General features: G+C 62.5%; 58 protein-coding genes and 6 tRNA genes (1 of these 64 running past the window's edge). 37 read left to right on the plus strand and 27 right to left on the minus strand.

Annotation, left to right across the window (positions count from 1 at the left end):
* Positions 1-63 precede the first annotated feature (63 nt).
* Positions 64-140: transfer RNA gene (locus BN1134_RS11090), tRNA-Met, on the minus strand.
* A 162-nt stretch (positions 141-302) separates the two neighbouring features.
* Here BN1134_RS11090 and glgX point away from each other — a divergent pair.
* Complete coding sequence (gene glgX, locus BN1134_RS11095; protein ID WP_042047276.1) at positions 303-2,375, plus strand: glycogen debranching protein GlgX; 2,073 nt, start codon at positions 303-305, stop codon at positions 2,373-2,375.
* 7 nt (positions 2,376-2,382) lie between these two features.
* On the opposite strand, the gene BN1134_RS11100 is transcribed toward glgX, so the two are convergent.
* The 3 genes from BN1134_RS11100 to BN1134_RS11110 all read right to left on the minus strand — a co-directional run bounded on the left by BN1134_RS11100 (position 2,383) and on the right by BN1134_RS11110 (position 5,907).
* A complete protein-coding gene (locus tag BN1134_RS11100) occupies positions 2,383-3,099 on the minus strand; it encodes a hypothetical protein (RefSeq protein ID WP_042047277.1) in 717 nt (238 codons plus the stop codon).
* A gap of 52 nt (positions 3,100-3,151) precedes the next feature.
* Positions 3,152-4,789: a DUF2813 domain-containing protein gene (locus BN1134_RS11105; protein ID WP_042047278.1), complete on the minus strand. Its 1,638-nt coding sequence runs from the start codon at positions 4,787-4,789 to the stop codon at positions 3,152-3,154.
* 236 nt (positions 4,790-5,025) lie between these two features.
* On the minus strand, positions 5,026-5,907 hold the full coding sequence (locus tag BN1134_RS11110; RefSeq protein WP_042047279.1) for a helix-turn-helix domain-containing protein: 882 nt from the start codon (positions 5,905-5,907) through the stop codon (positions 5,026-5,028).
* Positions 5,908-6,075: 168 nt separating this feature from the next.
* Between BN1134_RS11110 and BN1134_RS11115 the strand changes: the two genes are divergently transcribed.
* A complete protein-coding gene (locus tag BN1134_RS11115; RefSeq protein WP_042047280.1) occupies positions 6,076-6,966 on the plus strand; it encodes a DMT family transporter in 891 nt (296 codons plus the stop codon).
* A 32-nt stretch (positions 6,967-6,998) separates the two neighbouring features.
* Positions 6,999-7,901, plus strand: coding sequence for a LysR family transcriptional regulator (locus BN1134_RS11120; protein ID WP_042047281.1), 903 nt, complete (start codon positions 6,999-7,001; stop codon positions 7,899-7,901).
* A 36-nt stretch (positions 7,902-7,937) separates the two neighbouring features.
* Here the strand turns inward: BN1134_RS11120 and BN1134_RS11125 are convergent, their stop codons facing one another.
* The 4 genes from BN1134_RS11125 to BN1134_RS11140 all read right to left on the minus strand — a co-directional run bounded on the left by BN1134_RS11125 (position 7,938) and on the right by BN1134_RS11140 (position 11,322).
* Positions 7,938-8,717 carry a TSUP family transporter gene (locus BN1134_RS11125; protein ID WP_042047282.1) on the minus strand — a complete coding sequence of 260 codons (780 nt, stop codon included), beginning with the start codon at positions 8,715-8,717 and terminating at the stop codon, positions 7,938-7,940.
* Between the two features lie 106 nt (positions 8,718-8,823).
* The gene (locus BN1134_RS11130) at positions 8,824-9,540 is read right to left on the minus strand and encodes a tRNA-uridine aminocarboxypropyltransferase (protein WP_042047283.1); all 717 of its coding nucleotides are present in this window, start codon (positions 9,538-9,540) and stop codon (positions 8,824-8,826) included.
* Between the two features lie 83 nt (positions 9,541-9,623).
* Positions 9,624-10,613, minus strand: a complete 990-nt coding sequence (locus tag BN1134_RS11135; protein WP_042047284.1) for a D-alanine--D-alanine ligase — start codon at positions 10,611-10,613, stop codon at positions 9,624-9,626.
* Positions 10,614-10,731: 118 nt separating this feature from the next.
* Entirely contained in the window at positions 10,732-11,322 is a 591-nt protein-coding gene (locus BN1134_RS11140; protein WP_042047285.1) for a 2OG-Fe(II) oxygenase, read from the minus strand.
* Between the two features lie 132 nt (positions 11,323-11,454).
* Here BN1134_RS11140 and BN1134_RS11145 point away from each other — a divergent pair, with 132 nt between their 5' ends.
* The gene (locus BN1134_RS11145; protein ID WP_042047286.1) at positions 11,455-11,949 is read left to right on the plus strand and encodes a glutathione peroxidase; all 495 of its coding nucleotides are present in this window, start codon (positions 11,455-11,457) and stop codon (positions 11,947-11,949) included.
* A gap of 78 nt (positions 11,950-12,027) precedes the next feature.
* Entirely contained in the window at positions 12,028-13,356 is a 1,329-nt protein-coding gene (locus tag BN1134_RS11150) for a DEAD/DEAH box helicase (RefSeq protein ID WP_042047288.1), read from the plus strand.
* A 52-nt stretch (positions 13,357-13,408) separates the two neighbouring features.
* Here the strand turns inward: BN1134_RS11150 and BN1134_RS11155 are convergent, their stop codons facing one another.
* Positions 13,409-14,254: a DUF5718 family protein gene (locus BN1134_RS11155; RefSeq protein ID WP_042047289.1), complete on the minus strand. Its 846-nt coding sequence runs from the start codon at positions 14,252-14,254 to the stop codon at positions 13,409-13,411.
* A gap of 223 nt (positions 14,255-14,477) precedes the next feature.
* Between BN1134_RS11155 and BN1134_RS11160 the strand changes: the two genes are divergently transcribed.
* From BN1134_RS11160 to BN1134_RS11175, 4 genes are all read left to right on the plus strand, one after another.
* Entirely contained in the window at positions 14,478-14,714 is a 237-nt protein-coding gene (locus BN1134_RS11160) for a hypothetical protein (RefSeq protein ID WP_042047291.1), read from the plus strand.
* Positions 14,715-14,843: 129 nt separating this feature from the next.
* Complete coding sequence (locus tag BN1134_RS11165; protein WP_042047293.1) at positions 14,844-15,152, plus strand: HI1450 family dsDNA-mimic protein; 309 nt, start codon at positions 14,844-14,846, stop codon at positions 15,150-15,152.
* Positions 15,140-15,886: a monofunctional biosynthetic peptidoglycan transglycosylase gene (gene mtgA, locus BN1134_RS11170; protein ID WP_042047295.1), complete on the plus strand. Its 747-nt coding sequence runs from the start codon at positions 15,140-15,142 to the stop codon at positions 15,884-15,886. The genes BN1134_RS11165 and mtgA overlap by 13 nt, the downstream gene beginning before the upstream one ends.
* 188 nt (positions 15,887-16,074) lie before the next feature.
* Positions 16,075-16,395 (plus strand): HI1450 family dsDNA-mimic protein, encoded by a 321-nt coding sequence (locus BN1134_RS11175; RefSeq protein ID WP_042047296.1) that lies wholly within the window; start codon positions 16,075-16,077, stop codon positions 16,393-16,395.
* Positions 16,396-16,439: 44 nt separating this feature from the next.
* Here the strand turns inward: BN1134_RS11175 and BN1134_RS11180 are convergent, their stop codons facing one another.
* Entirely contained in the window at positions 16,440-16,778 is a 339-nt protein-coding gene (locus BN1134_RS11180; RefSeq protein ID WP_042047297.1) for a DUF1289 domain-containing protein, read from the minus strand.
* Positions 16,778-17,620 carry a CvfB family protein gene (locus BN1134_RS11185; RefSeq protein WP_042047443.1) on the minus strand — a complete coding sequence of 281 codons (843 nt, stop codon included), beginning with the start codon at positions 17,618-17,620 and terminating at the stop codon, positions 16,778-16,780. Before BN1134_RS11185 ends, BN1134_RS11180 begins: the two co-directional genes overlap by 1 nt.
* Positions 17,621-17,785: 165 nt before the next feature.
* On the opposite strand from BN1134_RS11185, the gene BN1134_RS11190 reads away from it, so the two are divergent.
* The 3 genes from BN1134_RS11190 to BN1134_RS11200 all read left to right on the plus strand — a co-directional run bounded on the left by BN1134_RS11190 (position 17,786) and on the right by BN1134_RS11200 (position 19,753).
* Entirely contained in the window at positions 17,786-19,000 is a 1,215-nt protein-coding gene (locus tag BN1134_RS11190) for a UPF0149 family protein (RefSeq protein WP_042047298.1), read from the plus strand.
* 99 nt (positions 19,001-19,099) lie between these two features.
* Positions 19,100-19,561, plus strand: coding sequence for a MarR family winged helix-turn-helix transcriptional regulator (locus BN1134_RS11195; protein WP_042047302.1), 462 nt, complete (start codon positions 19,100-19,102; stop codon positions 19,559-19,561).
* Positions 19,562-19,564: 3 nt separating this feature from the next.
* Positions 19,565-19,753: a DUF4250 domain-containing protein gene (locus BN1134_RS11200; RefSeq protein ID WP_042047303.1), complete on the plus strand. Its 189-nt coding sequence runs from the start codon at positions 19,565-19,567 to the stop codon at positions 19,751-19,753.
* A gap of 69 nt (positions 19,754-19,822) precedes the next feature.
* Here the strand turns inward: BN1134_RS11200 and BN1134_RS11205 are convergent, their stop codons facing one another.
* Positions 19,823-20,422, minus strand: coding sequence for an FMN-dependent NADH-azoreductase (locus BN1134_RS11205; protein ID WP_042047304.1), 600 nt, complete (start codon positions 20,420-20,422; stop codon positions 19,823-19,825).
* A gap of 270 nt (positions 20,423-20,692) precedes the next feature.
* Here BN1134_RS11205 and BN1134_RS11210 point away from each other — a divergent pair, with 270 nt between their 5' ends.
* The 4 genes from BN1134_RS11210 (at position 20,693) to BN1134_RS11225 (ending at position 23,252) form a co-directional block, all read left to right on the plus strand.
* Entirely contained in the window at positions 20,693-21,046 is a 354-nt protein-coding gene (locus BN1134_RS11210; protein ID WP_042047305.1) for a hypothetical protein, read from the plus strand.
* Positions 21,047-21,050: 4 nt separating this feature from the next.
* Positions 21,051-22,229 carry a formate-dependent phosphoribosylglycinamide formyltransferase gene (purT, locus tag BN1134_RS11215; RefSeq protein WP_042047306.1) on the plus strand — a complete coding sequence of 393 codons (1,179 nt, stop codon included), beginning with the start codon at positions 21,051-21,053 and terminating at the stop codon, positions 22,227-22,229.
* A gap of 86 nt (positions 22,230-22,315) precedes the next feature.
* Positions 22,316-22,963 carry a hexitol phosphatase HxpB gene (hxpB, locus tag BN1134_RS11220; RefSeq protein ID WP_042047307.1) on the plus strand — a complete coding sequence of 216 codons (648 nt, stop codon included), beginning with the start codon at positions 22,316-22,318 and terminating at the stop codon, positions 22,961-22,963.
* 85 nt (positions 22,964-23,048) lie between these two features.
* Positions 23,049-23,252 carry a CPXCG motif-containing cysteine-rich protein gene (locus BN1134_RS11225; RefSeq protein ID WP_042047309.1) on the plus strand — a complete coding sequence of 68 codons (204 nt, stop codon included), beginning with the start codon at positions 23,049-23,051 and terminating at the stop codon, positions 23,250-23,252.
* Positions 23,253-23,312: 60 nt separating this feature from the next.
* Here the strand turns inward: BN1134_RS11225 and BN1134_RS11230 are convergent, their stop codons facing one another.
* Positions 23,313-23,603 carry a YciI family protein gene (locus tag BN1134_RS11230; protein ID WP_042047310.1) on the minus strand — a complete coding sequence of 97 codons (291 nt, stop codon included), beginning with the start codon at positions 23,601-23,603 and terminating at the stop codon, positions 23,313-23,315.
* A 56-nt stretch (positions 23,604-23,659) separates the two neighbouring features.
* Positions 23,660-24,271, minus strand: coding sequence for a riboflavin synthase (locus BN1134_RS11235; RefSeq protein WP_042047312.1), 612 nt, complete (start codon positions 24,269-24,271; stop codon positions 23,660-23,662).
* A 120-nt stretch (positions 24,272-24,391) separates the two neighbouring features.
* Here BN1134_RS11235 and BN1134_RS11240 point away from each other — a divergent pair, with 120 nt between their 5' ends.
* The 10 genes from BN1134_RS11240 to BN1134_RS11285 all read left to right on the plus strand — a co-directional run bounded on the left by BN1134_RS11240 (position 24,392) and on the right by BN1134_RS11285 (position 30,112).
* Positions 24,392-24,598 carry a YaeP family protein gene (locus tag BN1134_RS11240; RefSeq protein WP_042047314.1) on the plus strand — a complete coding sequence of 69 codons (207 nt, stop codon included), beginning with the start codon at positions 24,392-24,394 and terminating at the stop codon, positions 24,596-24,598.
* A gap of 120 nt (positions 24,599-24,718) precedes the next feature.
* Entirely contained in the window at positions 24,719-26,068 is a 1,350-nt protein-coding gene (locus BN1134_RS11245; protein WP_042047316.1) for an MATE family efflux transporter, read from the plus strand.
* Between the two features lie 157 nt (positions 26,069-26,225).
* Positions 26,226-26,302, plus strand: a tRNA-Val gene (locus tag BN1134_RS11250).
* A 14-nt stretch (positions 26,303-26,316) separates the two neighbouring features.
* Positions 26,317-26,393 (plus strand) — tRNA-Val (locus tag BN1134_RS11255).
* A 9-nt stretch (positions 26,394-26,402) separates the two neighbouring features.
* A tRNA-Val gene (locus BN1134_RS11260) sits at positions 26,403-26,479 on the plus strand.
* Between the two features lie 6 nt (positions 26,480-26,485).
* Positions 26,486-26,562 (plus strand) — tRNA-Val (locus BN1134_RS11265).
* Between the two features lie 6 nt (positions 26,563-26,568).
* Positions 26,569-26,645: transfer RNA gene (locus tag BN1134_RS11270), tRNA-Val, on the plus strand.
* A 196-nt stretch (positions 26,646-26,841) separates the two neighbouring features.
* Positions 26,842-27,498, plus strand: a complete 657-nt coding sequence (locus BN1134_RS11275) for a Bax inhibitor-1/YccA family protein (protein ID WP_042047319.1) — start codon at positions 26,842-26,844, stop codon at positions 27,496-27,498.
* Positions 27,499-27,631: 133 nt separating this feature from the next.
* Complete coding sequence (gene yccS, locus BN1134_RS11280; RefSeq protein ID WP_042047321.1) at positions 27,632-29,740, plus strand: YccS family putative transporter; 2,109 nt, start codon at positions 27,632-27,634, stop codon at positions 29,738-29,740.
* A 36-nt stretch (positions 29,741-29,776) separates the two neighbouring features.
* Complete coding sequence (locus BN1134_RS11285; RefSeq protein ID WP_042047323.1) at positions 29,777-30,112, plus strand: TusE/DsrC/DsvC family sulfur relay protein; 336 nt, start codon at positions 29,777-29,779, stop codon at positions 30,110-30,112.
* A 52-nt stretch (positions 30,113-30,164) separates the two neighbouring features.
* Here BN1134_RS11285 and BN1134_RS11290 read toward each other — a convergent pair whose 3' ends face one another.
* From BN1134_RS11290 to BN1134_RS11320, 7 genes are all read right to left on the minus strand, one after another.
* Entirely contained in the window at positions 30,165-30,989 is an 825-nt protein-coding gene (locus tag BN1134_RS11290; protein ID WP_042047325.1) for an SPOR domain-containing protein, read from the minus strand.
* Complete coding sequence (gene folC, locus BN1134_RS11295) at positions 30,989-32,245, minus strand: bifunctional tetrahydrofolate synthase/dihydrofolate synthase (RefSeq protein WP_042047327.1); 1,257 nt, start codon at positions 32,243-32,245, stop codon at positions 30,989-30,991. The genes BN1134_RS11290 and folC overlap by 1 nt, the downstream gene beginning before the upstream one ends.
* Positions 32,246-32,247: 2 nt before the next feature.
* Positions 32,248-33,111, minus strand: a complete 864-nt coding sequence (gene accD, locus BN1134_RS11300) for an acetyl-CoA carboxylase, carboxyltransferase subunit beta (protein WP_042047329.1) — start codon at positions 33,109-33,111, stop codon at positions 32,248-32,250.
* Positions 33,112-33,227: 116 nt separating this feature from the next.
* Positions 33,228-34,040, minus strand: a complete 813-nt coding sequence (truA, locus tag BN1134_RS11305; RefSeq protein WP_042047330.1) for a tRNA pseudouridine(38-40) synthase TruA — start codon at positions 34,038-34,040, stop codon at positions 33,228-33,230.
* A 105-nt stretch (positions 34,041-34,145) separates the two neighbouring features.
* Positions 34,146-36,089: a FimV/HubP family polar landmark protein gene (locus BN1134_RS11310; RefSeq protein ID WP_042047332.1), complete on the minus strand. Its 1,944-nt coding sequence runs from the start codon at positions 36,087-36,089 to the stop codon at positions 34,146-34,148.
* Positions 36,090-36,260: 171 nt separating this feature from the next.
* A complete protein-coding gene (locus BN1134_RS11315) occupies positions 36,261-37,274 on the minus strand; it encodes an aspartate-semialdehyde dehydrogenase (RefSeq protein ID WP_042047334.1) in 1,014 nt (337 codons plus the stop codon).
* Between the two features lie 56 nt (positions 37,275-37,330).
* Complete coding sequence (locus BN1134_RS11320; protein ID WP_042047444.1) at positions 37,331-38,452, minus strand: 4-phosphoerythronate dehydrogenase; 1,122 nt, start codon at positions 38,450-38,452, stop codon at positions 37,331-37,333.
* A 137-nt stretch (positions 38,453-38,589) separates the two neighbouring features.
* Between BN1134_RS11320 and BN1134_RS11325 the strand changes: the two genes are divergently transcribed.
* The 3 genes from BN1134_RS11325 (at position 38,590) to BN1134_RS11335 (ending at position 41,691) form a co-directional block, all read left to right on the plus strand.
* On the plus strand, positions 38,590-39,300 hold the full coding sequence (locus BN1134_RS11325; RefSeq protein ID WP_042047336.1) for a phosphatase PAP2 family protein: 711 nt from the start codon (positions 38,590-38,592) through the stop codon (positions 39,298-39,300).
* A gap of 96 nt (positions 39,301-39,396) precedes the next feature.
* Positions 39,397-40,344, plus strand: a complete 948-nt coding sequence (gene trxB / locus BN1134_RS11330; protein ID WP_042047445.1) for a thioredoxin-disulfide reductase — start codon at positions 39,397-39,399, stop codon at positions 40,342-40,344.
* 78 nt (positions 40,345-40,422) lie between these two features.
* A complete protein-coding gene (locus BN1134_RS11335) occupies positions 40,423-41,691 on the plus strand; it encodes a diguanylate cyclase (protein WP_042047446.1) in 1,269 nt (422 codons plus the stop codon).
* Here the strand turns inward: BN1134_RS11335 and BN1134_RS11340 are convergent.
* Positions 41,688-42,158, minus strand: coding sequence for a glycine zipper 2TM domain-containing protein (locus BN1134_RS11340; protein ID WP_042047337.1), 471 nt, complete (start codon positions 42,156-42,158; stop codon positions 41,688-41,690). The two genes, BN1134_RS11335 and BN1134_RS11340, sit on opposite strands and share 4 nt — an antisense overlap.
* 15 nt (positions 42,159-42,173) lie before the next feature.
* On the opposite strand from BN1134_RS11340, the gene aat reads away from it, so the two are divergent.
* The 3 genes from aat to infA all read left to right on the plus strand — a co-directional run bounded on the left by aat (position 42,174) and on the right by infA (position 43,880).
* A complete protein-coding gene (gene aat / locus BN1134_RS11345; protein WP_042047339.1) occupies positions 42,174-42,884 on the plus strand; it encodes a leucyl/phenylalanyl-tRNA--protein transferase in 711 nt (236 codons plus the stop codon).
* Complete coding sequence (locus BN1134_RS11350) at positions 42,877-43,581, plus strand: arginyltransferase (protein ID WP_042047342.1); 705 nt, start codon at positions 42,877-42,879, stop codon at positions 43,579-43,581. The genes aat and BN1134_RS11350 overlap by 8 nt, the downstream gene beginning before the upstream one ends.
* 80 nt (positions 43,582-43,661) lie before the next feature.
* Positions 43,662-43,880 carry a translation initiation factor IF-1 gene (gene infA / locus BN1134_RS11355; RefSeq protein WP_005300033.1) on the plus strand — a complete coding sequence of 73 codons (219 nt, stop codon included), beginning with the start codon at positions 43,662-43,664 and terminating at the stop codon, positions 43,878-43,880.
* A 65-nt stretch (positions 43,881-43,945) separates the two neighbouring features.
* Here infA and clpA read toward each other — a convergent pair whose 3' ends face one another.
* Complete coding sequence (clpA, locus tag BN1134_RS11360; RefSeq protein WP_042047344.1) at positions 43,946-46,198, minus strand: ATP-dependent Clp protease ATP-binding subunit ClpA; 2,253 nt, start codon at positions 46,196-46,198, stop codon at positions 43,946-43,948.
* A 55-nt stretch (positions 46,199-46,253) separates the two neighbouring features.
* Positions 46,254-46,571: an ATP-dependent Clp protease adapter ClpS gene (clpS, locus tag BN1134_RS11365; RefSeq protein WP_042047345.1), complete on the minus strand. Its 318-nt coding sequence runs from the start codon at positions 46,569-46,571 to the stop codon at positions 46,254-46,256.
* Between the two features lie 231 nt (positions 46,572-46,802).
* On the opposite strand from clpS, the gene cspD reads away from it, so the two are divergent.
* Complete coding sequence (gene cspD, locus BN1134_RS11370; RefSeq protein WP_042047347.1) at positions 46,803-47,021, plus strand: cold shock-like protein CspD; 219 nt, start codon at positions 46,803-46,805, stop codon at positions 47,019-47,021.
* Between the two features lie 60 nt (positions 47,022-47,081).
* Here the strand turns inward: cspD and BN1134_RS11375 are convergent, their stop codons facing one another.
* On the minus strand, positions 47,082-47,966 hold the full coding sequence (locus BN1134_RS11375) for a DMT family transporter (RefSeq protein WP_042047348.1): 885 nt from the start codon (positions 47,964-47,966) through the stop codon (positions 47,082-47,084).
* A 159-nt stretch (positions 47,967-48,125) separates the two neighbouring features.
* On the opposite strand from BN1134_RS11375, the gene BN1134_RS11380 reads away from it, so the two are divergent.
* Positions 48,126-48,677 (plus strand): glycine zipper 2TM domain-containing protein, encoded by a 552-nt coding sequence (locus tag BN1134_RS11380; protein WP_042047349.1) that lies wholly within the window; start codon positions 48,126-48,128, stop codon positions 48,675-48,677.
* Positions 48,678-48,716: 39 nt separating this feature from the next.
* Here BN1134_RS11380 and BN1134_RS11385 read toward each other — a convergent pair whose 3' ends face one another.
* Positions 48,717-49,691, minus strand: coding sequence for an LpxL/LpxP family acyltransferase (locus BN1134_RS11385; protein WP_042047350.1), 975 nt, complete (start codon positions 49,689-49,691; stop codon positions 48,717-48,719).
* 150 nt (positions 49,692-49,841) lie between these two features.
* On the opposite strand from BN1134_RS11385, the gene BN1134_RS11390 reads away from it, so the two are divergent.
* From BN1134_RS11390 to BN1134_RS11400, 3 genes are all read left to right on the plus strand, one after another.
* On the plus strand, positions 49,842-50,591 hold the full coding sequence (locus BN1134_RS11390; protein ID WP_042047351.1) for an HAD-IIA family hydrolase: 750 nt from the start codon (positions 49,842-49,844) through the stop codon (positions 50,589-50,591).
* Positions 50,592-50,866: 275 nt separating this feature from the next.
* Positions 50,867-52,531 carry an asparagine synthase B gene (gene asnB, locus BN1134_RS11395; protein WP_042047353.1) on the plus strand — a complete coding sequence of 555 codons (1,665 nt, stop codon included), beginning with the start codon at positions 50,867-50,869 and terminating at the stop codon, positions 52,529-52,531.
* A gap of 101 nt (positions 52,532-52,632) precedes the next feature.
* On the plus strand, positions 52,633-53,112 hold the full coding sequence (locus tag BN1134_RS11400) for a thioredoxin family protein (RefSeq protein ID WP_042047354.1): 480 nt from the start codon (positions 52,633-52,635) through the stop codon (positions 53,110-53,112).
* Here BN1134_RS11400 and BN1134_RS11405 read toward each other — a convergent pair whose 3' ends face one another.
* A protein-coding gene (locus BN1134_RS11405) for a helix-turn-helix domain-containing protein (protein WP_042047355.1) crosses the window boundary here: on the minus strand, positions 53,113-53,288 show its final stretch. It continues 229 nt past the right edge of the window; only the last 176 of its 405 coding nucleotides appear in the window; its start codon lies beyond the right edge, outside the window; it ends in the stop codon at positions 53,113-53,115. It abuts the gene before it with no gap.

Here is a 53,288-nt window from a genome sequence, read left to right on the forward strand (position 1 = left end):
CCCGCGTCCGAATTGTCACCCCGATGTGAGCAGAACATCGAAGCCTGTGCCTTACGGCAAAGTTGGTTGCGGGGGCCGGATTTGAACCGACGACCTTCGGGTTATGAGCCCGACGAGCTACCGAGCTGCTCCACCCCGCGACAGAGGCCGCCATAATAGGCCGATCGTCTGTCATTGCAAGGGGTTTTCATCAATTTATCCATTCACACCGTCCATTCGCCGCATTCTCGGCCATTCTGGCCATCTCCTGCACAATCGGTGCCTACACTCTCGACAACATCACCACCGCAGGAGCCATCATCATGCGCTTGAGTCGAGGCCACTGCTTCCCACTCGGCAGTTCCCTGTGTGGCGACGGGGTCAACTTCGCCATCTGGGCCCGATTGGCCAGCCAGGTCGAGTTGCTGCTGTTTGCCAGCGCCGAGGACGACCACCCCGAGGTGATCCCCCTCTCCCCGCGCCTCAATCGCACCGCCTACTACTGGCACATTCATGTGGCGGGGATCGGGGCCGGTCAGCGCTATGCGTTTCGTATCCACGGCCCGTGGCGCCCCTATGAGGGCACCCGCTTCGATCGCCATAAGGTGCTGCTCGACCCCTACAGCCACAGCATCGAGCTGCCCCCCGGCTATCGCCGTCAGGCGGCCGCCGCCCCAGTCAGCAACCTCGCCGGCTGCGCCCGCAGCCGGGTGGTCGATCTGGCCGACTACGACTGGGAGGGGGATCAGTTGCCGGCCCACTCGCTGTCGCGCTCGGTCATCTATGAGCTGCACCTAGGCGGCTTCACCCGCTCCCCCACCTCTGGCGTCTCGGCGCCGCGCCGTGGCGGCTATCTCGGGCTTATCGAGAAGATCCCCTATCTGCAAGCGCTGGGGGTGACGGCCGTCGAGCTGCTGCCCATCTTCCAGTTTGATCCCCAAGATGCCCCACCAGAGCTTGCCAACTACTGGGGTTACAGCCCCTTGTGTTTTTTTGCCCCCCACGCCCAATATGCGCAAGGGGACGATCCCGTCCGCGAATGCCGCGACATGATCAAGGCGCTGCACCGCGCCGGTATCGAGGTGATCCTGGACGTGGTCTACAACCACACCGCCGAAGGGGGGGATGACGGCCCGACCCTGAGTTTTCGCGGCATCGACAACGAGACCTACTACATCCTCGATAGCGAGCGGCGCAACACCAACTTCTCGGGCTGCGGCAACACCTTCAACGGCGCCCACCCGGTGGCGCTGCGCATGATCATCGAGAGCCTGCGCTTCTGGCGCCAGGAGATGCACGTCGATGGCTTTCGCTTCGATCTGGCCGCCATCCTCTCCCGCGACGAGAGCGGCCAGCCGGTGCCCAACTCCCCGACCCTGCGCACCATCGACACCGATCCGCGCATCTGCGATGCCAAGCTCATCGCCGAGGCCTGGGATGCCGGCGGGCTCTATCAGGTGGGCTCTCTGGCCGGCGCCCGCTGGCGGGAGTGGAACGGCCAGTTTCGCGACGATGTGCGCCGCTTCATCCGCGGGGATGAACAGAGCGTGCAGACCTTTGCCCAGCGCCTCATCGGCAGCCCCGACATCTATCACTACCACCATGCGGATCCGGAGAAGAGCATCAACTTCGTCACCTGTCACGACGGCTTCACCCTGTGGGACTGGGCCAGCTATGACGAGCGCCACAACCAGGCCAACGGCGAGCAGAACCGGGACGGCAGCCCCAGCAACTTCAGCTGGAACCACGGCGAGGAGGGCCCCAGCCAGGACCCGGCCATCAACACGCTGCGCCTGCGCCAGGCCAAGAACATGATGGTGGCGACCCTGCTCTCGGTCGGCACCCCCATGTTGTTGATGGGCGATGAACGCCTGCGCAGCCAGGGGGGCAATAACAACGCCTACTGCCAGGACAACCCCACCAGCTGGCTCGACTGGCGCGAGAGCGAGCCGGGGCGCCAGATGCAGCGCTTTGTCACTGAGCTGATCCGCTATCGCAAGCACCTGCTGGGACGCAGCGAACCCGAGCGGATGCCCCACTCCCTGGCCGAGCTGCTACGCCACTGCGAAATCTGCTGGCACGGGGTCACCCCCTACCAGCCCGACTGGGGCCCCCACTCCCACAGCATCGCCATGTCGGCCCTCTCCCATGAGGAGCAGGTGGCCTTCTATCTGGTGTTCAACAGCTACTGGGCGCCGCTCGATTTCACCCTGCCGAGCCCACCCCACGGCATTGCTGGCTACTGGCGGCGCATTCTCGATACGGCGCTGCCGGCGCCAGAGGACATCGCCGCCTTTGGCAGTGAACTGGAGGGGGTGACTCAGCACTATCGGGTCGAGGCGCGCAGCTGCTGCCTGCTGGTGAGCGGGGCGGACGGTTTTTGCTCCGCCCCGTGAGAGGGGATCAGATGAGGTGAAACAGGTTGCCGGCGGCGCACTGGGCCACCAATAACAGGGCCAGCGCCACGGAGAGCACCGCCGGGGCGCTGTCACGCCGTCCCAGCAAGGGGGTAAACCAGATGAGCAGGCCGGCCACCATCACCAGCGCATAGGTCAGCACCCAGGGCACCAGCGTATCGAGCAGCGCCACATCGTGCTGTAGCAAGGTCAACATTCCCAAGCCGAGCAACCCCACCACAGCCCCGAGCAGACCGCCAAGGGGCAGCAGCAGGTTGAACGCCTGCAAACGGTGGCGGGCTCGCAGCAAGATAAGGTGGGCAAAGGCGCAGCCCAGCAGCAACAGCTGGGAGAGCCCGAGCAGCAGGCTCTGGGAGAGCAGCAGACCGGCCCCGTAAAGCGCCAGCGGCAGCGCCGGCAACCACAGCCAGTGGGAGGCGATCGAGCGCTTGCCCTCCATCCTGGATTGGATGGCGGCCAGCACCATGCCGCCGATCACCGCCACGGCGCCGATGCCGATCAGCCAAAAGGAGGCCTGCGCCTCCACGGCGAGAAACAAGGAGAGCGCGGTGATCATCCAGATGGAGAAACTCTGGCTGGTGATCCGCGCGCGCTGCCCGGGGCAGAGATCCCCGCGCCACAACACCAGACCGAGCACGACCAGCGCACCGAGCGCCATCAGACCCAACATGGGGTAGAGCCAGTGGGGCAATTGCATGAACATGACAGACTCCTTCAGCGAAACCGGGGCAGTATAACGCCCAGACCGCTTCGGATCAGCCCTGGCCGCGCGCCATCGCCACCACCCGCGCAAACATCTGCCGCAGCATGGGCGGAATGTGCTCGGCGCCAAGGCGCTCAGCCTCCTCCACCACCGCCAGGGCCATGCCCGGCTTGCTGCGGTGATGGATCGCCTTGTCGATGATGCGCCCCGCACTGAGTGGCGTGCGCTCCCCCACCCCGGCCTCACGCCGGTAGACCGAGGCAAAGCCGTGCTGGAACAGGTAGTGCTCGATGTCGGCCGCCGGCAGCAGGGTCAGGCGATCGCGCTCCCGATCCCCTTTTAGCTGGGAGCGTACCGAGTTGGCGTACTTGACCCCCGCTTCGTCACCATCGGCCAGCAGGTGCCACTCCAGCCCAAAATCGCGGGCAATCTTGACCAGGGGGCTCAGCCCGCACTGGGCAAACTCGATGATGCGCACCCCTTCGGCCCGCAAGCTGTAGCCGCAGATCTGGGCCAGCTCGGAGAGCAACCAGATCTCGGTCTCCCCCTCCACCAGCAGCCAGCAGCGGGCAAACAGGGACATGGGCCGGTTGATGCGCACGTGAAAGGCGATCTTGCGCAGATCGTCACTGCTGTAGCGCTCGCCCCCCAGTTGATGGCACTGGATATCGTGCTCACGGCGCACCAGGCGGCGCACCTCGGAGAGCGGCAGTGAAGAGAGCAGATCCCCTGAGTTGGTGGTCAGCAATTTCTGCCCCGGCAGCTGCTCAAGCAGCCCCCATGCCACCGCCAGCATGGTGGGGTGCAGCCGGCTCTCGGGATCTTCGAGGATCAGGATGGGGCGGGCCCCCTCCTCCAGCTCGCGGTTGCCACGCGCCTGAAGCAAGGTCCCCGCCACCCCCGCCATCGCCAGTTGCAGGGCCCGGCTGTCGGAGGTTTGCAGCAGATCGTAGAGGTTGCCGGGATGGCGCAGCGTCATCGGCTTGTTGATGATGTCACGCTGGGTACGCGGCTTGTGTTTGAGCGGTGAGAGGGCGCGAAAGTAGTGATCCATCAACTGGCGCACGGCCGAGAGCGCCCCTTGCAGCTCCAGCTCCGAGATCCCTTGCGGCTCGTCACGCATCCGCTCCACCAGATCGCTCAACGACTGCTCCCAGTGGCCGTTGAAGGCCGGCTCGGAGAGCTGCGCCGAACGCGCATCACGCAGGCGAAACACCGGGTTCATGGTAATGAGCAGCCCTACCAGGGACTGCGCCAGCTCGGGATCGATGGCCAGGCTCTTGCCCGAGCCGTCGAGAAAATCGTGGGTGGTGACCACCTGGCCCGCCGCGTTGTGCTCGGCCATGGCCCGGTAGTGCACCCGGTTGAACTTGTCTTTGTGTTTGATCCAGGCCGGCGCCAGTCGCGCCAGGCGGCTGGAGTGCAGACTGATGTCAGGGCGAAACTCGCAAAAGCTCAGCACCACCTGCAGATAGGTGGCGCTTGGCTGCTCGGGATCCTCGGGGCGATGAAAATCGTCCGCCACAAACTGATAGGCCTCCGCCTCCTGTCCGAGCAGGCACCACAGCGCCCGCAGCAGACTCGATTTCCCCCAGGAGTTTTCACCGATCAGCACCGTCGTCTGATCAAACCCCAGCGAGAGGCGGCTAATACCGCGATATCCCCTGATTTCGATTCGTTCCAGATACATCCAAGATCAGTCCTAACCATCATGACTGATCCAATAGTGACAAAGGCGGCGGCAAAAGCCTATTGCCACGCGCGGACGCTAGCGGGAACTGTGAGGTAATTGGCGATTTTGTTCGGCATCGCGCAAGGGGCGCAAGAGCGGGGCATTCCAGTGGCTAAACCAGAGCTGGCGGTGGCGAAGTTGACGTTTACGATGCTGCAAGGGGCTCTCCTCATCAATGGTGATCCCCCCCACTATCACGCCACCGTATGACGCGAAGATGACAGTGAGGCCCGCCACTGCCCCGGAGTGATGCCAAAGGCCTGCCGAAAGCGGTTACCCAAGTGAGCCTGGGAAGCGAAGCCGCACAGCAGCGCCACCTGCGCCAGGGGCAGATCGCCGGCCAGCAGCTCACGGGCTCGCGCCAGACGCAGGCTGGCCAGATAGCGGTGGGGCGGCAACCCCAGGCTCTGGGCAAACATGCGGGCAAAGTGGTATTCGCTCAGTTCAGCCAGCGCCGCCAGCTCGCTCAGGGTGATCGACTGGTCGAGATGGGCCCTGAGGTAGTCACACACCCGCCGCTGCACCGCCGGCGCCAGACCGCCGCGAGGGGTCGGCAAGGGCGCCGCCGCCCGGGTATGGTGGCGGTAGGCGTGCAACATCAGCAGCCAGCAGCCGTGGGAGAGCGACAGGCGATCGAGGGGATCGCCCCAGTCGAGCGGCATCAACTGAGCGCGCACCAGATCCGAGAGCAGCGGATCGTCGATGAAGGTGCGATCGATCAGTTCGAGGTGGCGCCCCTCCTTGTCACACGCCTGCTCGGCGATGCGTTGCAGGTGGGTCGGGGTGAAGTAGAGGTGAAAGAAGCGAAACTCGTCGCGAATGAGCCACTCGGACTGGTGCTGAGCCGGCATGATGCAAACCTTGCCGGCGCCGCCACGGCCGCGCGGGCTATCGAGCCGCTCGGTCTGCTCCCCCCCTTGCAGATAGACACTCAGGGTGTGGTGGCCCGGCCTGTCATAACGGGTCTGATCGAAGCGGTTACGCCAGCTGGCCACCCCCAGCCCTGGCTCGAGCCTGCACTCGTTGTCCAGTTGCGCCCCCGTGCTCATCAGCGCCTGATAGATCCCCTGCTCCATGGCTCTTCCTCTCCTGCGTCCTGAGCCATTCTAGCGCCACGCTTGGCGCCGCCAAGCCATGCCGGCAAAAAAGCGCAAGATGGTGCAAGGCAGCCGCAATTCCCTGCAATCCCCGCCCCGCAGAGCAAGGCATCATGGGACCGAGACCACCTCAGCCAAGGAGGCTGCATGACCCCCCTGCTCTACCTCGTCACCATCCTCATCTGGGGATCGACCTGGATCGCCATCACCTGGCAGATTGGCGCCATTCCCATCGAAGTCTCGGTACTCTATCGCTTTGTGCTGGCCACCCTGACCCTGTTTACCCTGCTGGCGCTGCTGCGCCGCCCCCTGCGCCTGCCCGCCGCCGGCCACCCCTATGCCATGGCACTCGGCGCCCTGCTCTTTTCCACCAACTTCATCTGCTTCTATCACGCCACCCGCTTCATCCCAAGCGGCCTCTCTGCCGTGGTGTTCGCCAGTGCCAGCATCTTCAACGGCTTGCTGCTCTGGGCGCTGGAGGCCCAGCGCCCCACCCTGCGTTGGGCCATCGGAGCCCTGCTCGGGGTGGGGGGCACCTTGCTGCTGTTCTGGCCCCAGTTGCATGCCGAGCATGGCGCCTCCCCTCTGCTCGGCCTGCTGCTCGCCTGCGCCGGCACCCTCTGCTTTTGTGGCGGAAACCTGGTCTCGGCGCGCGGCCAGCGCGCCGGTTATCCGGTGTTGACCCTGGTGCCGTGGGGCATGCTCTACGGGGTGATCCTGCTGGCGTTGTGGGTGCTGATCAAGGGGGAGCCGCTGGTGCTGCCCAGTGCGCCGCGCTACCTGGCGGGGCTCGTCTATCTGGCCCTGTTTGGCTCAGTGGTGGCCTTTTGCGCCTATCTCACCCTGGTCGGGCGGATTGGCGCGGCCAACGCCGCCTACGCCACCGTGCTGTTTCCGGTAGTCGCCCTCACCCTCTCGGCCCTCTACGAAGGGTACCAGTGGCAAACGACCGCCTGGATTGGGATGGCCTGCGCCCTGCTGGGCAATCTCATTTTGTTCGCGCCACGGCGCTTGCAGCGACCCCGCTCCCCCTCATAAAGTGGCGGTCGATGTCATCAAGGGAGAACCCCATGCTGCTGGAAGGATTGGAAACGCTCTATCTGCTGGCCCACGAGGGCACCATGGGCAAGGTGGGCAGCCGCCTCTTCATCAGTCAGTCGGCGGTGAGCAAGCGCATCGCCACCCTGGAGGCGCGCCTTGGCAAGCGACTGATCGAGCCGGACGGGCGCCACATCCGTCTCACCCCGGAGGCGCACGATCTGCTGCTGCGGGTCGGCCCCATTCTCGACGAGCTCAAGGGGCAGATCTCCGACAGCCGCAGCTTAGATGATCGCAGCGTGCTGCCGGTGGCCTGCTCCGAGACCCTGCTGGCGGGGTATCTGGCCCCCTTCTTGCGCGACTACATGCAGGCCCACGATCCCTACCTGCGCCTCTCCACCCACCACACTCCGGTCATCGTCGAGCGGGTGCGCTCGGGGGAAGCGCTGATCGGGGTCTGTGCCGGGCGCCTGCCTCCCGGCCACGGCCTTACCACGCTGCGCCTGATGGAGGAGCCCTTCTATCTGGTGGGCGATGAGCAGCAGGCCCGTCAGCAGGGGGTGCTCACCATGGAGCTCGACAACCCGGCCAACACCTATCTGCAAGCGCGGCTGCAAGAGCTGGGGTTACCGGCGCGGATGCAGATGGACTCCTATCTGGCCCTGATCGAGCTGGCGCGCGCCGCGCTCGCCCCCACCCTGCTGCCGGCCGGCCTGCTCGGGCTGCTTGGCAACAGCGATCTTCCCTGCCGTATGCTGCCCGATCTGAGCCGGCCGCTGCACCTCATCTACCGCCCCAACGCCCTCAAGCGCGAGCGCCTCGGCCGATTTATCGCGGCGGTGAACCACTTCTTTCAGCAGCGCCGCAGAGCAAGGTTGAGCGCAACTGGCATGCCCCTCCTGCTCACTGACTCAGCCAATCTTCTCGCAATATAAAACGCCTGCCCGGCAGGGCAGGCGCATTGCGCTCGGTTAGTGGGCCAGGGCCAGCAGCTCGGGGTATTGATTGAGCAGCAGCTTGATGCACATCACCAGCGACACCGTCACCAGCAGGGGGCGGATGAGCTTTACCCCCTTGCTCACCACCAGCCGCGAGCCAAGACGCGCCCCGATAAACTGGCCCACCGCCATCGCCAGGCCGACCGACCACACCACCTTGCCACCCAGAGTAAAAAAGAGCAGCGAGGCGATGTTGGAGGTGAAGTTGAGCAATTTGGTGTGCGCGGTGGCGCGCGCCATGCCGTAGCCGGCCAGGGCGACGAAGGCGATGGCAAAAAACGACCCGGTGCCGGGGCCAAAGAAGCCGTCATAGCACCCCACGCCGCCACCGACCACCAGGGCAAACGGCAGAGGGGCCAGCCGGCGCTGGCTCTCGGCATCGCTCACCCGTGGTGAGAACATGAAGTAGAGGGCAAACAGCACCAGCAAAAACGGCAGCACCCGCTCGAGCACGGCGGCATCGATGGTCTGCACCGCCAGCGTGCCGAGGGCCGCGCCGATGAAGGTGCAGACGATGGCCGGCCAGATGAGGCGCCACTCGAGCAGGCCGCGCCGGGCGAAGTAGTAGGTGGCCGAGAAGGAGCCAAAGCTGCTTTGCAGCTTGTTGGTGCCCAGCACCAGAGCCGGCGGCATGCCGGTAGCCAGCAGGGCCGGCACGGTGAGCAGTCCACCGCCCCCGGCGATCGCGTCGATAAAGCCCGCTACCAGGGCCACACCAAACAGCATGGCCAGGGTCATCAATTCCATTTCCATCGGCTACCTCTTTCTTAGCAATGGCGCGATGTTACTCGCAGCTTATCGCCCCTCATAGCGAAACGCAGGCAGCCAATCTATTCCTGTTAAGCATCATTTCCCCGCATCAGGCAACCGGCTCGGAGGGGCGACTCGCCTCCCCCGAGGCGCGGCTGGGTTTGCCGGCCAGATAGCGCTGACTGAACAGGTTGAACCAGCGTTGCAGCGCCTGCCCCTCCGCCACAAAGCCGCTGCTCTCGAGCACGCAGGCCGCCACCTCGGCGGTGCACAGGTGCTGATCGTGCGCCGCCACCCGCATGCCATAGGTCGAGAGCTGCTCGGGCTGCACCGCGAGCACCGGAAAGCGATCTAAGTAGGGGCTCTTGTTGGCCATGCGCCGCGCCTCGCGCCAGGTGCCGTCGAGCAGCACAAAGAGCGGCCGCTTGCCGGGGTCCCAGCTCGCCTGGCTGACGACCCGCTCCGGCGCCTTCTCGCAGTCGGGGAAGATCAGAAACGGCTGGTAGGCGGGATCATCGAGCAGGGCCAGCAGGGCGGGATCTGGCTCGGTACGCGACCACAGGAAGGCGTGGGTGGAGCCGGGCAGCACGTCGGCGATGAGGCGCCCTGTGTTGCTCGGCTTGAGCGGCTCGCTGTCATACATGATGAGGCAGAAGGCCGCCGCCGAGATAAGCTCAGGGCGCTGGTCGCAGGCGCAAAGAGAGGGAAGCAGCAGGCAGCCGGGGCAGCGCTGGATGCGCCCACCGCGGGCCAGAAAGGGACGGGTCGAGCGCGCCAGGCGCCAAGCGCGCAGGCGGGTGACCGCGTGATCCGGAATGGAACTCATGGGTGGAGACTCGGGAATGCTCGGGACGTAGGGGTTGAAGGGATAAAAAAAGAGCGAGCCCCTGGCCCGCTCTTTCTCAAGGTTTAGCGTGCCTGCTCCAGGATCTGGCCGAGGAAACGACCGAAGTCATGGCCATGGTGCTCGAGCAGCTTGGGGAACATGGAGATGGGGGTCATGCCGGGGAAGGTGTTGATCTCATTGAGCAGGATCTCCCCTTCATCGGTGAGGAAGAAGTCGATGCGCGACAGGTGGGTCAGCCCCAGCTGGCGGAACGCCTTGATCGCGTACTCGTGGATGGCGGCGGCCTGCGCCTCGCTCAGCCCCTCGGCATGCAGCGTGGTGCTGGAGTGGCTGCCGCTGCTGTATTTCTCTTCGTAGCTGTAGAACTTATCCTGCGGTACGCAGATCTCGCCCGGGTAGGTCGCCACCAGCTCATCACCATACTGGTAGACCGCCACCTCCAGCTCGCGCGGCTTGACCGCCTTCTCCACCAGCACCTGATCGGAGTAGCCAAACGCCCCCTCGATGGCGGCGGCGAGATCCTCCTCGCGGGTCACCTTGTAGCACCCCACCGAGGAGCCCTGAGAGGCCGCCTTGACAAACAGCGCCCCCCACTGAGTCAGCGCGGCGCGCGCCTCGTCCAGGCTGTTGGCGTTGTTCTCGGTCAAGAACAGATAGGGGGTGTTGGGGATCCCAAGGGCGGTCAGCCACAGCTTGGTGCTGATCTTGTTAAAACAGATCTTGCTGGCCTCGGCGTTGCAACCCAGGTAAGGCAGGCCGGCCAGCTCGAGGAAGGATTGCAGATCGCCGGTCTCACCCGGATAGCCGTGAATACAGGGCACCACGAAATCGACCGGGCGCGCCACGCTGGCAAAGGAGAGCAGGCGATCGAGGCCGAGCTTGCACTCGCGCCCATCGGCGGAGATCCAGCGATCTTTGAGCATCTCAACCCGGGTGACTTCCACCCCGGGCAGGGCCGAGAGCTTGCTCTCGAGGTAATTGGCACTGACGAGGGAGACTTCGTGCTCGGCGCCACCGCCGCCGCACAGCAGCAAAACATGCATATTTTTCATTCTGGGATCCCTTGGGATAAGCGGCCGGCACGTCGTCATGGCATGCCGGCAAAGGTGGCGGCCAGTGTAACAAGGGAAACAAACCCTTGTCAGCCCAAAGCGCATGCGCGCGCACCGGTCAGCGCGGCGGATCGACCCGTCCCGGCGCGTTGCCGTTGACCCGAAACCAGCCAGCGATGCTGTGGCGCTCGGCCCGCGCCGGCAATACCTCGTGGGGGAACGCCTCGGAGAGAAACAGCACCAGCCGCCCGGCGCGCGGGGCGATGTCCGACAAAAACTGCTCGTCATCCCCGTACAGGCGCAGCAAACCGCCGTCGGCCTCCTGCCACCCCTCGTTGAGGTAACAGACGGTGGTGAGGCGGCGGTTGGAGCGCCCGGCGAATGCATCCCGGTGACGGCCGTAGAAATCGCCGGGCCGGTAGCGGGCGAAGTGGGCCTCGTAGTCAAACAGCCCCAACATCAGCTCGCGGTTGGCACACAGGCGCAACTGCTCCATCATGGCGAGATAACGCGCCACCGCGCCGCCCGCCTCCCGCTCCAGCCAGTGGATCTGATCGCGGCGGATCGCACTGTTGGTCTGGTGCTGCTGGGCCCGGCCGATGCCGGCCGGCTGCCACTCGTCGGGCAGGGCCTCTTGCAGCCCCTGCACCAGATCCGGGGGAATAAAGTCGTCGACCAGGGTCCAGCCGCGTTCGGCGATGGCGTCCATGAGGGGGAGAAAATCCAAGATGATGTCCAGACAAGTTGCAGTGCGCGCATTTCAGCGGCAAGTGGCGGCCGTGACAAGCGATTCTTCTCATCCTGAGAAGGCCCAAACTCTATGTAATGCCTAGGAGGCCCCATGACATCGCTCACCGACTTTCCCCTCACCACTCTGGAGGGCACGCCCCTGCCCGCCGCAGCCCTGACCGGCCGGGTGGTGCTGCTGGTCAATGTGGCCAGCCTGTGCGGCTTCACCCCGCAATACCGGGCGTTGGAGCAGCTGCACCGAGACTACCGGGAGGCCGGGCTGGTGGTGCTCGGGTTTCCCTGCAACCAGTTCCGCCGCCAGGAGCCGGGGGACACCAGGGCCATCGCCGAGTTTTGCCACCGCCACTTTGCCATCAGCTTCCCCCTGCTGGAGAAAGGGGACGTAAAAGGGCCCGGCGCCCACCCGCTGTATGCCTGGGTCAGCCGGGCCCGTCCCGGTCTGCTCGGTCAGAGCATCAAGTGGAACTTCACCAAGTTTTTGTTCGATCGCCGCGGTCAGCCAGTGGCCCGCTACGCCCCCTTCACCGCCCCTGATCGGCTGCGTCCGCGCATCGAAGCGCTGCTGCGCACCCATGAAGTGGAGTGAGACGGGCGCATCTGCTATAGTGCGCGCCCTAATTCTGACGTCTTTACCGCCCAAGGCGGTTGTGAGCATGGAGTCTGCATGACCTTTCGCGATCTCGGTCTTTCCCCCCACCTGCTGCGCGCCATCGAGGAGCTCGGCTACACCAGCCCTACCCCGATCCAGCAAGAGGCCATTCCTGCCGTGCTGGCGGGCAAGGACGTGCTGGGCGGGGCGCGCACCGGGACCGGCAAGACCGCCGGCTTTGCCCTGCCGATGCTCAACAACCTGCTGCTCAACCACGGCCGTGGCCGGCGCCAGGTTCGCGCCCTGATCCTGGCCCCCACCCGCGAGCTGGCCGCCCAGGTGGGCAAGCAGGTCGATGACTATGCCCGCCACCTGCCGCTGCGGGTGCTCACCGTCTATGGCGGGGTGATCATCAAGCCGGATATCGAGGCGATCAAGAAGGGGGTCGACGTGCTGGTCGCCACCCCGGGCCGGGTGCTCGATCTGCTGAGTCAGAAGGCGCTCACCTTCGAGCGCCTCGAGGTATTGGTGCTCGACGAGGCGGATCGGATGCTCGACATGGGCTTTATCCGCGATATCGAGCGCATCCTGCGCACCCTGCCAAGCGAGCGCCAGAGCCTGCTCTTCTCGGCCACCTTTAACGACGAGATCAAGGCGCTGGCCGGCGAGCTGCTGCGCGATCCGGTGCTGATCGAGGTCGATCCGGCCAACACCACCGCCGACAAGGTGCGCCAGCGAGTGATCCGGGTCGACCGCGAACGCAAGCGCGAACTGCTCGCCCACCTGATCCAGAGCGAACAGTGGCAACAGGCGCTGATCTTCGCCCGCACCCGCCACATCGCCGACCGGCTGGCCAAGCAGCTCGAGCGCGACGGTCTCGAAGCCACCGCCATCCATGGCGAGAAGAGCCAGGCGGTGCGTAACGCCGCGATGGAGGCATTTCGCCGCGGTGAGCTGCGCATCCTGGTGGCCACCGACATCGCCGCCCGTGGCCTCGACATCGATCAGCTCGAGCACGTCGTTAACTTCGAGCCCCCCCAGAGCCCGGAGGACTATGTGCACCGCATCGGCCGCACCGGCCGTGCCGGCCGCGGCGGTGAGGCCATCTCGCTCATCTGTAGCGAGGAGCTGGGTCAGTTGCAGCAGATTGAACGCTTCCTCGGCGAGTCCCTCGAGACCGAGCAGGTGCCGGGTTTTGAGCCCAGCGGCAAACCGACCCGCCAGACCCTGCCCGGCAGCAAGCCGGTGCAAAACCCGCCCCGCAAGGGCAAAAAACCCGCCGCCAAACCGGCCAAGACGGCCAAACCCGCCGCCACGGCGCGCCGCGATAAAGATGCCGACGAGGTGGGCTTCATGCCGGTACGCCGGCAGGCGCGGGTGCGCATCGAAGAGAGCGACGACTAACAACAGAAACCGCCCCGAGGGGCGGTTTTTTTCTATCGGGGGTGGCGCCGATTCAGCCCACTCGCACCGCCTGGATCAAGGCGCTCATGTCGGGGGCGAACTCGCGCCGGGCGATGGCGCTGCGCACCGCTGCCTCGTCATAGCGCGCCGCCGGATAGAGCACCACGCAGCTCACGTCGCCAGGGGCCAGGAAGTGGCGCTCGCCAAATTCGGTGTAGCGGGTCGCCCCTATGCTCACCAGCAGCTGGCGCGGGTGGCCGGCGCATTGCAACAGGCCGTTGATGTGCTCGGCCGGCCCCTCATCCTCCTGGGTGTTGAGCTTGTCGACCATCCACTCCAGCAGGCGGGTGTGAAAGTAGCTGTAGTCGCTCACCGCGCTGTCGACCCCGTAGGGGATCAGCTCGCCGCCACGCTCCAGATAACAGGCGATGCGATAGCCGTCGAGCGGGCCGCCCGGCACCAGGCCGTCGATGGGGATCAGGTTGGCCGAGAGCCCCTTGCTGCACGGCCCCCAGTTCTTCTTCTCGCTGATCTTGCGCGCATCGGGGCGACGGATGGAGCAGTCGTTATAGGCGCCAAAGGCGGTGGGACGCACCGCCACCACCTTGTTTCCCTCATACTCGAGTTCGCACAATAGGGCCACTTCCGGCTCAATTTGTACCTTCTCATCGCCGCTCACCGCCGCCTCGGGCAGCAGCAGGGTGTCGCTGCCGATGGGAAATACCCCGAGCTGCCCCGCCATACCGGGGACATAGAAGGGAAACAGCGCCTTGGGAGCGAGCTTGTCACGCACCATCACCGCCACAAAATCGGAGGCCTCGCCCGCCTGCTCCAGGTGCCCGGCGAAGTTGCCGGCCACGCCAAGGCCCATGATCCCCTGCCACGTTTGTGCTTGCATCTTTAACTCCACTGCTTTATCGATGTGTCCTGCCGCCAGGGCAGATCCCGCGATTAGAGCACACTCATCCGGTTGAGCCCAGCCGGGCCGGGACAAACTGTGCGGCGCCGCAAATTCCGACCTGACCACCAGAAGATACGCTCATAACTGAGAGCCGGGTTCATGCAGTTGTCATGCTTGCTGTGGCATCATCCCATTGAGCCCACCAGAAGGAGTGACGACTATGCTGCGCTATCAGTTTTTCAAGCAAGGAGAGTGTCTGACCTTCCTCAACCCCGCCTCGCCCAGTTACGAGCGGGAGGCCAAGCAGCTCATCGGCCAGGGATTCGTTGCCCTTGGCACGCCGCTTGAGGCGAGCGATCCGACCGCGGCCTTGCAGCAGGTGCGCCGCGCTTGGTCTGGCGAGGTGCAACACCACACCGTGATGCACCCCCACGCCCTGCTGCTGGCGGCGGCCTGAATCAAGGGCGGGGCCAGAGCCCCCGCCCATCTGCCCCTCGCCAAGCCCGGCGAGCAAGGCTAGAATGCAGCCCTGCCCCCTTGTGGACTGTATTCACGGCCTTGTGCCCCTGCTGGAATTGCGACTGTTATGACCGATCACGACCAGAGCCTCTGCGCCAACGCCATGGCGCTGTTTACCGAACTCGCCTCCGATAACCTGCCCCCCGACGAGATTGCCCGCTTCAACGCCCTCTATAACGAACAGGGGTTGATGGCCGAGGTGGAGCTGGGAGATGACTGGGAGGCCGATGTCGGCTTTGCCGTGAACGAAGCTGACTACGGTGAGGTGTGGATTGGTCTGGTCAACGACGAGCAGGACTTTACCCACCTGTTCGCCCGACTGCTGCTGTCACGCTCGGCCGAGGAGAAGTTCTGCCACATTGAATGGCTGCCGTGACACGGATCACGCCGTTAACCCTGCCCGGCCGGCGCTGGCACTGGCGCCAATTGCCGCGCCTGCTGGTGATCCTGCTGCTGTGGGCACTGCTCGGCTCGCTGCTCTCGGTCGCCCTGCTGCGCTTTATCGATCCGCCCATGTGGAGCTGGCGCCTGCTGCGCGCCATCGCCCCCCCAGCCCCCATCGAGCAGGTGCGCCACCAGTGGGTTGACCTCAACCAGATCTCGCCGGCCCTGCAACTAGCGGTGGTAGCCGCCGAAGATCAGCGCTTTGCCGATCACAGCGGCTTCGATCTCAATGCCATCCAGGCCGCGCTCAGGCACAACGAGCAGGGGCGCAGCGTGCGCGGTGGCAGCACACTCACGCAGCAGACCGCCAAGAATCTGTTCATGTGGAGCGAGCGCAGCTTCCTGCGCAAGGGCGTTGAGGCCTGGTTTACCCTGCTCATCGAGCTGGGCTGGGACAAGGCGCGCATCCTCGAGGTCTACCTCAACATCGTCGAGTTTGGCCCCGGGATCTACGGCGCCGAAGCGGCGGCGCGCCACTACTTCAACAAGCCGGCCGCCCGCCTGAGCAGTTATGAGGCCTCGCTGCTGGCAGCCGCCCTGCCCAACCCGTGGCGCTACCAGGTCAATCCGCCCTCCCCTTACGTGGCCAAGCGTTCGACCTGGATCCGTCGCCAGATGGGTCAGCTCGGTCGCGTCACCCTGGATCGCATCCATCAGGCCCCTTGATCCCCCCGCCCCGCCGCGGCTCAAGGCGGGGCAGGTAGTGCCACCACCACACCTCGCGCCGGCGCCGTAAGCTGCGCCGCTGCCGATAACCCTTCATCTTTTTGTTGTACCCTGCCGATGTCGCTAGGCAACAGGGTGGCCCAGCATCGTGATTGTTGCTAGAGTGGGCCGGTTTGAGGGAGGAGAGCATGATACAGAGAACCCCGGATCAGCTGGTGGAGTGGGCCTATGACCTGTTTCTGGAGGCGGCACCGGATTGCCTCGCCCCAGGCCAGATTGTCGACATCACTCTTGAATTTGAACAGCGCGGTGCCGTCGAGGCCACCCTGCCGGTGGCGGATTGGGCCGAGGAGCTGGGCGAGCCGGTCGATCTGACCGCCTGGGCCGAAGTCTGGATCGGGCTGCTCGATCATCAGGACGAGTTTGAAACCATCTATGCCAAATACCTGCTGCCCCTCGCGCCGGATCAGACGCAAGTCTATGTGCGCTGGTTTCGCAGCGAAGAGTGAGCGTCGTGCAAAAACAAGAGGCCGGTCAATGACCGGCCTCTTGTTTAGGTGGGCGGCGAATCCGCCATGTCTTCCCATCTCTGCTGATCCTCGCCATGGCAGCGGCGACACAGGCAGCCGCTGGCGGTGGCCGCAAACGGCAGTGGCCGGGTCTGGCTGCACCAACAGGCGGCAATCCCCTCGCCGGCCGTCACGGCGCAGTAGAGCGGCTCGCCACAGCGCTCACAGCGCTGGGTCGCGTGGCGCCCAGCCAGTTCATCCATGACGCGCACCTGCTCGGCCTCATCCATGGCGCTCCAGCGGCCAATTTCAGCGAGAGTGCGCCCGCAGCTGACACACAGCCCCCCCACGGCGCGGCACGCCCCGGTACAGGGAGAGGGCATTACTCCTGCTCACCCCTGACCAGACGGATCCCTTCTTCCTCGATGGCGATCTTCCCCTGCTTGTAGAGGCCGCCGATGGCCTTCTTGAAGGTGCCCTTGCTCACGCCGAACAGCTGATAGATGAGCTCGGGATCGCTCTTGTCCCCCACGGCCAGCCACCCTTCCTGACGTTCGAGGCGGGCCACTATCTTGCTCGCCGCGTCATCGGCCTTGCCCATGCCAGGCTGGTTCAAGGTGAGATCGAGCTTGCCATCGTCACGCACCAGCTTGACCCACGCCTTGGTCGGACGACCGGTCTGCAAGCGGCCGAAGATCTCGTTTTTAAACAGCATGCCGGGCCAGCGGCCGTTGACCACCACCTTGATGCCGAGCGGGGTGTGATCGCCGGTCTGCACCATCACCTCGTCACCAGCATTGAACGGCGGACGCTCGCTACTGAGGTAGCGATCGATTTTGCTGGTGCCGACCATGCGCCCCTCGTGATCGAGGTAGAGGTAAACCAGATAGGTGCGCCCCACCTGCATCGCCTTGACCTGCTCGCGCTCGGGGACAAACAGATCCTTTTTCATGCCCCAGTCGAGGAAGGCGCCGATCTTGTTGGCGTTGACCACCTTGAGGCCGGCAAACTCGCCCACCATCGCCTTGGGGCGATCGGTGGTGATCACCGGCTCACAGTCGGCGTCGAGATAGAGAAAGACCTCGATGCCCTGCCCCACCTCGGCCCCCGCCGGCAGCTGGCGGCGCGGCAGCAGCAGTTCGCCATACTCTCCTGCCTCCAGCCAGGCGCCCTTGGGCTCCAGCTCGACCACGGACAGGGTGTTCATCTTGCCAATTTCAATCATCTGCATTCACTTCCGGCAACGGACTTGGGGCTGCATCTTACCGCAAAGCCGCCATGGCAGCACCGCCCGCTTGCTGGCTATTTGCGCAAACAGACGCTTAATAGCTGCGAATAACCCTACTTTTGGATAGACTTCGCGCTCTTTCTTGATCCTGAGGAGCTGTCGATGACGCCGTCCGTCCGAACCCGCCACCTAAACGCCTGGCTCGAACAGAGCCCACTCGAGTTCAGCTATCCGGCCCTGCACGGCTTTCTCTGTGCCCGGCTGGTCGGCCCCGAGCAGGCTGACTGGAGCGTGCCGCTGGCCGGACTGTGGCAGGGAGAGTTGGATGAAAAGAGTGCGGCCGCGCTCAAGAGCCTCATCAATGAGCTTGAGGCTCAGGCCGACGAGGCGCAGCTGATCCTGCCAAGCCAGTGCCGCCTGCCCAGCGACGATCCCGAGTCGGTATTCGCCTCGGATCAGCCCCTGAGCCAGTGGAGCCAGGGATTCAGTCTCGGCTTTGCCAACTGGCCGCGGCCGAGCAACCTCAACGATCCGCTCACCATGCAGCGCTTTAGCCTGGCCGCCGAGCTCTGCCTGTTTCGCGATCGCCCCATGGCCGAGATGCTCCACCAGGCGGCGCCCGATGCCCCGGCCCTGCCCGACTTTCTCAAACGCAGCCGCCAAGGCATGAAGGCCGCCCTCAACACCCTGTGCCACCTCGAATCGGCCGAGTTGTCACGGCGCGAGGCAGCCCCTGCGGTCGAGCTGGACGCCGAGCGGGCCAACCGCTGGCAAGGGTGGTTCGATATGGCGGCCCGTTCGCGCCAGAGCAGCGAACGCGAGCAACTGTTTGCCCGCATCGTCGATGATGCCGCGCCGCTGTTTGATGAGGCCTTCTGGCAGGCGCAAGGGGGCTTTGCCTGGAACGAGCCGAGCGCCCGCCCCGTGCTGGCCGCCCGGGCCGGTCTGGCCGATAGCCTGCGCCAACAGGGCAAATTCGCGGCCGCGCGCGACGAATATCTGGCTCTGCTTACACTGTGCCAGGACGACCCCATGGGGTGCCGCTATCCGCTCTCCAGCCTCTATGCCCTGACCGGAGAGTGGCACGCCCTCAATGAGCTGCTCTCCCGCTTCGATGAGGCCTCGGGTTGGGTACAGTTCAACCGGGTGCTGCTGATCTATGTGCGCGATGGCGCTGACGCGGCGGCCCCCCTGTTGACACAGGCGGTCGCAGCCAATCCCCACATCAAGGCCTGCCTGCTGGGTAGCCGCAAGTTGCCTAAGTTCGAGCCGGAAGGGTTCAATGCCGGCAGCCGCGACGAGGCCGCCGCTTACGCCATGGCGACCCGCGATGCCTGGCTGCGTGCCGGCGCCCTACCCTGGCTGCGTCAGCGGTAGCACCAGAAGCGTGGAGCCGCATTGATAAATGGCGTATCATGCTCCCGTATCAGCAGAAACTGCCCTCTTGGGGGCAGTTTTGAGAATGCAGGAGACGTTATGCACAAACCTATCGGCCTGCTCCAATACTATCCTCCCTACCAGCTGGTTCACGCCGCTGAGATGGTGCGAGAGACTTTCGAGCAATTTTACCAACAGCGCTACCAGCTGACCGTTCCCCAATGGCGCCTCATGATGGTGCTGGGTGCCCAGTATCCCATCAGCCAAAAAGAGCTGGTCGAAGCCAGCGGCATGGACAAGGTGCGCATCTCACGCGAGATCCACCGCCTCGGCGAGAAAGGGATCGTCAGCACCGAGAGCCATGCCCAGGACAAGCGGATTAATCTGGTCTCGCTCACCCCTGCCGGCCTCAAGCTGTTCCAACAGCTCAAGCACGATATCGCCAGCTGGGAGACCACCCTGAGCCAACACCTGCCCGACGAGGCGCGCCTGCAGATCAACCAGCAGCTGCGCGAGCTTGGCGAGGCGATCGGCAAGCTGCACATCCTCAGCCAGGAGTAAGCCATGGGCCTTGAACGCTTCGCCACCATGGACGTCAACATGCTGCTGAGCTTGGTCAACATGCAGCTGCGCGATAACTACCGCGATCTCGACGATCTGGTGCGCGCCCACGATATCGACCGCGCCGCCCTAGAGGCACGCCTGGCCGAAGGGGGCTTTCACTACCAAAGTGAGCAGCGCCAGTTTCGCTAAAACGGCGCGTAACAGGCAAACGCAGAAGGGCCGGCATATTGCCGGCCCTTCTTGTTATCGCGTATTGGCTCAGGCGACCAGTTCGGCCATCTGGGCGCGGGCAGCTTCCAGCCCCTTGGCTACCGCATCCGGCCCCATGCCCATGCCTTCGGCATAGACAAAGTCGACGTCGGTGATGCCGATGAAGCCGAGGAACAGCTGCATGTAGGGGGTCACCAGATCGCTCGGCTGACCCTGGTGGATACCGCCACGCGGGCTGACGACCACGGCGTGCACGCCCTCAACCAGACCGACCGGACCGGTCTCGGTGTAGGTGAAGGTCACCCCGGCACGGGCCACCAGATCGATCCAGTTCTTGAGCTGGGTCGGGATGTTGAAGTTGTACATGGGCGCAGCGATCACCACCAGATCGCTGGCTTTGAGCTCAGCAATCAGCTCGTCGGAGAGGGCGACCACGCTCTTGGCACGCTCGCTCAGATTGTCACCACCGCGCAGGGCACCGGCCAGCTCGCCATCCAGTACCGGCAGGTTGAGGGAGGCCAGCTCACGCACACTGATCTGATCGTCGTGGCCCTTGCTCTTGCGCTCGGCCAGGAAGCTGTCGATCAGGCCGTTGGACTGGGAGTAGCTGCCCAGGATGCTGGATTTGAGTACGAGTACCTTGCTCATGGTGTTTTCCTCTGATGTTAAAGCGGTCTGTCTGAACCGATGGGCACACTTTACCCATCCCTCGCACACCATCACAGCGAAAAAGTTGCCTCAATTCATTCAAAATATTTGAACAGACTTTCCTGGCTGATTTTCCTGCACTAGCAACCTCTTTATCCCACTGCGGCTTGGCATGACAAACGATTGCGGATATTATTTGTCGCACTTTTTTGACAGCTGTCCCCCATACCGCACATGCACAGGCACGCCCCCCTCGCCGGTGCAGTCTGGATGATGGTCGCCGGTCTTTGCTTCGCCGCCGTCAACAGTCTGAGCCAGTACGTCAGCTTCGCGCTGGGCTTCCCCTCGACCCAGGCCGCCTTCCACCACTACCTCGTTGCCCGCGCCGACAGCGTGGCCGAAGCGTCGTTCGTGCCACCGTTTGAGGTTGCCAAGCTGCCGCTCAACCTGGCCGCCGACGGGCTGGGGTTTGGCTGGGCTCCGCCGGGCCACCTGTGGCTTGCTGCCGCCATCATCATCTGCGCCGTAACGCGACTGACCCACCTTGAGCCGCGTCAGCGCCCGATCCTGAGGCACGCCCTGCGTGCCTCTTTGTTTATTGCCGCCACTAGATGTAAGGAGTGAGATCATGCTGGGAACCGCAACCCGCCCCTCTGCCACCCGTGCCCTGCTGCTGGGCTCAGGCGAACTGGGCAAGGAGGTCGCCATCGAGCTGCAACGTCTCGGCGTTGAAGTGATGGCCGCCGATCGTTACGAAGGGGCCCCCGCCATGCAGGTGGCGCACCATGCCTGTACCCTCGACATGCTCGATGGTGCCGCCCTGCGCCAACTGGTCGAGACCTTCCGCCCCCACCTCATCATTCCCGAGATCGAGGCCATCGCCACCGAGACCCTGCGCGCGCTGGAGCAGGAGGGCCACCGTGTGGTGCCCACCGCCCGCGCCACCCAGCTCACCATGAACCGCGAAGGCATTCGCCGCCTCGCCGCCGAAGAGCTGGCCCTGCCCACCTCCCCTTATCGCTTCGCCGACGATGAAGCGGCCTTTCGCGCCGCCGTGGCCGAGGTGGGGATGCCGTGCGTGGTCAAGCCGGTGATGAGCTCCTCGGGCAAGGGGCAGAGCGTGGTGAAAAGCGAGGCCGATGTCGCCCACGCCTGGCAGTATGCCCAGGAGGGGGGCCGCGCCGGCCGTGGCAAGGTGATCGTCGAAGGGTTCGTCGACTTTGACTACGAGATCACCCTGCTCACCGTGAGCGCCGTCGACGGCATCCACTTCTGCGACCCCATCGGCCATCGCCAGGAGGATGGGGACTATCGCGAATCCTGGCAGCCCCAGGTGATGAGCGACGCGGCGCTACGCCGCTCCCAGGAGGTGGCCGGTAAAGTGGTGGCCGCCCTCGGCGGTCACGGCCTGTTCGGCGTCGAGCTGTTCGTGAAGGGGGATGAGGTGTGGTTCAGCGAGGTCTCCCCGCGCCCCCATGACACCGGCATGGTGACCCTCATCTCCCAGGATCTCTCCGAGTTTGCCCTGCACGTGCGCGCCATCCTCGGCCTTCCCATCGGGCGCATCACCCAGTACGGGCCGAGCGCCTCGGCGGTGGTGCTGCGCGATGGCGACAGCAGCGACATCCGCTTTGCCGGCCTGGCCGAGGCGCTAGCCCCGGTGCCCGGCGCCCAGCTGCGCCTGTTCGGCAAGCCGGAGATCCACGGTCGCCGCCGTCTTGGGGTGGCGCTGGCGCGTGGCCGCGACACCGATGAGGCGGTCAGCTTGGCCAAACAGGTGGCCGATCGCGTCGAGGTGAGCGCCTGATCGGCGTATGATGGCGTAAAGCGGGGGCACCAGTGCCCCCGCCACTTTTCATGGCGCACCTGACACCAACCGAGGGGGAGAGAAACATGCTCAAGGCCGTGATTTTCGATATGGATGGGGTACTGCTCGACTCTGAGCCCTTCTGGGCACGGGCCCAGATGCAGGTCTTCGGCGCACTGGGGCGCCCCATGAGTCAGGCCGACTGCGATGCCACCATGGGGATCCGCATCGATCAGCTGGTGGCGCTACGCTACCCGGAGCTGGTCAACCCGCCGAGCCAGGAGGAGGTGGTCAACCGCATCGTGGCCGAGGTCAACCGCCTCATCCGCAGCGAAGGCACCCCGAAGGAGGGGCTGGATCACGCCATGGCGCTGATCCGTGATCAGGGGTTGACCATCGGTCTTGCGACCAGCTCTCCCATGGCCATGGTGCACAACGTGCTGGAGACCCTCGGCATCGCCCACCACTTCGCGGCGCTGCACTCGGCCGAGGTGGAGCGCTTTGGCAAGCCTCACCCGGATGTCTACCTCCATGCGGCCGAGAAGCTAGGGGTCGCCCCCGAGGCGTGCCTGGCCATCGAAGACAGCTTCAACGGCCTGCTGGCCGCCAAGGCGGCGCGCATGCAGGCGCTGATCATCCCAGATCCGGCCCTGCGCGGTGATCCGCGTCTGGCCATTGCCGATCTTAAGCTCGATTCGCTAGCCCAGCTGGAAGCGGCGCATCTTCGCCGATAAAGGTGCGGTCACTCCCAGTTTCTCATGCCGCGCCAGACTAGACTGAAGGAAAGCAAGAGACGCCCCACAGGGCCGGGAGGAGATCATGATCACCTACACCAGCAAGCGCATCGTCTGCCCCCACTGCGGCCACCACACGCTGGTGGAGCTGGATGCCAGCCAGGGGGATCAGGAGTTCTATGAAGATTGCATGGCCTGCTGCAACCCCATCCACCTGCGTCTGCACCGGGATGAAGCGCGCGACTGCCTGCAACTGTTTGTCGATTCGGACGACGAGCAGATCTTCTAACGCAAACGGGGCCCAGTGGCCCCGCTTTTTCTCCGCCTACGCCCCGCGCTGGCACCAGCCTCAGCGCTCTTGCCAAGCCTCCAGCCCCGCAGCGCTCATACTCGGTACAAATTCGAGCACCTCATGATCCGCCACGCCGGCCAGCCGGAAGGGATCGCTTGCCAGCACCAGCTCTAGCGCCTCACGGGTGAGGCCATGGGCCAGGATCACGCCCCCTGTGCGCGGTACCCGGCGACCGGAGGCGAGAAAGTGGCCCGCCGCATAGTGCGCCTTGAGCCACTCAACATGAGCGGGGATCAGCGCATCTATCTCAGTGAGCGCTCGTACATAGGTCAATGTGACAACAAACACGGCACTCCCTCCTGGGGTCGGAAACCCCATATGGTGTCATGGCCCGGCTAACAGGCTTATTGCCGGGCTGCCAGCACCCGCTCCACCGTATCGACGATGGCCTGGGTCTGGGGATCGATCTCGATGTTGGCCTGCCAGCCGACGCGTACCCAGCCAAGGTTGGTGCGGGCCAGGGTCTCGGGGATGAGGTTGACGCAAAAGCGTGTCCCCTCCACCTCGCCGATGGTGAGGCTGGCCCCGTCGATGCCGATGTACCCTTTGGTCAGCACGTAACGCATCAGCTCGGGGGCCAGTTCAAACCACACCTGACGGTTGTTGGGGCTGTCGCGCACCTCGCACACCCGCGCCGTGGCCATGATGTGGCCGGACATGGCATGGCCGCCAATCTCGTCGCCAAAGCGCGCCGCCCGCTCCACGTTGACCCGATCGCCCACCTGAAGCGCGCCGAGGTGAGTCAGGCGCAGCGTCTCGCGCATCAGATCAAAGCTCACCGCCTCCCCCTCGATGCGGGTCACGGTCAGGCAGCAGCCGTTGTGGGCCACCGAGGCCCCGATTTGCAACCCCGCACCCCAGGCCGGGCTCGGCATGCGGATCACATGGGTGCGAAACGCCTCTTTCTCATCGATGGCCAGGATCTCGGCCACCCCTTGGACAATGCCTGTAAACATAAGGACTCCTTATCTGGAACTTCGCAAGGGTACCCCCCTGCGGCAATCCGGGGCAAGGGGTGGGCAAGGGAGCGGCAAATCGCTATAGTCGCGCCATTCGTCATCTCAAGGAGATCTGCCATGACCGTTTATGAATGTTGCGAAGCCGTGCGTGCCGCCTACAGCCAGATTGGCTCGGGGGATGTGGGCTATGTGCCCAAGGCGATCGCCGCCGCGGTGCGGGCCCTCAATGCCGTTGCCAGCGACGAGCGGGTGCCGGCTGAGCTGCGCGAGCAGGCCGCCTTTGCCGCCGCCAACCTGCTGATCAGCGATCACCAGGACGCATAAGTTTTCTTTCGGGTCCCGGATCGTTACACTGGGACCCGCAACATCGGCCATCCTCTCCCCTGGCCCCCGATCCCGCTCTTTACTCCTGTTTTTGCTCTATCCGACCCACTGGAGGTATCAGTGCAGTCCTATTGGTCCGAGGCCCGTAATCTGGTGCGCCTCGCCGCCCCTATCCTGGTCGCGCAAGTCGCCCAGGTGGCCATGAGTTTTGTCGATACCGTGATGGCCGGCCAGGTCAGTGCCCTCGATCTGGCCGCCGTGTCGGTCGCCTCGAGCTTCTGGCTGCCGATCATCTTGCTGGTACAAGGGGTGATCATGGCGCTCACGCCCATCATTTCCCAGCTCAGCGGCGCCCGCAAACACGATCAGATCCGCCCTGCCGTACACCAGGGATTCTGGCTAGCGCTGCTGGTGATCCCACTGGCCATGTTGGCGCTCTATGTCAGCCCCAAGGCGCTGGTGCTGATGGAGGTGGAGCCGGCACTGGCGGCCAAGACCGCCGCGTTTTTGCACGCCATCATGTGGGGATTGCCCGCCTTTACTCTGTTTCAGGTGCTGCGCAACTTCAGTGAAGGGCTCTCCCACACCATTCCCACCATGGTGATCGGCTTCGTCGGCTTGGCAGTCAATATCCCGGCCAACTGGATCTTCATCCACGGCCTGTTCGGCATGCCGAAACTAGGCGGCGTTGGCTGCGGCGTGGCCACCGCCATCGTGCTGTGGGCCATGCTGCTGGCGATGATCTGCTATCTCTACTTCTCCCGGCTGTTCAAGGAGTACGCCCTGTTCAGCCAGTTGGCCCGCCCCAACGGCAGCCGCATCTGGCGCATTTTTCGCCTGGGCTTTCCCATCGCCATGGCCATTTTTTGTGAGGTGACCCTGTTTACCGTGGTGGCGCTGCTGCTGGCCCCACTCGGGGCCGAGACAGTCGCCAGCCACCAGGTGGCGCTCAACTTCTCCAGCCTGGTGTTCATGCTGCCCCTCTCCATCGGGGTGGCCGTCACCATCCGCGTCGGTCACAACATCGGCGAGGGCGACCCGGCGCAGGCCAAACGGGCGGCCCGTACCGGCCTAGTGCTTGGCCTGACGGCCGCGGCCACCACCGCCCTGCTGACGGCGCTGCTGCGCCACCAGATTGCCGACGTGTACAGCGATGACCCCCTGGTGCTCACCCTCGCCGCCAGCCTGCTGCTGCTGGCCGCTGTCTATCAGCTCTCCGACTCGGTGCAGGTGATCGCCGCCGCCGCCCTGCGCGGCTACAAGGACACCCAAGCCATCTTCTACATCACCCTGGTGGCGTATTGGGGCATGGGGCTGCCGGCCGGGGTGCTGCTCGGCATGACGGATGTGGTGGTGCCCCGCATGGGGCCACAAGGTTTCTGGATTGGTTTCATCGTCGGGCTGACCGCTGCCGCCCTGATGCTGAGCCTGCGCCTCAAGCTGATCTACGGGCGTTTTGCCCGCCCCTGAACGCAAGCGGCCCCCCGGGGCCGTTTTTCATTCCCCACGCCCGTAAAATCAACAGGCTGCGCAAGAACTCGGCAAACAGTCAAGGAACGCGAGGGGGATTGTTGACAGCCTGTGGGGGCATGGGTAGTATGCCGCCTCGTCAGCGATGACGAAGCGTGGGTTTATAGCTCAGTTGGTTAGAGCACTACCTTGACATGGTAGGGGTCGTTGGTTCGAGTCCAATTAAACCCACCACGATTTCATATGATGCGCTCTTAGCTCAGTTGGTTAGAGCACCACCTTGACATGGTGGGGGTCGGTGGTTCGAGTCCACTAGAGCGCACCATCACATTTTGCGTCCTTAGCTCAGTTGGTTAGAGCACCACCTTGACATGGTGGGGGTCGGTGGTTCGAGTCCACTAGGACGCACCAGATTGCGGGTTTATAGCTCAGTTGGTTAGAGCACTACCTTGACATGGTAGGGGTCGTTGGTTCGAGTCCAATTAAACCCACCACAATCTGCGCTCTTAGCTCAGTTGGTTAGAGCACCACCTTGACATGGTGGGGGTCGGTGGTTCGAGTCCACTAGAGCGCACCATCATTCGCGAAAGCCCGCTCCTCGAGCGGGCTTTTTGCATTCATCCGGCGCCATGCCGTCATTTATTCATGACACGTACAGCTCGCTGGGCAATAATCCCCATCATGGGTTGCGATCCGTCCGGCACAACCCCATGTTAGGAACATGCCGCGGGCTGTTTCCCTCCCGCGTCCCATTTATCAAGAGGATCAACCAGATGGAAACCCGTTCTGTCTTTACCGGTGTGCAGAGCACCGCTCGCGACACCAACAAGGTGCTGCGTAACACCTACCTGCTGCTCTCCCTCACCCTGGGCTTCTCCGCCCTGGTGGCTGGTGTTGCCGCCACGCTGGCGCTGCCGGCGCCCCATTGGGCTGTGTTCCTCCTCGGCGCCTATGGTCTGATGTTCCTGACCGAGAAGAACCGCAACAACAGCATGGGGCTGGTGTTCACCTTCCTGTTCACCGGTTTCATGGGCTACACCCTCGGCCCCATCATCAACCTGTTCATGAACAACGGCGGCGGCGACATCGTCCTGACCGCCATCGGCGGTACCGCCCTCACCTTCTTCGGCCTGTCGGCGTATGCCCTGACCACCAAGCGCGACCTCTCCTTCATCGGCGGCATGCTGTTTGTTGGCTTCTGGGTGCTGCTGGTGGCCATGGTCGCCAACATCTTCTTGCAGATGCCGGCCCTGCACCTGGCGCTGTCGGCCATGTTCATGCTCTTCTCCTCTGGCGCCATCCTGCTGACCACCCAGCAGATCGTGCGTGGCGGTGAGACCAACTACATCTCGGCCACCGTGACCCTCTATATCTCCATCTACAACATCTTCGTGAGCCTGCTCAGCCTACTGGGCGGCAACCGTAACTGATCGTCCATGACGAATGAATGCAAACCCCGCCACGGCGGGGTTTTTTATCCCTTCTGATTTGGATCAGTCGGCTGGACACGCGTTTGCGTTACCATCACTATCCACTGATTCGTTCCGGACCCTGTTGTCATCCATGCCTACCGACTTTCTCGGCCAACTGCGCCGCTTTCTCACCGACAGCCACGTCTACTTCGCCCTCAAGGTGCTGATCGCCATCCTCGGCATTCTCGGCTTCTCACTGGTCACGGGGGATCTCAAGATCGCCGTGCTGCTCTCTCTCGGTGTGGTGGCCGGTGCCATCGCCGAAACCGACGACCACCTGTGGGGGCGTATCAAGAACCTCACCATGACACTCGGCTGCTTCCTGTTTGCCAGCTTCTCGGTGCAATTTCTCTTCCCCTGGCCCTGGCTGTTTGCCCTCGGGCTGGCCAGCTCGAGCTTCCTGTTCGTCATGGTGGGGGCGCTGGGCCAGCGCTACGCCACCATCAGCTTTGGCTCGCTGCTGATCGCCATCTACACCATGTTGGGTGCCGCCAACGCGCCCAACCTCTATTACCAGCCGCTGCTGCTGTGTGCCGGCGCCCTCTGGTACGGCGTGGTCTCCCTGCTCTGGCTTTGGCTGCTGCCCTACAAGACCCTGCACGAGCAGCTGGCCCAGGGCTACTTCGCCCTCAGCCGCTACCTGCTGGAAAAATCCCGCTTCTTCCCCGCCGACGAGCACGGCTCCCAGGCGATCCGTCACAACCTGGCGCTGCTCAACATCGAGGTGGTGCAGGCGATGAACCTCGCCAAGGCGAGCCTCAACAGCCGCCTCGGCCAGCATCGCTCCCCCGAGCTGGCGCGCCTGCTGCAACTCTATCTGCTGGCCCAGGAGATCCACGAGCGAGCCACCTCGAGTCACTACCCCTACAGCCAGCTCGAGCAAGATCTGAAACAGGGCATAGTGCTGGAAGGGTTCCAGGAGGTGCTGCTGCAACTGTCTGAGGCATGCCAGCGCCTCGGTTACAGCATTCTGGTGCACAAGCCTTATCAACATTCGCGCCGCAGCCACTGGACCTTGGAGGCGCTCGGTGACCAGCTCGAGTTTACCCATCTCAAGCAGCACTACCCGAACAGTCTACTCACCCCGATGAAGTTCCTGCGCCGCAATCTGGCCAGCATCAACGCCCTGCTCGAAAGCGCCGCCAACCTGCCGGAGCCGCAAGGAGAGCTGCCTGCGCTGGCCCGAGCACCGCGCATCAGCTGGCAGGTGCTGCGCCAGCACCTCTCGCTCGACTCCATGCTGCTGCGCCACGCCATCCGTATCTCGCTCGGGCTGGTGATGGGGTACGGCATCTTGCAAGCCTTCTCCCTCGACAAGGGGTACTGGATCTTGCTGACCGTGCTGTTTGTCTGCCAACCGAGCTACAGCGCCACCCGTCGCCGTCTGGTGCAGCGGATGCTCGGCACCTTCATCGGGATCCTGCTCGGGGTGCCGGTGCTGCTGCTCTTTCCCGACCTGCAATCCCAGCTGGTGGTCATGGGGCTGGCCGCCTTCCTCTTCTTTACCCAGGTGCGCCTCAACTACAGCGCGGCGGTTTGCTTTATCACCCTCTACGTGCTGATGGCCTTCAACCTGCTCGATAACATAGGGCTGGCCATCGTCGCCCCGCGCCTGCTCGATACCACGGTCGGCTGTCTGCTCTCTTATGCCCTGGTGGCCTGGCTCTGGCCCGACTGGCAATACAAGCGCCTGCCCGCCCTCATCGCCCGCTCCCTCTCGGCCAACGCCGGCTATCTCGACAAGGTGCTCTCGGCCCTGCATCAGGGGCGCAGCGAGTCGCTCGACTACCGGTTAGCGCGCAAGCAGGCCCACCAGGCCGACAGCGAGCTGGCACTGGCCTGGCAAAGCATGCTGGTCGAGCCGCCCAAACACCGCCACTTTCTCGAACTCTGCTTCTCGCTCACTTGGCACAACCATGCCCTGCTCTCCTATATCTCGGCACTGGGGGCACACCGCGATACCCTGGAGGCGATCGAGGGGCTGGCAGAGATCAACGGCTACCTGATGCAGACCCTCGACAGCGCGGCGCTGCAGATCACCGGGCAGCAGGCCGATCAGCCGATTGGGCACTGCCCGGTGCTGAGCCCGGATCAGAGCGAAGAGCACCTGATGCTGGCCCAGCAGCTCAACCTCATCAGCCGCCAGGCCGAGGAGCTGCTGGCGTTGGCCCGCCAGACCCGGTTGCTCACCCAAGGGTGAGGCGCTACCATGCCCGCCTCTTTACAGGAGTCATCCATGGCAGAACTGATCTTCAACGGTCGCACCATCGCTACCGATCCCCAGGGGTATCTGTGCGACATCAATGAGTGGAGCGAGGCGCTGGCCCTGCTGCTGGCCGAGCAGGAGGGGATCGTGATGGAGGAGCCCCACTGGGAGGTGGTGCGTTTCGTGCGCGCTTTCTATCTGGAGTTCAACACCTCCCCCGCCATCCGCGCCCTGGTCAAGGCGATGGAGAAGCACTACGGCCCCGAGAAGGGCAACAGTCGCTATCTCTACAAGCTCTTTCCTAAAGGGCCCGCCAAGCAGGCGACCAAGATTGGCGGCCTGCCCAAGCCCGTCAAATGCATCTAAAAAAATACCGCGCCAAGGCGCGGTATTTTTTATTCGGTGGGTGACCCCTTTCTCAGGGGTTATAGGCCACCACAGAGCCGCTCAGCGCGGTCAGCTGGTTAAGGCGCGGCAGCATGCCCTGCAACTTGTCGCGCGACACATCGGGGCCCACCACGACACGGTTGAGCTCGCCCTGGCGCGGGGTGCGCGGCACGCTGTGAGCCGGATAACCGGCGGCGCGCAGCTTGGCGACGATGCTATTGACGCTGTCGACGTTCTTGAACGCCCCCAGCTGGATGATCCAAGAGCCCTGTGACGCCGTGGCCGCCGGCTTCGGCTTATCCAGCGTGGACATCAGATCCCCCAGCGGATCCCCAGAGCTGGCCCGCTTCGGCGCCTCGGTCGCCTTTGGCTTGGGCGGCTCTACCGGCTTGGGCTTGGATTCTGCGATCTGTACCGGTTTAGGCTTGGGATCGGGTTTCTTCTCCACCGGCTTGGTCTGGGTCACCGTCTGTGGCTTGCTCGGTGCGGCCGGCTGATGGTTGGGCGCCGGTTGGGGTTTGCTCTCGGGCTGCTGCACCGTGACAGGGCCGGAGATGGGTTCAACCTGCCACTGCTGGTGCGCCTGCTCATCGACCTGAGCGCTCTCGAAAGCCGGCTGCTGGGCCGCCGAGGCCTGCGCCTGGCTGGCCTCATGGGCCGCCTGCAACTCGCTCGCCCCCGATACTTGCAGCGCCGGCTTGGCCGGCTCCAGCTCGGGGCGCAGCGGGATCTTGGCAAAAGACTCCTCTTCGACCTCCTGCTGCTTGTTACCGTCGAGCAGATCCGGCAGGAAGATCACCACCAGGGCCACCAGGATAACGGTGCCCACCAAACGATTCTGAAATTGCGAGGCCACTATGACTCCTCTTGCTCGTGCCCGGCCAATACGTCCGCGACAGTATAAAACGAGCCAAAAACGATAACCATATCAAGGGGCTCGGAACGAGAGAGCGCCGCCATATAGGCCTGCATCACGCTCTCATGGCAGAGGCCAGCCTCCCCCAGCGCCCCGAGCAGTTGCTCGGCGCTGGCACCGCGCGGCCCACCCAGGGTGGCCAGGTGCCACTCCCCGATCAACCCCTTGAGTTCAGCCAGCGAGCCAGCCATGTCCTTGTCTTTGAGCATGCCGACCACGGCGCGACGAACCCCGGCGCATGGCAGCTCGCGCAGGCGCTGCGCCAGATACGCCGCCGAATGGGGGTTGTGGGCCACATCCACATACACGGTAGGGTGCTCCTGCAACAGTTGCAGGCGACCCGCCAGCCTCGCCTGGGCCAGGCCCCGGCGAAGTGCGGACACCTCGAGAGGCAGGCCGAGGGATTCCAGCGCCGCCAGCACGGTCACCGCATTCATCAGCGGCAGGGCCGGCTTGGGCAAGTCGGCGTAGTGGTGGATGCCGTGGTAATCCCAGCCGTGCTCCCCCACCTCAGCGCGAAAATCACGCCCCACCTGGCGCAGCCTAGCCCCGATCCGCTCGGCCTCGCTGGCGATGGTGGCCGGCGGCACGGGTTCGCCGCTGATGGCCGGCTTGCCAGCGCGGAAGATCCCGGCCTTCTCCACCGCCACCTGCTCGCGGGTGTCGCCGAGCCAGTCGCAGTGATCGAGGGCGATCGAGGTGATCATCGCCACGTCGGACTCCACCACGTTGGTGGCATCAAGGCGGCCACCGAGCCCCACCTCGAGCAACAGCACATCGATGCCGGCACGGGCGAAGATCCACAGCGCCGCCAGGGTGGCGAACTCGAAGAAGGTGAGCGAGATGTCGCCGCGCGCCGCCTCCACCGCGGTGAAGGCCTCACAGTGCAGCGCCTCGGCCAGTTCGGCCCCATCGACTCTCACCCGCTCGGTGAAACGCAGCAGGTGGGGTGAGGAGTAGACACCGACCCGGTAGCCGTGCTCTTGCAGCACGCTGGCGGCCATGGCGCAGGAGGAGCCCTTGCCATTGGTGCCCCCCACGGTCACCACCTTGCACGGCAGGGTGGTGACCCCGAGCCGGCGGGCCACCTCGCCGACACGGGCCAGGCCCATGTCGATGTTGGCCGGGTGGATGGCCTCCAAATAAGAAAGCCAGTCGACCAGCGACCGGCTTTGATCCAACGATGAAGAAGTCATGCTTACTCGGCGTCGACAGTGGTGTTCATCAGTTTGGCCATCAGGCCCGCCAGACGATCGCGCATCTCGCGGCGATCGATGATGAGATCGATGGCGCCCTTCTCGAGCAAGAACTCGGAGCGCTGGAACCCTTCCGGCAGCTTCTCGCGCACCGTCTGCTCGATGACGCGCGGACCGGCAAAACCGATCAGGGCCTTGGGCTCACCCACGTTGATGTCACCCAGCATGGCGAGGCTGGCAGAGACGCCGCCCATGGTCGGGTCCGTCAGCACGGAGATAAACGGCAATCCGGCCTTGGAGAGGCGATCGAGCGCCGCACTGGTCTTGGCCATCTGCATCAGGGAGAACAGCGCCTCCTGCATGCGGGCCCCGCCCGAGGCGGAGAAGCAGATCAGGCCGCGCCCCTCTTTGAGGCACTCGTCGACGGCACGCACGAAGCGGGCGCCGACCACGGAGGACATGGAGCCGCCGATGAAGGCAAACTCAAAGGCGCATGCCACCACGGGCACCCCCTTGAGGGTCCCCTTCATGACCACCAGGGCGTCTTTCTCACCGGTGCTCTTCTGGGCAGCAGCAAGGCGCTCCTTGTAACGCTTGGAGTCCTTGAACTTCAGAACATCCTGCGGCTCCAACTCGGCGGCCACTTCGACGCGACCCTCCTCGTCGAGGAACTGCTCCAGGCGATCCCGCGCGCTGATGCGCATGTGGTGATCACACTTGGGACATACTTCCAGGTTGCGCTCCAGCTCAGCCCGGTAAAGCACCTGCTCGCAAGCACTGCACTTGGTCCACACCCCTTCCGGAATGTTGTGACGACGCGGTGTGGTGATCTTGCTCTTGGGAAGAATCTTCTCAAGCCAGCTCATGGAATTCCTTAATGCTTTTTCTGCTTGAAAACACGACAGCACCGTGAGGATTCAATCACTTGCCGATGCTGCGGGGATATGTGGCCTGCCATTAAAGCACACTTTCTCGGGGGTAGTTACAAAAAACTGGTCGTACCCGGGGCCGAATCCGGCAACCACAGGGGGCCCAGCGGCACGCCCGGTAGCGCGAATTCATCGGGGTAGTCGACACCGACCAGGTAGAGGCCGCCCGCCTTGGCGGTGGGGCCCGCCACATTGCGATCGCGCGCCGCCAGCACCTCGGCTACCCACTCCACCGGCTTTTCGCCCTTCCCCACCTCAAGCAGGGTGCCGGTGATGTTGCGTACCATGTGGTGCAAGAAGGCGTTGGCTTTAATGTCGAGCACGATATAGGGGCCGGAGCGGCTGACGCACAAGTGCGTCACATTACGCCACGGGGTGTTGGACTGGCAGCTGATGGCGCGAAACGAGCTGAAATCCTGCTCACCGATGAGGCACTGTCCCGCCGCGTGCATCAACTCGGCGTCGAGGTGGTCGTGATAGTGGCTCACCCCGCAGCCGAGGATCGCCGGGCGGTAGTTGTGGTTGTAGATGACGTAGCGATAGCGGCGGGCCGTGGCGCTGAAACGGGCGTGGAAATCGTCCGGCACCTCCTTGAACCAGCGAACCGCGATGTCACCCGGCAGATTGGAGTTGAGGCCGAGGGTCCAGGCCGACTCCTTGCGGGCGGCATCGGTGTCAAAGTGGATCACCTGACCGGTGGCATGCACACCGGCATCGGTGCGTCCGGCACACTGGATCTCGACCGGATGATTGGCGATCTTGCCAAGGGCCCGCTCCAGCTCGGCCTGTACGCTGATCACTTCCCGTTGACGCTGCCAGCCAAAATAGCGGCTGCCGTCATATTCGATTCCGAGGGCTATACGCATGGGACACCTGAGACAATGAAAACGCGGCGAATTATACGCAAACAGGGGGCAAAAAGAAGGGCGGCCATCCGGCCGCCCTGCATCACATCAGGCATCTGATCGGGATCAGGCCAGTCGCTTGAGGAGCTTCTCCGCCTCGGCACGCTGACTGTCGGAGCCCTGCGCCGCCGCCTCTTCCAGCAGCTCGCGAGCGCTCTCCTTGTCATCGATCTCGAGATAGGCGCGGGCCAGATCCAGCTTGGCACCCACGCCACCATCGTCGGCATCGACATCAAAGCCAGTGCTCTCTGGCAGCACTTCAGGGAAGCCATCCAGGCCCACATCGAGCGACACATTCTGATAGGGCTCGTCAGAGCTGGCGCCGTGACCGGCGTCAGCCAGCAGAGCGTCAATCTCGACGTACTGCTCCTGCTGGGCGACCTCACGCTCTGGCAGCGGGGCCGCCTCGGACTCGCGGAAGGCCTCGGCAAAATCGAGCGCCAGCTCATCGTCTTGGCTGACATCGGGAGCGGCCTCATCACTCGCGGCCTGCTGCGGCGCTTCGGCCTCGGCCTGCACCTTGTCGAGCTCGGCATCGAGCTGGCTGAGATCAAACACCTCTTCGGCCAGCTCGGACGAGAGCGGCGCTGCGCTGGCGGTAAAGGGCGACGACTCGGGCTCATCAACCGCCTGCGGCTCGGGCACCAGATCCGGGTCCCGGCTGGGCGTCAGCTCCACCGCCGCGTCAGGTTCACTTTCGTCATGGAACACCAGATCGGGTTGCGCCTGCAGCGCAGAGAGCTCGGGCTCGGCCGGCTCGCGGTGCGGCGGCTCCGGCACCAGAGGCGCCACACCGGGTGCCAGCAGATCATCAAACTCATGGGAGTCTTGATCATCGAAGAAGGCGGCCGTCGATTCGGACAGGCTCTTCTCCTGCTCCTCCAGCTCGCGACGAGCACGGGCACGCAACCAGAGAGTGACCAGCGCCAGAACCAGAAGCACCGGCAGCAAGATGATCATGGCCAGATTAAGCGGGGATGAAAGCAGCTCCACCAGCCAGTTCTTTTCCGTTGCAGCCGGTACGGCGGCAGGGGTCTGCCCTTGCAGCTTGCCCTTGAGCTCGCCGATCTCTTTTTGCAACGCTGCCTGATCCACCAGCTGCGCCTTGAGGGTCTCCAGCTCCTGCGTCTGGGACTCCACCCGCAGCTTGAGGCGGTGATTGGTCTCACTCACCTGGGCCAGCTGATTGGTGGTGTCATCGAGCGCCAGCTTCATCTCGGTGGCGTTACCCGGCAGATCGGTCGCCGTCTGCGGCGGCAAGGGGGCAGGAGCCACTACGGCACTGCTGACGGCTGGCGCCAGCGCGACGGCGCTGGAGACGGCGGCAGAGGTGCTGGCCAGCGCCGCCGAAGGGGCGGCCTCGGTCTTGACCGGAGCAGCAGGTGGCAGCGCAGCACGGCTCGCGGAGGGGGCCTTGGCCTGCTCCTTCGTGGGCAGCGGTGCCGCGTCATTGCGGGGAGCCGACTTGGGCTGACTGGCCACCTTGGGATGCACCGTCAGGTTACGCACCTCTCCCAGCTCTCGGTTGGCCTGGTACTTGGGACTGATCCCCTTCCAACTGGCGTTGTCACTGCGAAAACGCGAGATGGCCTCGGCCTCGGAGATGCGCCGCGCCTCCTGCTCGGTGGGCAGCAGGATCGATGATCCGACCAGAATATGGTTGATGTTGCCATCGGCAAAGCTGCGCGGATTCTTCTCGTAGATGGCCACCATGGTCTGGTAGACGCTGACCCGACTGCTAGGACGGTAACGGTTGGCCAGACTCCACAGGGTATCGCTACGGCGCACCGGGCCATAACGCTCGCTGCGAGTGGTCGTGGCCGGAGCCACCCCCCTGGCGGTTGCCGCCGGCTGGGCAGCAGGCTGAGCAGATGCCGGCGTAGCGGCGGCGCGCACCGGCTCATCCGGCCCCTTGAGTTCGACAAAGAAGGGCTCACGCTGCTCCCCATGGGCAGGAGTCAGCAGGCCCAAAACCAGCAACGTTGCCAATGCTATGCGGGAATGTCCCATATTCGTTCCTTGTTTGACGGCCCTATCGCATTGAAAAATTTGGATAGTTAACCCGTATTTTGTCGAAACACTATAATTCAGCCGGCGTTCACAGACCAGTTGTCGGCACGCCTTCGCTGACATTTCATGCAGTTGGGGTGACCTCGGTCATGATTCCACCCCAGCGCAAGCTCACAGATAATCGCGCAGCAGCACCTCTATCGCCTGCAGGGCACCTTGTGCCACACCGCTACGGACGTTATCGGCCACCAGCCACAGATCCGCACCCAACGGATGGGAAACGTCCTGACGCACCCGCGCCACCAGCACCTCGTCACGGCCATTGGCATCTACCACGGGTGAAGGGATCCCCTCCTCCTCCTCGAACAGGGCCACCCCGGGCGCTGCGCGCAAGATGGCGCGGATCTGCTCGGCATCGAGGGGTTGCAATAACTCAAGGTGCAGCGCCAGCGCATCCCCGTAAAACACGGGCACCCGAGCCAGCGTCGGGTTGATGGCGACATCGCTGCCGAGGATCTTCTGGCTCTCTTGCAGCAACCGCCACTCCTCGCTGCTGTAGCCATTGTCGAGCATGTGGCCGCACTGCCCCAGCACATTGAACGCGATCTGGGCGGGGAAACAGGCCGGCTCGACCGGACGAGCGTTGAGCAGGGCGGCGGTCTGGCCGGCCAGCTCGCTCACCCCTTCCGCGCCCGCCCCGGCCACGGCGAGATAGCCGGCCACGTTAGCGCGAGCGACCCCCACCTCGGCATGCAGCGGACGCAATACCGCCAGCAGCTGGCTGGTGACGCCACAGGCCAGCGCAATCAGGTTACGCTGGCGAAAATCGCCGAGCGCATCCGGGTTGGCCCCCATGTACACCAGCGGCACCTCGTCATCGCTGATGAAGGCGCCACTGGTATCTAGCACGACACAACCCTGCTCGGCCGCCGCATCGGCCCAGCGCAGGCTCTCCTGCGCGGAGCACAAAAACAGCGCCAACTGGGCTTCGGCCCAGTCAAAGTGGGCCACATCCTCGACATCCAGATTGCGCCCCATGGCACGCACCGTCTCCCCGGCTTCGTCGGCACTCCCCAGCGCGACGACGCGTCCGATGGGAAGATCGCGCTCTTCTAACAGTTCCAGCACGGATTGGCCGACCGAGGTGGTGGCCCCGACAATGGCCAAGGTGAGTTGTTGACTCATCAAGATGACTCCTTTAAATGCATGAAACGGGTGTGCCACGCACACCCGTCGTGATCTCAGTAGCTGGCAGGGGAAAAACCGAGAGCGTGCAGGGCGGCCAGACTCATCGTCCCTTCCAGACGCAGCGAGGAGAGCTCACGCCGCTCCGGGTAACATTTGCGCTGTCTATCAAAACTGCCGGGCAGTCCCAGCTCGCGGCGAAAACGGGCATCATCACGGCGCACATCATACACAAGGTGCACCAGACGGCCGATGAGCGCTTGGCTCGGCGGCTGACCCAGGGTCAGCGCAAGGACATCGGGGGCCGGCAGTAAAGCGGCCAGCGCCTGGCGCGGCGAGCGACCCAACCGGGCACAGAGCGCCTCATAGAGCATCCAGGTGCCGCGCGCCTTTCCCTCCAGGCTGTAACCGGCGATATGGGGGGTGGCAATCTCGGTGTGAGGCACCAACTCGGTGAGAATGTCGGGCTCATGCTCCCACACATCCATGACCAGCGAGAGCGGGGCTGCGCCGCGCTGACGCTCGAGTAGGGCCTGATTGTCCCACACCTCACCGCGCGAGGCATTGATGAGAAACTGGTTCGCCCGCAGCGCCGCAATTCGCGCCGCATTGAGCAGGTGCCAGGTGGCGTCGGAGCCCTCACGGGTGAGCGGCACATGAAAGCTCACCACATCGGCCTGCAATGCCTCCTCGAGCGAGACAAACGACGCAGCCCCTTCCGCTCTGGCTCGCGGAGGATCGCAATAGCGCACCTGCATGCCCAAGGCGCTCGCATGGCTGGCCACGGCTCGCCCTGTGTTGCCAGCACCGACGATGGCCAGCGTCATACCGGCGAGCGTCAGGCCATGGCGCTCGGCCAGCACCAGCAGCGCGCTCAGTACATAGTCACCCACCGAGATGCGGTTGCAGCCAGGAGCGCTGGCAAACGCGATACCCCGCGCAGCCAGCAGGGGTTGATCCACATGATCGGTGCCAATGGTGGCGGTGCCGACAAACTGCAACCGGCTGGCCTGCGCCAGCAGGTCGGCGTTAACCCGGGTCACCGAGCGCACCAGCAGCACGTCTGCCTGCGCAAGCTGAGCGGCGGTCATGTCGCGACCTGGCAGCAGCGTCACCTCACCCAACTCGCCAAACAGCTCGCGGACATGGGGCATGTTCTCATCGGCCACTATCTTCAGCATGCTTACCTCTTCCGGCCCAGACCTCTTGGAAGGGCGCATTCTAACGCAAAGCCGGCGCCGATTTCATGCACCTTCGCCCTTGACCCAACACCTCAGAAAGGCACAATGCGCGCTTCACGCTATCGGAGCCCCCCATGCTGACCAACGCCCGAGTGATCACCTTCAGCTCAGCCTTGATCCTGCCCCTCGCCCTGCTGGCCTGCTCGGGTTGGACCCCCTTTCTCAACAGCAACCTGCAACAAAGCGGCCTCTATATTGCCTATCTGCTCTCAGGCACGGTCGGGTTGCCGGGGTTGATCGCCACCGCCGCCCTGTTGCTGCTGATCACGCATCTGAAGTTGCGGCTGGGTCGCCGCGAGTGGCTGCTACTGCTCGGCGCCTTCGCCGCACTGCTGTTGGCCGACTGGTGCATCAAGTCGCTCATCAAACACCTGACCCAGGAGCCGCGCCCCTATCTGGTCTGGCTCTCGGCGCAGCAACTGCTGCCTGCGCTCGATCAGTTTTATCGCCAAAGCGGCGAGCTGCGTGCCGAGCAGGTGCATGCGGCCAGCCAACTGCTCGCCCTGCCCACCTGGCTGGCCAACCACTGGCAGCACGGGGTGAACTACGCCTTTCCCTCCGGCCATACCATCGTCACCATCACCCTGGCCCAATTTTTTGGGCTCATCTGGCTGGCGCGAGCCCCCCGCGGCGCCTGGCTACTGCCGCTGTGGGCGCTGGCGGTGGGGATCTCGCGCCTGATGCTCGGCATGCATTGGGTCGCCGATCTGCTGGCCAGCGCCATTTTGGGGTCACTGACCGCGCTCTTGGCCGCTCGTTGGTGGCTGCATCACAGCCAACCTTAAACAGTGACTAGTTACTTCTATTTACTTTTCTGGCTTTGACCAAAGCAGCCTATTTTTTTACAATCCTTCCCCCTTTCACTTCGAGTGCCGATGAAGATGAGTGATTCGACTCACAGTAAATTGATTATTCTGGGTTCCGGCCCGGCCGGTTACACTGCCGCCGTCTATGCAGCCCGTGCCAATCTCAACCCGCTGCTCATCACCGGCATGCAGCAAGGTGGTCAGCTCACCACCACGACCGAAGTCGAAAACTGGCCCGGCGATCCGGAAGGCCTCACCGGCCCCCTGCTGATGGAGCGCATGAAGGCCCATGCCGAGCGCTTTGAAACCCGGATCCAGTTTGATCACATCAACGAAGTCACCCTTACTGAGCGCCCTTTCCGCCTCAAGGGCGACAGCGGTGAATACACCTGTGATGCCCTGATCATCGCAACCGGCGCCTCTGCCAAGTACCTGGGGCTGCCCTCCGAGGAGTCGTTCCAAGGGCGTGGCGTCTCTGCCTGCGCCACCTGCGATGGTTTTTTCTATCGCAATCAAGAGGTTGCCGTTATCGGCGGCGGTAATACCGCCGTGGAAGAGGCGCTTTATCTCGCCAACATTGCCAAGAAAGTGCACCTCATCCACCGCCGCGACGAGTTCCGCGCCGAGAAGATCCTGATCAAGCGTCTGCACGAGAAGGTCGAGGCTGGCCAGATTGAACTGCACACTCACCAGACTCTGGATGAAGTGCTGGGCGACGCCATGGGCGTCACCGGTGTTCGTTTGCGCAGCACCCAGGATCAGAGCCTGAGCGAGTTGCCGCTGATGGGGGTCTTCATCGCCATCGGCCACCAGCCGAATACTCAGATCTTCGAGGGCCAGCTTGAGATGCAAAACGGTTATCTCAAGGTGCGTGGCGGCCTCGATGGCTTCGCCACCCAGACCAGCATCGAAGGCGTCTTTGCCGCCGGCGACGTGGCTGACCACAACTACCGCCAGGCGATTACGTCGGCCGGTACCGGCTGCATGGCCGCGCTGGATGCCGAACGTTACCTCGATTCTTAACTATCACTGCGGAGAGTCATCCCTGTCACTCATTGCCAAGCTCAAGACGCTATCCAAACCAGAAATATGAAAAAAGCCATTAAACAGAAAATCCTTATCGTCGAAGACAGTCTGACTATCCGACGGATGCTGACGCAGGCATTGCGTCAGCAAACAGAACTGGAAGTCGACGCATTCGAGACCCTAGGGGAGACTCGTCACTGTAATGGCGAAGATTATTTAGTCGCGCTCGTCGATCTCACGCTGCCAGATGCCCCCTCTGGCGAAGCCGTCACCGTGTTGATGGAACGCCAGTTACCTGTCGTGATACTCACTGCAGACATCAGCGAAGAGAAGCGAGCGCATTGGTTAGAAGCCGGCGTCTTGGACTACGTGATGAAAGACTCACGCCACTCCCTGCAATACGCCATCGGTCTGGTGCATCGTCTTTATCTCAATCAACAGATCGAGGTATTGGTCGTTGATGACTCTGTCACGGCTCGTCATCGCACGGCCACTCAGCTGCGACGCCAGTTGTTGAACGTACATGAAGCCTGCCACGCCCAAGAGGCGCTGGTCATGATGCGCGACCACCCTCAAATACGGCTGCTGCTGATTGATTACCATATGCCCAAAATTGACGGAATTAGTCTCGTCCGTCGCTTGAGAGAGCGTTATAACAAGCAGCAGTTGGCCATTATTGGCATCTCAGGCTCAGACAAGACCGGTCTGTCGGCGCGCTACCTTAAGCAAGGGGCGAACGACTTCCTGAATCAGCCGTTTGAGCCCGAAGAGTTGCAGTGCAGAGTGAGCCATAACCTGGAGGCGCTCGAGCATTTCGAGCGCATTCAGGATGCCGCCAACAGGGATCATCTGACCACCCTCTATAACCGTCGCTACTGGTTTAGTGAAGGCCAGAAATGGTTTGACGAGCTCAAAGAGCAGAATGTCCCGATGGGCATTTGCATGATTGATGTCGATCACTTCAAACAGATTAATGACACTTGGGGTCATGATGTGGGCGATCAGGTGCTTCGCCATCTCAGTCAACAGCTCAAGAAGTTTTTCCCTGATGCCTTGCTGGCCCGTTTCGGTGGGGAAGAGTTTGCACTCATGCTGCCTCGCTTCACCGGGTGTGCCCTGTCAAACCGTATCGAGACGTTTCGCCTGCACATGCGGGATCTCCCGTTATCCAAAGATACCCCACTCTTTGTCAAAGCCAGTTATGGGGTACTTAGCGTGGATAATATGGGGTTGAGCGAGGCATTGTGTGAAGCCGACCGTTTGCTCTACATCGCCAAGACCACGGGGCGTGACAAAATCATGACCCATGAGCTAGAGGCCGCGGCCGTCGCGGGGGCGGCCTAATAGGTACGGTCGACCCGCACGCCATCGTCAAAATAGAGGATCCTGGCCTTGTCTCCACTCGCAAATACCATGGCCGGATCGTAATCCTGAATCACGTTGATGAGCTTGCCGTCCTCACCGCGGATGAGCAGCTCAACCAACTGGTACTCCACCGTCTCCCCCTGCGACTGGTAATACTGGGCCGCACCGGCCCCCGCCAGCGCGCCGACAGCCGTCGCGATTTCACGCCCATGGCCACCGCCGAACTGGTTGCCAAGCAGGCCGCCTAACAGGGCTCCCCCCAAGGTCTTCCACCCCGAGTGTTCAGATTCGAGTACTTGGCGCTGGGTGATATTGCGCACGCTCTCCACCGTCCCAAACACCACCTGGTTGACCGGGCGGGCCGTATTACGCTCGTAAACACCGGCAACGACGGGTACGGTGACAAAGCAGAGCAGGCTGGATAGTATCAATAGAAGACTCTTCAACGCGGTACCTCTTGGATGTCGATGTATCTCACCCAACTGGATGCCAATCCGACCCGATTTCCCGAGCCCGAGCTGGCGCTGGATGAACCAAATGGCCTGTTAGCCATCGGCGGGGATCTCTCCCCTGCCCGGCTGCTGTCAGCTTACCACAGCGGCATCTTTCCCTGGTATGAGCCCCATCGCCCCATTCTCTGGTGGTCGCCCGATCCACGCGGTGTGCTCGAGCCGGCGCGCCTGCATGTCGGTCGGAGCCTACGCAAGTTGTGGCGCCGCGGTGAATTCAACATTTGGATCAACCGTGACTTCAATAAGGTGATCGAGGGGTGTGCGGCGCCACGCCGGACTGCCGATTCCACCTGGATCAGCCAGGACATGATGGCCGCCTACCGAATGCTGCATCGTCTCGGGCACGCACACAGCGTCGAGATTTGGCAGCAAGAGCGGATGGTAGCCGGTCTTTATGGCCTCTCCCTGGGTCAGGTGTTCTGCGGCGAGTCCATGTTCAGCCTCATCGACAACGGCGCCAAGCTGGCCATGCTGGCATTGTGCCGCCATTTGACCACCTTCGGCGGCGAACTCATCGATACTCAGATGCAGAATCCATTTCTTGCAAGCATGGGGGTTGAAGAGTGGCCAAGATCGCAATTTCTCGAGCGGTTGCGCTCGCTGACCCAACACCCTCTTTCCCCCGGATGCTGGCAGACCAGAGAGGTGTGGTATGACTGAAGAAGTGATCCTCAAAGTAGGCCTGACCCCTCAGCATGCCTGTAGCTACTTGGGAGAGCGGCGCGAACAGCTGCTGGTGCTGATGGATCACTCCCTGCTCACCCCTAGCGGCTATGAACGCCTACTCAGTGCCGGCTTTCGCCGCAGTGGGGGCGACATCTATCGCCCCCACTGCCCTGCCTGCTCCGCTTGTCAGTCACTGCGCATTCACAGTGACGATTTTATCCCTACCCGCCGGCAACGAAGGATCTGGCAACAGAACGGGGATCTTGAGGTGATCCTGAGTAGTGAGGATAAACCGGAGTATTACGCTCTCTATGAACGCTACATCCGCGAGCGGCATGCCGATGGCTCCATGTATCCCCCGAGTCGCAGCCAGTATCACGGTTTTCTTCACTGCCACTGGATGCCGCCGCGCTATCTGGAGCTGCGCCTTGGCGAACGTCTGCTCGCTGTAGCCGTTACCGACCTGATGCCCCACTCACTGAGTGCCATGTACACCTTCTTCGATCCTGACGAAGCCGGTCGCTCTCTGGGGGTCTTTGCCATCATGAAACAACTGGAGCTGGCGCGCCACAGCGGACGAAACTGGGTCTACCTTGGCTATCTGGTCGAAGGGTGCCGCAAGATGAGCTACAAGCGTGAATACCACCCTCATGAGCTGTTAATAGACAAGGAATGGAAAAAAGTGACCTGACTTTGCGAGTAAACTTTACACATAGCCTTAAATCCGGCATGATCTCGCCGTTTTTTGTTGTGGCTTATCAAGAGGATTCAATGGCTAAAGAAGACAGTATTGAGATGCAAGGCACCATTCTGGAGACTCTGCCCAATACCATGTTCCGGGTGGAACTTGAGAATGGTCACGTCGTGATCGCCCATATTTCCGGTAAGATGCGCAAGAACTACATCCGCATCCTGACCGGTGACAAAGTCACCGTTGCCCTGACCCCGTACGATCTCTCCAAGGGACGCATCGTTTTCCGCTCTCGCTAAGCCAGGAATTCAAACAAAAACCCCAACCTGATGGTTGGGGTTTTTGTTGTCCTGCCCTTAGAAGATCAAGGCTGTAGTACCGCACCTGTCACCTGGAAATCGAAGGTTAAACCTTCCTTGCCCAGATCAACCCTGACACAACCCCCATCCACCAGTGAGCCAAACAGGATCTCATTGGCCAGCGGCTTCTTGAGCTGCTCCTGAATGACCCTGCCCATCGGGCGGGCTCCCATGGCGCGATCATATCCCTTCTCCGCCAACCAGTGCCGTGCGGCCTCGGAGATCTCGAGGGATACCCCCTTGGCATCCAGTTGCACCTGCAACTCGACGATGAACTTATCGACCACCTGGTTAATCACCTCCATATCGAGGTGGTTAAACCAAATGATGTGATCGAGGCGGTTACGGAACTCCGGTGTGAATGTCTTGTTGATCACCGACATCGCATCGTGGCTCATGTCCTGTTGCTGGAAACCAATCGACTTGCGCTGCGTCTCCTGCACCCCGGCGTTGGTGGTCATCACCAGGATCACGTTACGAAAATCGGCTTTTCTGCCGTTGTTGTCGGTCAGCGTCCCGTTGTCCATCACCTGTAACAACAGGTTGAAGACATCGGGGTGGGCCTTTTCAATCTCATCGAGCAGCACCACCGAGTGGGGATGTTTAATCACCGCATCGGTCAACAACCCGCCCTGCTCAAAACCGACATAGCCGGGAGGGGCACCGATGAGCCGTGAGACCGTATGGCGCTCCATGTACTCGGACATGTCAAAGCGCAGCAGCTCAACCCCAAGCGCTTTGCCCAGTTGCTGGGTGACCTCCGTCTTGCCCACCCCAGTGGGGCCGGCAAACAGGAAACAGCCCACCGGACGGCGCTCGTTACCAAGCCCGGAGCGAGCCAACCGGATCGCATCCGTCAACACCGTAATGGCGCGGTCTTGCCCAAACACCACCATTTTCAGGTTGCGCTCGAGATTTTTCAGGATCTCCTTATCGGAGGCTGACACCGACTTCTCCGGGATACGTGCAATCTTGGCCACGATGGCCTCGATCTCGGGCACATTGATCACCTTCTTGCGCCGGCTCACCGGTTGCATCCGCTGGCTGGCACCGGCTTCATCGATGACATCGATGGCTTTGTCTGGCAGGTGACGATCATTGATGTATTTCGCCGCCAGCTCGGCCGCCGCCCGCATCGCCTTGGCGGTGTAACGCACATTATGGTGCTGCTCATAACGGCTCTTGAGCCCCATCAGGATCCGCGTAGTGTCATCCACGCTGGGCTCGACAATGTCAATCTTCTGGAAGCGCCGCGCCAACGCGTGCTCTTTTTCGAAGATCTGCGAGTACTCCTGGTAGGTGGTGGAACCGATGCAACGCAGCATGCCGTTGGAGAGCAGCGGCTTGATGAGGTTCGCCGCATCGAGTTGCCCACCCGAAGCAGCGCCCGCTCCGATGATGGTGTGGATCTCATCGATGAAGAGGATGGCCCCCTCCTGACGCTCCAGCTGTTTGAGCAGTACCTTGAGGCGCTTTTCGAAATCACCGCGATACTTGGTACCGGCCAGCAGCGACCCCATGTCGAGCGAGTAGATGGTACTGCCTGCGATCACCTCGGGTACCTCACCCTTGACGATCCGGTAAGCCAGCCCTTCTGCAATCGCGGTCTTGCCGACCCCGGCCTCACCAACCAACAGAGGATTGTTCTTACGGCGGCGGCAGAGCACCTGAATGGTTCGGTTGAGCTCCTGATCCCGGCCAATCAAGGGATCAATGCGCCCCTCCAGCACCAGCTGGTTGAGGTTCGTGGCGAAACTTTCGATCTGGGCCGAAGAGACATCATCCTCCCCTTCCCCTGCCTGTCCCCCTTGCTCCGGCTTATTCTCCTTGCGTGCACCATGGGAGAGGAAATTGACCACATCAAGGCGGCTGACCTCGGATTTCTTCAGAAAATAGGCCGCCTGTGACTCCTGCTCACTGAAAATGGCCACCAATACATTGGCACCATTGACTTCGGTATTGCCCGATGACTGCACGTGGAACACAGCACGCTGCAAGACTCGCTGAAAGCCAAGCGTGGGTTGGGTTTCACGATCTTCGTCATCACGGGGAATCATGGGGGTCGTTTGATGGATGAAGGCCGCGAGCTCCTGGCGCATCTTTTCAAGATCTACGCCACAAGAGATGAGCGCTTCACTGGCGGAGGGGTTGTCCAGCAGGGCCAGCAGCAGGTGCTCAACGGTCATAAACTCATGACGCTCGTCGCGGGCAAACTTGAAGGCTTCGTTCAGCGTCTTTTCCAGATCCTTGTTCAACATAGGCACCTCCCCTTACTACAGCGTCATTGTGGTGTCATTGCGTTTCTGTCATTGCTCATGCCTTTTCCATGGTACACAGCAGTGGATGCTCGTTCTTGCGAGCATGGGTATTGACCTGGACTACCTTGGTTTCAGCAATCTCTGCGGTAAAGACACCACAGATCCCCTTGCCGCTATAATGCACACTCAGCATCACCTGAGTCGCCTTGTCCAGATCCATGGCGAAGAACCGTTGTAGCACTTCGACTACAAAGTCCATCGGGGTATAGTCGTCGTTGTTCAACACCACCTTGTACATGGGAGGGGGCTGCAGATCGACTTTTGCGTCAGCAACAACCTCTTCATTTACAAAGAGTTCTTTTTGTTTTGCCATACCTTCTATGGATACCTTTAGATTACTACCCGCCACGAGCGGGTTGTCAACCGCTTTTGTTAACGGCGTCACACGATGCTGTTAACAACTTCTTGACTCGTCGAGTTCTTAGACTAAATTGGTTACTTGCTAATCTGCCCCGCGGCCGAGGCAGGATACCTTTTCAATTTATAATGGGCGGGCGCAGGTTACTCAACGACTTTAGGGTAATCAATAAAAGGATGTAGATGTATGGCAACCGGAACAGTCAAGTGGTTCAACAACGCTAAGGGGTTTGGATTCATCTGTCCAGAAGAGGGGGGTGAAGATATTTTTGCTCACTACTCGACCATTCAGATGGAGGGATACAAGACGCTCAAAGCTGGCCAAGCGGTACAGTATGAACTGCAAAAAGGCCCCAAGGGCAATCATGCATCGGTTATTGTGCCGACAGAAGCACAAAACATCTAACGATAAGAGCAGCACGGTCCCAGTTCTTACACCGCCTCCCCTTCGGGAGGCGGTGTTGTTTTAGGGCCTATGTACCGGCCGCAGGATACATTGCGCCATGACCACCCCGCTCAGGGTCAAGGTGCCTCCCAGAACGTGGGCCATGGTCAATTGCTCCCCAAGCAGCCAGACGGCAAGCGATGCCGTCATCAGCGGCAGCAGATTCAAATAGATAGCCGTGCGATTAGCCCCCAGTAAGGCAATGCCCTGCATCCAGAGCCAAGGAGAGAGCGCCGAGGTCGGGATCCCGGCATACAGGATCAGCCAGAGCGCCTGCCGGTCAGGTAAGGTGCCATCTACCAGAAAAAAGTAGGGGGTCAGCAGCATCAAGCTGCACAACACCTGGCCATAGAGCATCATCCAGCTGTCGAGCCCCAGCGTCCAGCGTCGCAGCAGCACGCTATAAAGTGCGTAAGTGAACGCAGAGAGCAGCATATAGATGTCACCGATGGCAATGCCATGGCGCAGCACACTCAAGGGATCGCCCTGCCCCAGCAACACCGCCAACCCGCACAGCGACAGCACGCCCCCGAGCAGCGCCCCCCAGGTTGGCGGCTCACGCAGCAGCAGTGAGCTCAGCAGTACCGTCATGAGCGGGGTCAGCCCCATCATCAGCCCAATTTCAGTGGCGCCCAGGGTTTTCGCCGCGCAATAGCCGAGGGTCTGGTTCAGCACCATGCCAAGCAGCGCTAACGCCATCAGCTTGTGACCACTGCGCACCAGTCGATGGCGCAGACGCCATGCACGAGCCCCCAGCACAGGGGTCAGCACCAGCGCCGCGATCAGCCAGCGTGACCAAGAGAGGGCCGCGGGCGACATGATCTGCATCGCCAGTTTGCCGGCAATGCCGTTACCGGCCCAGATGGCGATACAAGAGAGGGGAAATAGAAAAGCAAGCGAAGGCATGGGAGCCACCGAAGAGAAAGTGTCGCCATTTTAAGACAGTTGTTCGACTGACACAATTTGAACAGGGACAGAGTCTGGCACATAGGGGGCCCCTTGCCCTATCTCTTCAGGCGGCCTCTGCCCACAATGCCCCCAACTCATTGTTATAAGGAGTGTACGATGAACAAGTCCATGTTGGGGGGCGTGCTGGTTGGTATCGTCAGCGCCCTGACGCTCTCTGCCGTTGCCAGCGGTAATCTGCTCCAACGTCAACCAGACAGTGCCGAGGTGCTGGCCGTCAAACCGGTCACCCGTACCGTCAAGACGCCGGAGCAAGTCTGCGAGCAGGTCAGTGTCACCCACCGTCGTCCGGTACAAGATGAGCACAAACTCGCCGGTACCATCATAGGTGCAACGCTCGGCGGCGTGCTCGGACACCAGATTGGCGGAGGCAACGGCAAGAAGCTGGCCACGGCGGCGGGCGCCGTGGCGGGGGGTTATGCCGGCAATCAGGTGCAAGGCAACATGCAACGCGCCGATACCTACACCAGCAACGAGCGTCGTTGTCGTACGGTGCAAAAGGAGCGTGAAGAGTCGCTTGGCTATGATGTCACCTACCGCCTCTCCGGTAAGGAGGGAGTCGTGCGCATGCCACACCAGCCGGGTAACACCATTCCGGTGCGCGATGGTCGGCTCGTATTGGATCAAGAGCCCCTGGCCAACCCTGGCTGAGTCGCATAAAAAAGCCCGGCGTTTGCCGGGCTTAGCCTGTTAACTCCGTCGCCGGATCTTGCGGATTTCGTGCTCGTAAAAGCCTTCGTCCGTATCGGGGCGGGTGTGGAAAATCTTCAAAAACCACATGTATTGCTCAGGATAACGGGTGAGCAACGACTCGACCGACTGATTCATCACCAGTGTATCGTGGGTCATGTCGCCGCTTGGATAGGGGGTGGGTAACGGCTCGATCACCATCTCGTAGCGCAGCCGATCTTCGTTATAAATAGCCAGCATCATCAAGGGGACGGCACCGGTCAACTTGCACAATCGGGGCAGTGCCGGCAAGGTCGCTTTATCCATCCCAAAGAAGGGAACGAAGATGCTCGCCTCACGCCCGTGATCCTGATCCGGCAGATAATAGAAGCCGCCGCCGGCCCGCAAGTGCTTGATGATGGGCTTGAGACCGGCACTGCGTTCGTACACATGGCCGCCCCCGCGCCCCCGCTCCATGTTGATATAGCGATCGAACACTTCACTCTTGGCACTCTTCATCATGGTGCTCATGGGGAAGGGCTTGCGGTTGGCGATGATACGGCCACAAAAATCGATGGCCCAGGTGTGTGGCACCACAAAGATCACCGACTTCCCCGCCTCTTTGGCAGCGTCAACATGCTCCCACCCCGTCACCAGGGTGCGCTGCTCAAGATACTCGGGAGAACGCACACTCAGTTCACCGAAACTGGCAAAGGTTTTAATGCCCACCCGCATGCATTTATGCAGCAGCGCCTCGCGCGCTTCAGGGGTGAAGTGGGGAAAGCAGATCTCCAGATTGGTGCGAGCGATATAGCACTGCTTCTTGGAAAAACGCACCAGCAGTGGCGCCAGCGCGTCACCCAGACGGTCGCGCAAACGCGCCGGCACATACCCAAGCAGATGCAACAGGCCAACCCCCAACCAAGCGCCCCAATGACGGGGATGCAGCAGGCCCCGATGGAAAGAGGTATCAAAAATGGGATCGTTCTGACTCATGTTCCGAGCTTCATAACCGAGTGACAAAGGGCACATTTTAGCGGTTTGTGGGCTCAAGCTCAAAGCGAGCGCGCCTGCATCTCATAGGAAAGCGGCATATAATGGCGCCAGACTGCACCGTCCCCAGCGGGACACTGACGAGGAATGTTCATGAAGAAAAACGTCATCTGTGACATTGACGGCGTGATCCTGCACAACAATGACCTGATCCCGGGGGCCGATCACTTCGTGCATCGCCTGCTCGAGCAGGGCACCAAACTGCTGTTTCTGACCAACTATCCGGCGCAAACCCAAAAAGATCTGCAAAACCGTTTCCTCGCGGCCGGCGTCTCGGTACCGGAAGAGTGCTTCTATACCTCCGCCATGGGCACCGCCGACTTTCTCAAGCGCCAGGAGGGCAAGAAAGCCTATGTGATCGGCGAAGGGGCGCTCACCCATGAACTCTACAAGGCCGGCTTCACCATTACCGACATCGATCCCGACTTCGTGGTCGTCGGTGAGACCCGCAACTACAACTGGAGCATGATGCAGCTCGGGGCCAAATTTGTCTCTCAAGGAGCCCGCTTCATCGCCACCAACCCCGATACCCATGGCCCGCTGATGTACCCCGCCTGCGGCGCACTGTGCGCCCCCATCGAGCGGATGACCGGCAAGAAGCCCTTCTATGTCGGCAAGCCAAGTGCCTGGATCATCCGCGCGGCGCTGAATCGGATGGAGGCCCACTCCGATGACACCATGATCATCGGCGACAACCTGCGCACCGATATCCTGGCCGGTTTTCAGGCCGGTCTTGAGACCGTGCTGGTGCTCTCCGGGGTCAGCAAGGTCGAGGATATCGACCTGGTTCCGTTCCGCCCCAATCACATCTTCGATTCGGTACAAGACATTACCCTGGTGTAATCCGCTGCGGCAGGGCCGCTCGACTCTGCCGCTATCCCTCCCCTTTATTTGACCTGCCCTTGCCGCTGGCCCCCTCGGCCAACGAGATCACGCCGGCCACCGCGGCAACGCCTACCGACCTCCCCCGATGGGGGCATTTTCCGTCCCGCCGAATTTTGTCCGGTTTTTCTATTTGCAAACGAGGAAGGCTCTGGCATTGTGAGAAACGAGGAATGTAAACGGACTTTCGGGCCCAAACGTGGGGGGCCCAACAAAAATAAAGAGGATTTACATCGATGTGTTCCATCTTCGGTATTCTGGACATCAAGTCTGATGCGGTCAGCTTGCGCAAGACCGCCCTCGAGATGTCCAAGCGACTGCGTCATCGCGGCCCTGACTGGTCCGGCGTCTACAGCACCGACAAAGCCATTTTGGTGCATGAGCGCCTGGCCATCGTCGATCCGGGCAATGGCGCTCAGCCTCTCTACAACCCGGAACGCACCCACGTGCTGGCCGTCAACGGCGAGATTTACAACCACAAAGAGCTGGAAAAGAGCCTCAAAGTCGACTTCGAGTTCCAGACCCACTCCGATTGCGAGGTGCTGCTGGCCCTCTATAAGGAGAAGGGCCCGGCGTTTCTTGACGATCTCAACGGCATCTTCGCCTTCATCCTCTACGACGCCGAGCAAGATGCCTATCTCATCGGCCGTGATCACATGGGGATCATCCCCCTCTACACCGGCCGTGACGAGCACGGCAACTTCTATGTCGCCTCCGAGATGAAGGCATTGGTGCCGGTGTGCAAGAGTGTCGAGACCTTCCCGCCCGGCCACTACCTGTGGAGCAAGGATGGCGAGCTGAAGAAATGGTATCAGCGCGACTGGATGAGCTATGAGGCGGTCGAGCACAACGTCAGCGACAAGGCCGAGCTCAAGGCCGCCATGGAGGCCGCCGTCAAGCGCCAGCTGATGTGTGATGTGCCTTACGGCGTGCTGCTCTCCGGCGGTCTCGATTCGTCCATCATCTCCGCCATCACCAAGCTCTATGCGGCGCGCCGCATCGAAGATGACGGCAAGAGCGAAGCCTGGTGGCCCCAGCTGCACTCCTTTGCCGTCGGTCTCAAGGGCTCCCCTGACTTGGCTGCGGCCCAGAAAGTGGCCGATGCCCTTGGCACTGTGCACCACCAGATCCACTTCACGGTGCAAGAGGGGCTGGATGCCCTGCGGGACGTCATCTATCACCTCGAGACTTATGACGTCACCACCATCCGCGCCTCCACCCCCATGTACCTGATGGCGCGTTACATCAAGGCGATGGGGATCAAGATGGTGCTCTCCGGCGAAGGCTCCGACGAGCTGTTTGGTGGCTACCTCTACTTCCACAAGGCCCCGAACGCCCGCGAGTTTCACGAAGAGACGGTGCGCAAGCTCGATGCCCTGCACCTCTACGACTGCCTGCGCGCCAACAAGTCGATGGCCGCCTGGGGCGTCGAGGGGCGGGTGCCGTTCCTTGACAAGGAGTTCATGGACGTGGCGATGCGCCTCAATCCCGCCGACAAGATGTGTGGTCACGGCAAGATTGAAAAACACATCCTGCGCGAGGTGTTTGGCGAGCTGCTGCCCCACGAGGTGGCCTGGCGCCAGAAGGAGCAGTTCTCCGATGGCGTGGGTTATTCGTGGATCGACAGCCTCAAGGCCATGGTCGAGCAGGAGGTGACCGACCAGATGTTCGAGGCGGCGGCTTACCGCTTCCCGGTCAACACCCCGCTGACCAAGGAGGCCTACTACTACCGCGCCATCTTCGAGGAGCACTTCCCGCTCGAATCGGCCGCCCGCACCGTGCCTTATGGCAAGTCGGTGGCCTGCTCCACCCCCACCGCCCTGGAGTGGGATGCCAAGTTCAAGGAGCTGGCCGATCCGTCCGGGCGCGCCGTGCTCGACGTGCACCAGCAAGCTTACTGATCGCTGGCGCACCATCGCACTCACCCCCGCTTAGGCGGGGGTGAGTGTTTGTAACGTTCGCCGGTCAGTGACGGCCCCCCATTTTTTCACAAGGAGCGTGCATGAAGACCCTTGCCGCCATGCTGCTGGCCGGCGCCCTGCTCATCCCCTTTGGCGCCAGCGCCACCTGGGCCGAGGGGCAACCCGGCTACAGCCAGCGCTACGATCCGGCCCGCCGCCCCCTCGATGATCTGCTGGCGGCCCGCATGAAGGCGGCCAGCGAACGCAAAAAAATCCTGCTGCTGATCGGCGGCGAATGGTGCAACTGGTGTCAGACGATGGAGCGCTTTCTCAATGCCCAGGCGTCGCTGGCCCGCTCTCTGACCGAGACCTTCGTGGTGGTGAAGGTCAATGTCAGCGATGAGAACCGGAACGAGGCGTTCTTGCGCCACTATCCGGCCTATGAGGGGGTGCCCCACTTCTATGTGCTGGATCAGCAGGGCAACCTGCTCGAGTCAATCAATACCGGCCTGCTGGAGCAGGGCGAGAGCTATAACCTGGAGACCTTTCGCCAGCTGATCGAGCACGTTGCCACCCGCTGATCATGCCTCCCCCAGATGGCGGCCAAACTCGCGGGCCAAGGCCAGATCGAGAAACCCGTCCCCCCTCTTGTGGGTGCGCAAGAACTGGTAGAAAGCGAGCAAGCGAACCAATGACTCCGGCTCGTGATCGAGCGCCATCCCCTGCTCGGCCAGCAGGGCGAGCGCCCCTTGCAGCG

This window comes from Aeromonas simiae (genome assembly GCF_000820125.1).
In the GTDB taxonomy this organism is placed as follows: Bacteria; Pseudomonadota; Gammaproteobacteria; order Enterobacterales; family Aeromonadaceae; genus Aeromonas; species Aeromonas simiae.

What these genes read in the sequence shown, in the direction of transcription:
- glgX (WP_042047276.1), top strand. Translation starts at nt 303, where the DNA reads ATGCGCTTGAGTCGAGGCCACTGCTTCCCACTCGGCAGTTCCCTGTGT.
- BN1134_RS11100 (WP_042047277.1), bottom strand. Translation starts at nt 3,099, where the DNA reads ATGTTCATGCAATTGCCCCACTGGCTCTACCCCATGTTGGGTCTGATG.
- BN1134_RS11105 (WP_042047278.1), bottom strand. Translation starts at nt 4,789, where the DNA reads ATGTATCTGGAACGAATCGAAATCAGGGGATATCGCGGTATTAGCCGC.
- BN1134_RS11110 (WP_042047279.1), bottom strand. Translation starts at nt 5,907, where the DNA reads ATGGAGCAGGGGATCTATCAGGCGCTGATGAGCACGGGGGCGCAACTG.
- BN1134_RS11115 (WP_042047280.1), top strand. Translation starts at nt 6,076, where the DNA reads ATGACCCCCCTGCTCTACCTCGTCACCATCCTCATCTGGGGATCGACC.
- BN1134_RS11120 (WP_042047281.1), top strand. Translation starts at nt 6,999, where the DNA reads ATGCTGCTGGAAGGATTGGAAACGCTCTATCTGCTGGCCCACGAGGGC.
- BN1134_RS11125 (WP_042047282.1), bottom strand. Translation starts at nt 8,717, where the DNA reads ATGGAAATGGAATTGATGACCCTGGCCATGCTGTTTGGTGTGGCCCTG.
- BN1134_RS11130 (WP_042047283.1), bottom strand. Translation starts at nt 9,540, where the DNA reads ATGAGTTCCATTCCGGATCACGCGGTCACCCGCCTGCGCGCTTGGCGC.
- BN1134_RS11135 (WP_042047284.1), bottom strand. Translation starts at nt 10,613, where the DNA reads ATGAAAAATATGCATGTTTTGCTGCTGTGCGGCGGCGGTGGCGCCGAG.
- BN1134_RS11140 (WP_042047285.1), bottom strand. Translation starts at nt 11,322, where the DNA reads ATGGACGCCATCGCCGAACGCGGCTGGACCCTGGTCGACGACTTTATT.
- BN1134_RS11145 (WP_042047286.1), top strand. Translation starts at nt 11,455, where the DNA reads ATGACATCGCTCACCGACTTTCCCCTCACCACTCTGGAGGGCACGCCC.
- BN1134_RS11150 (WP_042047288.1), top strand. Translation starts at nt 12,028, where the DNA reads ATGACCTTTCGCGATCTCGGTCTTTCCCCCCACCTGCTGCGCGCCATC.
- BN1134_RS11155 (WP_042047289.1), bottom strand. Translation starts at nt 14,254, where the DNA reads ATGCAAGCACAAACGTGGCAGGGGATCATGGGCCTTGGCGTGGCCGGC.
- BN1134_RS11160 (WP_042047291.1), top strand. Translation starts at nt 14,478, where the DNA reads ATGCTGCGCTATCAGTTTTTCAAGCAAGGAGAGTGTCTGACCTTCCTC.
- BN1134_RS11165 (WP_042047293.1), top strand. Translation starts at nt 14,844, where the DNA reads ATGACCGATCACGACCAGAGCCTCTGCGCCAACGCCATGGCGCTGTTT.
- mtgA (WP_042047295.1), top strand. Translation starts at nt 15,140, where the DNA reads ATGGCTGCCGTGACACGGATCACGCCGTTAACCCTGCCCGGCCGGCGC.
- BN1134_RS11175 (WP_042047296.1), top strand. Translation starts at nt 16,075, where the DNA reads ATGATACAGAGAACCCCGGATCAGCTGGTGGAGTGGGCCTATGACCTG.
- BN1134_RS11180 (WP_042047297.1), bottom strand. Translation starts at nt 16,778, where the DNA reads ATGCCCTCTCCCTGTACCGGGGCGTGCCGCGCCGTGGGGGGGCTGTGT.
- BN1134_RS11185 (WP_042047443.1), bottom strand. Translation starts at nt 17,620, where the DNA reads ATGATTGAAATTGGCAAGATGAACACCCTGTCCGTGGTCGAGCTGGAG.
- BN1134_RS11190 (WP_042047298.1), top strand. Translation starts at nt 17,786, where the DNA reads ATGACGCCGTCCGTCCGAACCCGCCACCTAAACGCCTGGCTCGAACAG.
- BN1134_RS11195 (WP_042047302.1), top strand. Translation starts at nt 19,100, where the DNA reads ATGCACAAACCTATCGGCCTGCTCCAATACTATCCTCCCTACCAGCTG.
- BN1134_RS11200 (WP_042047303.1), top strand. Translation starts at nt 19,565, where the DNA reads ATGGGCCTTGAACGCTTCGCCACCATGGACGTCAACATGCTGCTGAGC.
- BN1134_RS11205 (WP_042047304.1), bottom strand. Translation starts at nt 20,422, where the DNA reads ATGAGCAAGGTACTCGTACTCAAATCCAGCATCCTGGGCAGCTACTCC.
- BN1134_RS11210 (WP_042047305.1), top strand. Translation starts at nt 20,693, where the DNA reads ATGATGGTCGCCGGTCTTTGCTTCGCCGCCGTCAACAGTCTGAGCCAG.
- purT (WP_042047306.1), top strand. Translation starts at nt 21,051, where the DNA reads ATGCTGGGAACCGCAACCCGCCCCTCTGCCACCCGTGCCCTGCTGCTG.
- hxpB (WP_042047307.1), top strand. Translation starts at nt 22,316, where the DNA reads ATGCTCAAGGCCGTGATTTTCGATATGGATGGGGTACTGCTCGACTCT.
- BN1134_RS11225 (WP_042047309.1), top strand. Translation starts at nt 23,049, where the DNA reads ATGATCACCTACACCAGCAAGCGCATCGTCTGCCCCCACTGCGGCCAC.
- BN1134_RS11235 (WP_042047312.1), bottom strand. Translation starts at nt 24,271, where the DNA reads ATGTTTACAGGCATTGTCCAAGGGGTGGCCGAGATCCTGGCCATCGAT.
- BN1134_RS11240 (WP_042047314.1), top strand. Translation starts at nt 24,392, where the DNA reads ATGACCGTTTATGAATGTTGCGAAGCCGTGCGTGCCGCCTACAGCCAG.
- BN1134_RS11275 (WP_042047319.1), top strand. Translation starts at nt 26,842, where the DNA reads ATGGAAACCCGTTCTGTCTTTACCGGTGTGCAGAGCACCGCTCGCGAC.
- yccS (WP_042047321.1), top strand. Translation starts at nt 27,632, where the DNA reads ATGCCTACCGACTTTCTCGGCCAACTGCGCCGCTTTCTCACCGACAGC.
- BN1134_RS11285 (WP_042047323.1), top strand. Translation starts at nt 29,777, where the DNA reads ATGGCAGAACTGATCTTCAACGGTCGCACCATCGCTACCGATCCCCAG.
- folC (WP_042047327.1), bottom strand. Translation starts at nt 32,245, where the DNA reads ATGACTTCTTCATCGTTGGATCAAAGCCGGTCGCTGGTCGACTGGCTT.
- accD (WP_042047329.1), bottom strand. Translation starts at nt 33,111, where the DNA reads ATGAGCTGGCTTGAGAAGATTCTTCCCAAGAGCAAGATCACCACACCG.
- truA (WP_042047330.1), bottom strand. Translation starts at nt 34,040, where the DNA reads ATGCGTATAGCCCTCGGAATCGAATATGACGGCAGCCGCTATTTTGGC.
- BN1134_RS11310 (WP_042047332.1), bottom strand. Translation starts at nt 36,089, where the DNA reads ATGGGACATTCCCGCATAGCATTGGCAACGTTGCTGGTTTTGGGCCTG.
- BN1134_RS11315 (WP_042047334.1), bottom strand. Translation starts at nt 37,274, where the DNA reads ATGAGTCAACAACTCACCTTGGCCATTGTCGGGGCCACCACCTCGGTC.
- BN1134_RS11325 (WP_042047336.1), top strand. Translation starts at nt 38,590, where the DNA reads ATGCTGACCAACGCCCGAGTGATCACCTTCAGCTCAGCCTTGATCCTG.
- trxB (WP_042047445.1), top strand. Translation starts at nt 39,397, where the DNA reads ATGAGTGATTCGACTCACAGTAAATTGATTATTCTGGGTTCCGGCCCG.
- aat (WP_042047339.1), top strand. Translation starts at nt 42,174, where the DNA reads ATGTCGATGTATCTCACCCAACTGGATGCCAATCCGACCCGATTTCCC.
- BN1134_RS11350 (WP_042047342.1), top strand. Translation starts at nt 42,877, where the DNA reads ATGACTGAAGAAGTGATCCTCAAAGTAGGCCTGACCCCTCAGCATGCC.
- infA (WP_005300033.1), top strand. Translation starts at nt 43,662, where the DNA reads ATGGCTAAAGAAGACAGTATTGAGATGCAAGGCACCATTCTGGAGACT.
- clpA (WP_042047344.1), bottom strand. Translation starts at nt 46,198, where the DNA reads ATGTTGAACAAGGATCTGGAAAAGACGCTGAACGAAGCCTTCAAGTTT.
- clpS (WP_042047345.1), bottom strand. Translation starts at nt 46,571, where the DNA reads ATGGCAAAACAAAAAGAACTCTTTGTAAATGAAGAGGTTGTTGCTGAC.
- cspD (WP_042047347.1), top strand. Translation starts at nt 46,803, where the DNA reads ATGGCAACCGGAACAGTCAAGTGGTTCAACAACGCTAAGGGGTTTGGA.
- BN1134_RS11375 (WP_042047348.1), bottom strand. Translation starts at nt 47,966, where the DNA reads ATGCCTTCGCTTGCTTTTCTATTTCCCCTCTCTTGTATCGCCATCTGG.
- BN1134_RS11380 (WP_042047349.1), top strand. Translation starts at nt 48,126, where the DNA reads ATGAACAAGTCCATGTTGGGGGGCGTGCTGGTTGGTATCGTCAGCGCC.
- BN1134_RS11385 (WP_042047350.1), bottom strand. Translation starts at nt 49,691, where the DNA reads ATGAGTCAGAACGATCCCATTTTTGATACCTCTTTCCATCGGGGCCTG.
- BN1134_RS11390 (WP_042047351.1), top strand. Translation starts at nt 49,842, where the DNA reads ATGAAGAAAAACGTCATCTGTGACATTGACGGCGTGATCCTGCACAAC.
- asnB (WP_042047353.1), top strand. Translation starts at nt 50,867, where the DNA reads ATGTGTTCCATCTTCGGTATTCTGGACATCAAGTCTGATGCGGTCAGC.
- BN1134_RS11400 (WP_042047354.1), top strand. Translation starts at nt 52,633, where the DNA reads ATGAAGACCCTTGCCGCCATGCTGCTGGCCGGCGCCCTGCTCATCCCC.